This is a genomic window from Nonomuraea aurantiaca (genome assembly GCF_020215705.1).
GTDB classification, from domain to species: domain Bacteria; phylum Actinomycetota; class Actinomycetes; order Streptosporangiales; family Streptosporangiaceae; genus Nonomuraea; species Nonomuraea aurantiaca.
The window spans coordinates 230273-271921 of sequence record NZ_JAIWNB010000015.1; the positions used below are offsets into that span (position 1 = coordinate 230273).

Genomic DNA, 41649 nt, shown 5'->3' on the forward strand with positions numbered 1-41649 from the left:
TCGTCGATCACCTGCTCCAGGGAGCGGGCCTCGATGAGCTCCATGATGATCCACGGGCTGTTGTCGTGGATGAGCACGTCGTGGATGGCGGCGACGGACGGGTGGTTGATCCGGGCGGCGATGCGCCCCTCCCGGACCATGCGCTCGCGCAGCTCGGCCCGCTGTTCCTCGGTGAGACCCGGGTCCTGGCGGATTTCCTTGACCGCCACCTCGCGCCCGAGCGCGCGGTCGCGGGCGCGCCATACGGTGCCCATGGTCCCTCGACCGAGGGGCGCGATGAGCTCGTAGCGCTCCGCGAGCAGGCGTGTCTGCTGTTCCGGCATGAGAAGAAGATATCGATTCTCGCTTGGGAAGTGCTTTACCCTCGCTTGCGAAGTTCTCTTGGCCAGAACCGTCGAGGAAGACACAACTTTATCACCGTCGCTTTGAAACGGGCATAAGCGGACGGTGTAGGTCGGGGTTCGACCCGTTTCCGGTGGACGCCTTCACCCGGTTTACGTTCCTGACGTGGTGGCGGGACCGCCAAGGCGGCCGCGGTGGCCTCTGCCCGGTGCAGCCCGCGGTGTGCGGGCCGGCGCGCGAAAGAGGGAGTGGTGATCACCGGCGCCGGCCGTACCGATCTGGTCGGGGCCAGCGGCTCCTCCGCGGAACCGCCCGCCGCGACCCTGGCCAGCATCAACGAGGCGCGCACGGAGTCGAGCCTGGTCTGCGGGTCGATGCGCAGCAGCGCGTCGAGAACCGGCGCCAGCGGCCCGGCCTTCGTCATCGGGATCGGCTCGCCGCTGGTGAGCGCGGCCAGCGCGGCGGCGGCCGTACGGCGCCCGTGCAGCCCCCGGCCCTCGACGGCGGTGTAGAGGGTCGCGCCGAGCGACCACAGATCACCGGCCGGACTTGCCTTCGACCCCAGCACCCGCTCTGGAGCGATGTATCCCGCGGACCCCAGCACGATGCCCGCCTGGGTAATGGAAACGTCACCTTCCAGTGCGGCCAGCCCGAAGTCCGTCAGGACCGCGCGGTCCTCCATCACCAGCACGTTGCTGGGCTTCACGTCGCGGTGCAGGATCCCCTTGGCGTGTACGGCCCGCAGCGCCCCGAGGATCTGGCGCCCGATCTCGGCCGCCTTGCGGGGATGGAGCGGTCCGCCCTCCAGGATCAGCTGCTCAAGGGACCTTGCCTGGAGCAGCTCCATCACGATCCACGGCCGGTCGTCCTCGGTGACCACGTCGAACACGGTGATGACCGACGGATGCGCGACCATCGCGGTCGCCCTGCCCTCGCGCTCGGTGCGGGCGCACAGCTCGGCCCGCAGTTCCTCGTCGAGCACGGCCGGCAGCCGGACCTCCTTGACCGCCACGTCCCGGTCGAGCAGCTCATCGTGCGCTCGCCAAACGGTACCCATGCCGCCGCGGCCGACCGGCTCCAGAAGCCGGTAGCGCGCGGCTAGTAGGTAACCGGAGGGCGCACGCATGGCAGGCAGCTTACCTATTTGTCTAAACCGACCAGTAGAGGCGGGGCCGATAAATTGTTGCGAAGTTAAGTCAACTGGTCTGACTCGTGACGTCAGCAAACCTGCCGTCCACATCGGTCCGGTTGATAAGGGAGTAGGTGGGCTCCCAGGCGTCGAACACCAGCGGTGTTCCCATCAAGTCGAAGGCGGGGGCCGCTCTCTTCGGGGGCGGGGGAATGCCGAGTGGGAAGGCGCTCTGGCGCCTGAACGTGCCTTGTGTCGCAGGCCGGTGCGGCTTCTGGTGAACACTGATGTTATAAGAGCGCGTTGGTCATACTGATCGTGTGTCTCGTCAGGTGCGTACTTCCCCCGGTGCGGCCTACGACTTGGGCTACCAGGTGGTGTGGTGCCCCAAGTATCGGCGGCCTGTCCTGGGCGGTCGGGTCAAGGCCCGGCTGGAGGAACTGCTGCGCGCCAAGGCCGCTGAGCACGACTGGGAGATCATCGCCTTGGAGGTGATGCCCGACCACGTGCATCTGTTCGTCAAGCCGCATCCGAAGAACTCCCCGTCGTACGTGGCCAACCAGTTCAAGGGCTACACCTCCCACCACCTGCGGGCCGAGTTCCCGCATCTGCGCTCCCAGCTGCCGACCTTGTGGTCGCGTTCATACTTTTGGCGAGTGTGGGCGCGGTCAGCGCGGCCGCGGTCCAGCGGTACATCGAGACCCAGTACGAGCGCGTCCCCAAGGCCAAGAGCGGGGGCGAGGGTGCGTAGGTCGTTCAAGTTCCTGCTGCGGCCGACCCGGCACCAGGAGATCGCTCTGACGGCGATGCTGGACGATCACCGGGCGTTGTACAACGCCGCGCTGGAGGAACGCCGGCAAGCGTGGCGGCGGGCAAGAGTCTCAATCCGGTACGGCGATCAGTCCGCCCAGTTGAAGGAGATCCGTGATGCTGACCCCGAGGGTCAGGGCCGTTGGTCGTTCACTAGCCAGCAACAGACCCTGCGGCGGCTGAACAAGGCGTTCGAGGCGTTCTTCCGCCGGGTCAAGAATGGCCGGACACCTGGCTATCCCCGGTTCAAGGGCAGGGGCTGGTTCGACACCGTCACCCTGGTCGAGGGCGACGGCGCGAGATGGGACTCCCAGCCTCACCACCCGGCCGCGACCTACCTCCGCGTGCAGGGCGTCGGGCACCTGCGGGTACACCAGCACCGGCCGATCGCCGGGCGGGTCAAGCAGATCGAGATCAACCGGGAAGGCTCCCGCTGGTATGTGATCTGCTCCTGCGACAGCGTGCCTGCCGTGCCGTTGTCTGCGACCGGCCGTGAGGTTGGGGTGGACATGGGCGTCGCGCACTTCGCGACCGTGAGCGAGCCGCTCGACGGCGTTACCGACGAGTGCGGGCATATCGCCAACCCCCGCTACCTCAAGACCGTGGAGGAGGAGTTGGTCGCCGCGCAACGGGCCTACGCCGGCACCAGACGCGGCAGCACCCGCAGGAAGAGGGCTGCCAAGAAGATCGGGCAGATCCACCGCAAGGTGGCTCGCAGGCGCACCGACCATGCGCACAAGACCGCGCTTGGCCTGGTCCGCGCAGCCGACGTGATCGCGGTCGAGGACTTGCGCATCGCGAACATGACCAAGAGCCCCGCTGTGAAGCCTGACCTGGAGCAGGCGCGCGGATTCCTGCCCAATGGGTCAGCGGCGAAGGCTGGGCTGAACAAGAGCATCCTGGACGCGGGTTGGGGGGTGTTCCTCGCGATCTTGACCAACAAGGCTGAAAGCGCCGGTCGGGACGTGATCGCGGTGGATCCCCGCAACACCTCCCGCACCTGCCCCGAATGCGGGCACGTGTCAAGGGAGAATCGCACCACCCAGGCGGACTTCGTCTGCGTCACGTGCGGGCACGCCGCCAACGCGGACGTGGTCGGGGCGAGCAACATCAAGAGGGCCGGGCTGGTCCTCCGCGACGCCCGCGCGGCGTAGTGAGAAGCCACCCCGTTCACGGGGTGGAGGAGTCACGATGGTGGTAAACGCGCTCGGTGGCCAGCCGTTCACCCAGAGGTTCCCGGCCCCCCGCACCCCCAGCTCTGAACTCCGGCTCCGCGCCCCGTCTGCGCGCCCTGACGGCGCCGCGCACCGCCGCCCGCTTCGGGACGCGCCAAGATCCACGGACGAACTTGCCCTTGTCGTGCCCTAGGGCCTTGGCAGGGTGTCCGCCGAATCTGTCTATAGCCGCTGACCTGCGAATATGGCGCCCGGCTCAAGTTGGTCACCAGGATTGTGCGCGATGCCCCGCAAGAAGTTCGCAGGTGTCCGGCAGGGTTACTCATAGGGGCCTGACGCAGCCGTCAGCAGTTTGTAAGGGTGTCGTAAGGGCCCAGGGGCAGACTGAAGTTAAGGGGAACGGATGAACCCGGAGGCGGCCGAAACTGTCAGTGGCGGCGGTCACACTGGGGACAAACGCCCTGGTGCTTACCGGACCGATAACCGAGACGAGTTCGTTGAGGGACGTGATGAGGATGCGCCAGAGTCAGGTTCGTCGCCGACCGGCAAAGAGGCCGATCGCACCCGCACTGGATCTTCGCACGCCGTCGGGGCGACAGCTGCCCTTTTGAAACCCACAACAGGAGCGCCACCTGAGAGGTGCACGATGTGCAGTCACTACCCGCTTTGTCCCACCGCCGACTCACCCGACCGTGAGGCTTCCCACGTGATCTCGGCCCACCCTGATCAGGGCTGGAGCCTGCTGTGCAATGGCGTGGTGCTGTTCGAGGACACCGGGTTGCTCCTTCCCGACGGCTCCGTCGTCGCGCCCCACCGCGGTCTCGTGGCCGCTTGAGCGTCACCTGACCAGTGCCGCCCGAGCGCCACCTGACCGTGGCCGCCCGAGCAGTGCCATTTGAGCGTCACCTGACCGCCGGTGCCGAGCGGCCGGGGACGGCCCACCCGGCACCCTTTCGGCGACCGGTTCGCGAGAGCGTCAGCGGCGGCCTATCGACAGGACCGGCCCGGTGCGATCGGTGAAGAAGTCGTCGCCCTTGTCGTCGACGACGATGAACGCGGGGAAGTCGACCACCTCGATCTTCCACACCGCCTCCATCCCCAGCTCCGGATATTCCAGGACCTCCACCTTCTTGATGCAGTCCTGGGCCAGCCTGGCCGCGGGCCCGCCGATGGACCCCAGGTAGAAGCCTCCGTGCTCCCTGCAGGCGTCGGTCACCTGCTTCGACCGGTTGCCCTTGGCCAGCATCACCATCGAGCCACCGGCGGCCTGGAAGCGCTCCACGTAGGAGTCCATCCGCCCCGCAGTCGTGGGGCCGAAGGAACCCGACGCGTAGCCCTCCGGCGTCTTGGCCGGGCCCGCGTAGTAGACGGCGTGATCCTTCAGGTACTGCGGCATCTCGCCGCCCGCGTCGAGCAGCTCGGCGATCTTCGCGTGCGCGATGTCGCGGGCGACCACGAGCGGGCCGGTCAGCGAGAGCCGCGTCTTCACCGGATATTTCGACAGCTCGGCCAAGACCTCCGGCATGGGCCGGTTGAGGTTGATGGTGACGACGTCGTCCGAGAGGTGCTCGTCGGTGGTCTCCGGCAGGAAACGGGCCGGGTCGGTCTCCAGCTGCTCCAGGAAGACGCCCTCCGGCGTGATCTTGGCCAGGGCCTGCCGGTCGGCCGAGCAGGACACCGCAATGGCCACCGGGCAGGACGCGCCGTGGCGGGGCAGCCGGATCACGCGTACGTCGTGGCAGAAGTACTTGCCGCCGAACTGGGCGCCGATGCCGAGCTTCTGCGTCAGCTCGAAGACCTTGGCCTCCAGCTCCAGGTCGCGGAAGCCGTGCGCGGAGGGGGAGCCCGAGGTGGGGATCGAGTCGAGGTAGCGGGCGCTGGCGTACTTGGCCGTCTTCAGCGCGTACTCGGCTGACGTCCCGCCGACCACGATCGCCAGATGGTACGGCGGGCAGGCGGCGGTGCCGAGCGAGCGGATCTTCTCCTCCAGGAAGGCCAGCATCCGCTTCTCGTTGAGCACGGCCTTGGTCTCCTGGTACAGGAACGACTTGTTGGCCGATCCGCCGCCCTTGGCCATGAACAGCAGCTTGTACTCGTCCGCGTGGCCGTAGGGGTCCTCGGCGTAGAGCTCGATCTGGGCGGGCAGGTTGCTGCCGGTGTTCTTCTCCTCCCACATGCTCAGCGGCGCCATCTGCGAGTAGCGCAGGTTGAGGCGCGTGTAGGCGTCGTAGACGCCGCGCGAGATGTGCTCGGCGTCGCGCCCGTCGGTGAGGACGTGGCGGCCGCGCTTGCCCATGACGATGGCGGTGCCGGTGTCCTGGCACATGGGCAGCACGCCGCCGGCCGAGATGGAGGCGTTCTTCAGCAGGTCGAGCGCGACGAACCGGTCGTTGCCGCTGGACTCGGGGTCGTCGACGATCTTCCGCAGCTGGGCGAGGTGCGAAGGGCGGAGGAAGTGGGAGATGTCGTGGATCGCGGTCTCGGTGAGCAGCCGCAGCGCCTCGGGCTCCACTTCGAGGAAGCTGCGCCCGGCCGCCTCGACGCGCCGCACGCCGTCCGGCGTGATGAGCCGGTATTGCGTCTCGTCGGCCCCCAGCGGCAGCAACTCGCTGTAATCGAACTCGCCCATGATCCTCCCCATTCGCCGCACAGAGCCTATCTTTTCTACCAGTCTTCTTTACGGCCGGCCCGGTGAGCCCCACCCGCCGACCGGGGCCGGGCCCTGTCCAGGGACACGCTCCTCCGGTGGAGGTGGCCGGCCGCCGTGACGTGCGCGACGTCGGCCATCTGGGTGGTCTGTCAGACGACGGGGACCGGTTCCCGCTTCCGCGTGGTGGTCAGGCCGACGAGGATGCCCGCGATCACCAGTGCCGCGCCGAGCAGATCGAAGAGCGACGGGGTGGCGACGCCCAGCGCGAGCCCGGTGGTGATCGCGCCCACCGGGATGAGACCGGCGAACAGCCCGGCGTGACCGGGGCCGAGCTTGGGCAGCGCGGTGTACCAGAGGAAGAAGGCCAGCACGGTCACCACGGTCGCCAGGTAGGCCAGCCCGAGTGCCTGCGCCGGGGTCGGCGTCTGGAGCATGCCGGTGCCCTCCTTGACCAGGCCGATCGTGGCCAGCATCGGAACGGCCAGCACCGTCGAGTACGCCGACAGCCGGATCGCCCCCAGCTTCGGCAGCAGCGGGATGGCCAGCATCGAGAAGCTGACCTCGCCCACCAGAGCGCCCAGCGCCCACAGCAGGCCGGGCAGATCGCCGCTGCCGAGCCCGGTGGCCAGCGTCGCGCCGGCCACCACGACCACCGCGCCGGTCAGCAGCCGGGGCGCGGGGCGGCCGCCGAGCAGCGCCAGGGCGAGCGGCACGGTGCCCAGTACGGTCCCGACCAGCGCGGGGCCGGAGGTGCGGGTCGACTCGATCACGCACATGTTGAAGAGCACCAGCCCGAGCAGTGTCAGGCCGACGAGCAGCAGCGTCTCGCGCCACGTCAGCCGGACGAACCGCAGGCCGAGCATCCGGATCACGACGAGCCAGATCACCGCCGCGACCAGGTAGCGCACCGACTGCCCGCCGTACACGGGGTAGTCCTGGATCAGGCCGGACACGCCCGCCAGCGTCCCCACGAGGAACATGGCGGTGGCGGCCCCGGCGACTCCGCTTCTCATGAAAAGGAGACTAGGGACACAATGGCTCATAGCAGCAGTCCAATGTCCCGCTAAAAGGATGGACCAATGTGGCCGACCTACATGTCCCGATAAATCGTGATCAAGGGGGCATCGCCGGGCAGATCGCGGCGGAGATTCGCGCGTCCATCCGGCACGGCCGCCTCATCCCGGGCACCCGGCTGCCCGCCAGCCGCGACCTGGCCGCCGACCTCCAGGTCTCGCGGGGCGTCGTGGTCGAAGCGTACGAGCAGCTGGTGGCCGAGGGCTTCCTGATCTCCCGCGTCGGCGCGGGCACCCAGGTGGCCCCCACCTCGGCCCGCTCGGCAATGGACGTGGTCCCCGCGAGTGGCCCGGTCTACAGCCCCCACTACGGCCACCGTCCCACCTCTCCCGACCTCGGCTGCTTTCCCCGGGAGCGCTGGCTGGCCTCCGTACGCCATGTGCTCACCACGATGCCCTCGGACGTGTTCGACTACGGCGACCCCGGTGGCGTCCCTGAGCTGCGCGACGAGCTGGCCGGCTACCTGCGGCGGGTCCGGGCGGCGGACGTACGCGCCGACAACCTGGTGATCGTCGGCGGGGTGGCCCAGGGGATCAGCCTGGCGCTCCACGTGCTCACCCAGGGGACCCGCGGCCTGCGGCTGGCCGTGGAGGACCCGAACAGCCACCGCCAGGTCCCCCTCCTCCTGCGGGCGGGCGCCGAACTCGTCCCCGTCCCGGTGGACGACCAGGGCCTCGTCGTGACGGAGCTGCGGGCGCGCGGAGCGGACGCGGCCCTGATCACCCCCGCCCACCAGTACCCCACCGGCGTCGTGCTCTCCCCGGCCCGGCGGGCCGCCCTCATGGAGTGGGCCGCCGAGAGCGGCGGGGTCGTGCTGGAGGACGACTACGACGCCGAGTTCCGCTTCGACCGTGACCCCGTCGGCTGCCTGCAAGGCCTCGCCCCCGGCCGGGTGATCCTCTCCGGCAGCGTCAGCAAGGCGCTGGCCCCAGGGCTGCGGCTCGGCTGGGTGGCGGCCCCCGCCGAGCTGGCCGAGTCCATGCGGCAGGCCAGAGGCGAGCTGGACCTGGGCTCCCCGGTCATCGACCAGTACGCCCTGGCCCACTTCCTGCGTACCGGCGGCTACGACAAGCACCTGCGCCGGATGCGCCGGGAGTACCGGCGCCGCAGGGACGCCCTGGTCAAGGCCGTGGCCGAGCACCTGCCCGAGATACGCGTCCGGGGCATCGCGGCGGGCCTGCACGCCTACCTGGACCTGCCACCGGGCTCCGACGAGGACGCCTTCGTCCGGCCGGCGCGGGAGCTGGGCCTGGCCGCCGACCCGGTCGGCCCGACGCGTCTCACGCCCGGACCGCCCGCGATCGTGGTCGGCTTCGCCCGCCTCCCCGCCCACCGTGCCGCGGAGGTCATCCGAGGCTTAAAGGTCAGAATGTCAGGACAAGATATTGACTGATGGAGAAAGTCGCGCTTAGAAAGAAATCCCCACCTCATTGGAGGCGCCATGCGCGTGGGACTGCTGGGCTTGGGCAGGATCGGCGCGTTTCACGCGGCCACCCTGGCCGCACATCCGCTGGTGGACGAGCTGATCGTCTCGGATCCCGTACGTGAGTCGCCGTACGGCAGGCCGGGAGACCCTTTCGAGGCCGACGCGGTGGTCATCGCCACCCCGACCGGCACGCACGCCGAGCTCCTGCTGAAGGCGTGCGGGCTGGGCATCCCGGTGTTCTGCGAGAAACCGGTTGCGGGGAGCGTCAAGGAGACCGTGGAGGTGCTCGCGGCCCGCAGGGGCAACCGGGTGCAGATCGGCTTCCAGCGCAGGTTCGACCCCGGTTACATCGACGCGGCGATGGCGCTGCGCGGCGGCGAATTGGGGGAGTTGCACCGGGTTCACCTCATCACCGCTGATCCGGCGCCGCCGCCCGCCGAGTACATTCCGCTGTCCGGCGGCATCTACCGCGACTGCCACATCCACGACTTCGACATCCTGCGCTGGGTGACGGGGCGCGAGGTGGTGTCCGTGTACGCGACCGGCGCCAACCGGGGCGCCGCCTTCTTCGGCGAGGCGGGCGACGTCGACACCAGCGCCGCGCTGCTCACGCTCGACGACGGCACGCTGGCCACGCTGCAGGGCTCCCGCTACAACGGCGCCGGCTACGACGTGCGCATGGAGCTGGCCGGCACCAAGGGCACCCGAGCCGTCGGCCTCGGCCCGCGCGCGCCTCTGAGCAGCTCAGAGGGCCTGCAGCCGCCCGGGGAGCCGTGGCCCGACTTCGTCACCCGCTTCGCCGACGCGTACGCCGCTGAGATCGACTGCTTCCTGCGCAGCGACGTGAGCCTGTGCTCGATCGAAGACGCCCTGGCGGCCCTGTACGTCGCCGAGGCCACCGAGCTCTCCCGCCGCGAAGGCCGCCCGGTCGAGGTCGCCGAGGTCACCGAGGGGACGCGATGAACCTGGCCGGAGCGCCCATCTCGTGGGGCGTGTGCGAGGTGCCCGGCTGGGGCTTCCAGCTGCCGCCCGAGCGGGTGCTCGCCGAGATGCGCGACCTCGGTCTCACCGCGACCGAGCTGGGCCCCGACGGCTTCCTGACACCCGCCCTCATCGAGGAGTACGGCCTGAGCGTCGCGGGCGGGTTCGTGCCCGTGGTGCTGCACGATCCGGGCCACGACCCGCTTTCCGGGCTGCCCTCCGACCCGCCGGGCATGCTCGTGCTGGCGGCGGCCACCGGCGCCGACGGCTACGACACCCGGCCGGTCCTCGACGAGAAGGGCTGGGCGACGCTGCTGGCCAACCTCGACCGGATCGCCGCGGCGTACGGCCGTGGCGCCTGCCTGCACCCGCACGTCGGCACCATGATCGAAACTCGCGAGGAGGTCGACCGGGTGCTCGGCGGCAGCTCGATCCCGCTCTGCCTCGACACCGGGCACCTGCTGATCGGCGGCACCGACCCAGCCGCCCTGGCCGCGGCCGACCCCGGCCGGGTCGCGCACGTCCACCTCAAGGACGTCGACGCCTCGCTCGCCCGGCGGGTCGCCTGCGGCGAGCTCACATACACGCAGGCCGTGCGCGCGGGCGTCTACCGGCCGCTCGGGCAGGGCGACGTGGACATCGCGGGCATCGTCACCGGCCTTGAAAGCAGCGGCTACCAGGGCTGGTACGTCATGGAGCAGGACGTGGTCCTGGCCGGTCCGGGGGACGAACCGGTCCACGACGTACGGCGGAGCCTCGCCTACTTAGGGGTTGGCTGACTGTCATGCGGCCTCTTTGACCCGTCGCGGCTCGAAGCCCCTGGCCAGGACGATGATCACGGCGGACAGCACCAGGGGCGCGGCGAACGCCACCTGCATGTCGCTGGCGCTGGCGATGCCGCCGACCAGCGCCGCGCCCACGATGAAGCCGACGTAGTTGAACATGTTGACCCGCGCGATGGCGACCCCCGTCCCCGCCGGGTCGAGCCGTCCCGCCGCCGAGAACGACTGCGGCGCGATCACCGACAGCCCCACCCCGGTCAGGCCGAACGCCAGGATGGCCAGCGGCTGGCTGGGCGCCAGGACGATGCCCAGGAAGCCGAGGGTGGCGATCGCGCCGCCGATCCTGACGATCGCGGCCGGTCCGTACTTCCTGACGGCGACGTCGCCGCCGAGCCTGATCAGCAGCGTGGTCGCCTGGTAGGCGGCGTAGGCCAGCGGGACGACCGCGGGGGTCGCGGCCAGCACCTGCTGCATGTAGACGGTGCTGAAGTTGGAGACCGAGGCGTCCCCGACGTACAGGAAGGCCATCGCCAGGCAGAGCGGGATGATCGGCTTCCACGGGAACCCGCCGGCGGCCGTCGCGGCGCTCTCCTCGACCTTCTCCTCCTCGACGGTGCACAGCAGCGGCCCGGCGTAGAGGGAGCCCGCCACCGCCACGACCATCGGCACCGTCATCGTGACCAGCAAGGGCAGCTCGGCCGCGGCCGACGCCCAGAGCGCGCCGGCCGTGCTGAACACGCTCCACATGCAGTGGAAGCCGTTCAGCACGGCCCGCCCGTAACGACGTTCGACCGCCACGCCCTGCATGTTGATGCCCGCGTCGACCGCGCCGAGCCCGAGGCCGAACAGCAGCAACGCGAGCACCAGCAGCGGCACGGTCGGCGCGAGAGCGATGAGCACCACGGCGACGGCCACGACCGGCTGCGCGAGGCGGAGCAGCGGCTTGCTGCCCCGGCGCGAGGCGAACCAGCCGGCGCCCACGCTGCCCAGCCCGGCGAAGACCGGCACGATGAGCAGCAGGATCGTCAGGGCGCCCTCGTCGAGCCGGTGTTTGGTCTGCAGGTTCGCGACCTGGGCGAGCAGCGTGATGAACGAGAGGCCCTGCACCGCGTACACGACGAACGTGGCTGTACGGGCCTGGCGATCACGAGGAGTCGGCACGGGGGCCTCCTGATGGGGGGAACGTGAGGCGGGGTCAGGTTAGCCGCTTGGCCAGCCCTTTCGCCACCATGCCGGAGCCCAGTCTCGCAGTGGCTCGCGGATCAGCCCAGCGCTCGCCGTACGAGATCGTCGCTGAGCTCGCGCAACCGCTTCCGCGCCGCGCGGTCGTACGCCTGGGCGTCGGCCCGGCTCTCCCGCTGCCCGTCGAAGTAGCGCCCGCTCACACCGTCGAGCCCGTCGATCAGCCGCCGCGTCGCCGCCACGCCCTCGTCGACCGTGCTCATCACCGGCGCTCCCGCCTCGCGGACCATCGTGGTGTCCATGTACGTGGCCGGGTGCAGGGCGTTGACCGTCACGCCCTGCCCGGCCAGCTCCTCGGCCAGGTCGAAGGTGAACATGATCTGCGCGAGCTTGCTCTGGCTGTAGGCGCGCTGGCGCCCGTAGCCGCGGGTCAGCATCGGGTCGGCGAAGTCGATCGCCTGCTGCCCGGCCGAGGCGACGTTCACCACCTTCGACGGCGCCGACTTGACGAGCAGCGGGAGCAGCCGCCGGGTCAGGTGGTATCCGGCCAGGTAGTTGACCGCGAAGCGGACCTCGATGCCGTCCTGGCTCTCCGCGCGACCGGAATCGGGCGGACCACCGCCCATCCCGGCGTTGTTGACCAGCACGTCGAGCCGGTCGAACCGGTCGAGCACCTCGTCGGCCAGCTGGTCCACCTGGCTCAGATCGGCCAGATCGGCCACAACGCCCTCGGTCGTGCCGCCCGCGTCGGCCCGCGCTTGCCGTATCCGCTCCGGGTCGCGTCCGTGCACGATGACGCGGTCGCCGGCGGCGAGCCGTCGCGCCAGCTCCCGCCCGAGCCCGTCCGTCGCGCCGGTGATCAGGATCGTCCTCATGCCTTCAGCCTGCCCCCTCCGTCGACGGTCAGCACGCTTCCGGTGACGAAGGAGTTGCCCACCACGTAGGCGATCGTCGCCGCCACGTCCTCCGGCCGGCCCACCCGGCCGACCGGCGAGCTGCCCGCCGCGTGGGCGAACAGGGCCTCCCGCGCATCGGCGTCGAGCCCGGACCACCACTCGGTGTCGATCACGCCGGGGGAGACGGCGTTCACCCGGATCGGGCCGAGCTCGACCGCCAGGCCGGGCACCGCGGCCTCGATCGCGCCGTTCACCGCCGCCAGAGCGGAGACCCCGGGGAAGGACGAGCCCGCCGACGCCGCGGTCACGAACGTGATCGAACCTTCGGGATCGAGTACGTCCAAGGCGGCCTGCGCGGCCAGCAGGTGCGGGATCAGCTTGTTCTGTACGGCCTCGACCAGCGCCTCCCGCGTCAGTGAGCGCAGCGGCCCGGCGGGGCCGCGGCCGGTCACGGTGATGACCAGATGGTCGATGGCGCCGGTCCTGGCGAAGAGATCGCGCATCGCCTCGGTGTCTCGGGCGTCCACGGCCTCGCCCGAGGCCCGGTCGCCGAGCAGCTTCACCGCGGCCGCCACCCGCTCGGCGGACCGGCCGGTGATGACCACCTCGGCGCCGTCGGCCGCCAGTCGGGCCGCTGTCGCCAGCCCGATGCCCGTGGTGCCACCAATGATCACGACTCGCATCGCGTTTCCTCCTAATTCAAGACAGCTTGCCTCGAAACTATATCGAGGCACCGTGTCTTGTAAAGTGGCGGGCATGGTAGGCAGACCGCGTAGCGAGGTGGCCAGGCAGGCGATCCTCAAGGCCGCGCTCGACCTGTGCGAGCGCGACGGATACCCGAACGTCACCCTGAAGGGCATCGCCGCCGCGGCGGGCGTCGGCAGGCAGACCCTCTACCGCTGGTGGCAGACCAAGCGCGAGGTGCTGCTGGAGGCGATGACCGACCTGGTGGGCACCGAGATGCGGCCCCCACCCGTCAGCGGCGACGCGGGCGCGGACCTGGCCGCGTTCCTGCGCGAGACGTTCGGGGTGGCTCATGGCGTGGCCGGGCAGGTGGTCGTGGGTCTCATGGCCGAGGCCCAGTCCGATCCCGGGTTCGGCGCGGAGCTGCGGGCCAAGCTCATCGGCCCGCGCAGGCAGGCATTGAGGTCGGTGCTCGAACGCGGCGCGCTCCCCGCCGACGTGGACGTGGAGCTCGCGGTCGATCTGATCTTCGGCGCCATGTGGTACCGCCTGCTCAACCGCCACGCCGAAGTCGACGAGGCGCTCGCGGAGGAGATCGCGGCCCTGGTCGCCCGGCTCGGCTGAGTCTCGGCTGACTTTCGGGGCACTTTCGGCCGGCGCGGCGCCCGAGGGGCGAGCGAACCGGCCGGCTGCCGGATATCGTCAGAAGTGTGAATGAACGCCCGAGATCCTGGTTGCCACGCCTGCAAGAAGTCGGAGAACGGCTGGCCGAGGAATGGGTCTCGGCACGCCGCCCCAAAGAGGGCGACAGCGGCCCGCGCCCGCACGAACTACGCGCCTCCGACGACGATCGTGAGCGGTTCGTCCAGGTGCTCCAGGACGCCCACGCCGACGGCCGCCTCATGCTCGACGAGCTGGAGGAACGGCTCGGCGTCGTCTACTCGGCGCGGACGCTGGGCGAGCTCGCCGCGGTGACGGCCGACCTGCTGCCGGCGGAACAGCAACCGCTGAACCTCGACGGCAGGCCGGTGTCGGCGTTCTTCAAGCAGGAGCAGCGCGGCGGACGCTGGGTGGTGCCCGCCGAGCTGAGCGTCACCACCATGTTCGGCACCACCAAGCTGGACTTCCGCGAGGCCATCCTGCAGAACCGGCGCGTCGTGATCAACGCCACGCTGGTCTTCGGCGGTCTGGAGATCCACGTGCCCGAGGGCCTTGAGGTGATCCGCGTCGCGAAGGGCAGCACGGTCCGGCTGACCAAGCAGCCGACCGAGCCCGGAGCGCCGGTGGTCGAGGTGCGCACCACGAACTTCGCGGGCGACGTCAAGGTCAAAGAGCCGCCCCGTCGCAAGCGCCGCCGCTGATCCCTATCCCTAACCGGCCCCTATCCGGCCGTGTCGAAGTTGATCGCGCTGTAGGCGCGCAGCTTCGTGAGCTGGTGCTCGCTGTCCACCTTGCGGATGGTGCCGGAACGCCCGCGCATCACCAGCGAGTGCGTCAGCGCCACCCCGCCCCTGAACCGTACGCCCTGCATGAGCTCGCCCTGCGTGATGCCCGTCGCCGCGAAGAACACATCCTCCGAACGCACCAGGTCGTTCGTGGTCAGCACCTGGCCGAGGTCGTGCCCGGCGTCGAGCGCCTTCTGCCGCTCGGCGTCGTCGCGCGGCCACAGCTTGCCCTGGATCACACCGCCCAGGCACTTGAGCGCGCACGCGGCCACGATGCCCTCGGGCGTGCCGCCGATGCCCAGCATCAGGTCGATGCCGGTGTCGGCGCGGGCCGCCATGATCGCGCCCGCCACGTCGCCGTCGACGATGAACTTGATCCGCGCCCCGGTCTCCCTGATCTCCTTGACCATCTGCTCGTGCCGCGGGCGGTCGAGTACGACCACCGTCACATCGGAGGACGAACAGCCCTTGGCCCTGGCGACCGCCTGGATGTTCGTGGCCACCGGAGCCTCGATGTCGACCACGTCCGCGGCGTCGGGGCCGGTGACCAGCTTCTCCATGTAGAACACGGCCGACGGGTCGTACATCGAGCCGCGCTCGCTCACCGCGATCACCGACACCGCGTCCGGCATGCCGAGCGCCGTCAGCCGGGTGCCGTCGATCGGGTCCACGGCCACGTCGCAGTCGGCGCCGCTGCCGTCGCCGACGCGCTCGCCGTTGAACAGCATCGGGGCATGATCCTTCTCGCCCTCCCCGATGACCACCACCCCGTTCATCGACACGGTGTTGATCAGCTGGCGCATCGCGTTGACCGCGGCGCCGTCCGCGCCGTTCTTGTCGCCCCTGCCCACCCAGCGGGCCGCCGCCATCGCGGCCGCTTCGGTGACACGTACGAGTTCCAGGGCCAGGTTGCGATCAGGGGCGCGCTCTCCCGTGGCCAGCGCTGGGGGTACGGACGTCTGATCGGACATGATGAAGGGCCTCCTCGTGGACAAACTGACTCGATCGTAGTTGTCCCTGTATCCCCGGTCAGCGGAGGATAATGTGCCTGCCATGAGCAGCGATGTGGAACAACCGGCGACAGCCCGCACCTCCGGGCGAGGCGCGGCCACGCGCAGCGCGCTACTCAAGGCCGCCAGAGACGTCTTCGTCTCCAAGGGCTTCGCCGAGGCCGGAGTGACCGATGTGGTGGCCAGGGCCGATGCCAGCGTGGGCAGCCTCTACCACCACTTCTCCGGCAAGGCCGACCTCTACCTCACGCTGTTCGAGGAGTGGCAGGCCAGGCAGGCCCAGCGGACCAAGCAGGCCGCCCGCGCGGCTCGCGGCGAAGGAGAGAGCGACCCGATGCGGGTCTTCATCCGCGCCGCCCGCGCCTACCTCGACGGATGCATCGAGGAGCGCGAGCTCGCCGCGCTGTTCCTGCGCGGCGACGGGCCGCCCGGCTTCGAGCTCGTCATGCGCGCCCGGCTGCGCAAATGGGCCGAGCGCAACGCCGCGCTCTTCGAGGACGAGGGGGCGCTGGTCGTCGTTCTCACCGGCGCGCTCGCGGCCGCCGTCTCCGAGGTGGTGCTGTCGGACGACCCTGGGCTGGCCGAGGACGTGCTCGCCATCATCGGCCAGATCCGCCCGGCCGCCTCATCGGGCGGCGGGTAGATCCGAGCGCCCGCTTCGTCGGGCGGCGGGTAGATTCGCCTGGCCACTTCGTCGGGCGGCGCCACCAGCGGGTAATCTCGCCAGTTGTGCGACGGTTCACGGAAGGTTTCTACGGCTACGCGGTAGCCCTGCTCGTCTGTCTCGTGGGGATAGGGCTGTTCCTGCTGGTCACGCCGCAGAGCCGGGAGGAGCACATCCCCAAGCTCGACTACTCCATCACCGTCGCCAACTTCGGGCATGACGTGCCCTACCAGGTGTGGGCGCCCGCGAAGGACCCGGCTGGCTGGGTCCCCAACAGCAACAAGATCGCCAAGGGCTCCGGCGGGGCCAAGGTCCTCTACCTCGGCTATGCGACGGCCAAGAGGCAGCACGCCATGTTCGTGCAGAGCGACGAGAAGCCGGCCGCCGGGTTCGCCGACCGGATGGCCAACTCCAACCGGGCCGTAGGCACCCAGCAGGTGGCCGGGCAGCCCTGGGAGCAGCGCTTCCGCGAGGACAAGAACCAGCGCTCGCTGATCCGGATGCTGCCGGAGGTCACGCTGGTCGTCACCGGTACGGCCGACTGGACCGAGCTGGGCGAACTGGCCGCGACCCTGCAGCAGCGGCCGAAGGTGACGAGCTGAGCCGCTCCTCGGCGGGCCAGGGCGCGGGATGTCGGTGCCTGACTCTAGGGTGGTGCCCGTGGCAGAAGAGAAGGCACCCTCATACGAGCAGGCCCGCGAGGAGCTGACCGAGGTGGTGCGCCGCCTGGAGACGGGCGGGCTCACCCTGGAGCAGTCGATCGAGCTGTGGGAGCGCGGCGAGAAGCTGGCCGCCATCTGCGAGGAGTGGCTACAGGGCGCCAGGGTGAAGCTCGCCGCCGCCATGGCCCGCCGCGCCGACCCCACCACCAACCAGTCGGACGACGCCCCGTTCTAGCCGCCCCGCAGCTGGACGACGCTCGTGCTGGCCGCTGACGCCCGTCAGGCGGAGCGGCGGAGGGCCACCACCGGGATGCGGCGGGTGGTCTTCGCCTGATACTCCGCGAAACCCGGTGCGATCTCGACCACGCGGGCATAGAGCCTGTCGCGCTCTTCCCCCTCCACGACCTCGGCCGTGAGCTCGAACGTCTCCGTCCCGATCTCGGCGGTCACCTCGGGGTTGGCGACCAGGTTGTGGTACCACGCCGGGTGGTGGTCCGCGCCGGCGTACGAGGCGATGACGACGTAGCGGTCACCGTCCTCGAAGTACATCACCGGGCTGGTCGTGCGCTTGCCGCTCTTGGCGCCCGTGGTCGTGAGAAGCACCAGGTCGGCACCCTCGAACATGCCGCCGACCTTGCCCTTGTTGGCACGGAACTCGGCGATGATCTGCTCGTTGAAGTCGTTCGCCATGATCGCTCCTCGAATCGGAAATTTCTCCATTTATGGCAGCCAAAGCCTAGCCGGAGAAATTTCCGTTTACCACGATTATGCTCAGCCTGTGTGCGAGCGTCGATCACTGCCGATCATCGGGCAGCCCCAGCCCGAACGGGCTGACGCGGCGCGCAACAGGCAGAAGATCATCGAGGTGGCCGCCAGGATGGTCGCCGACGGGTGCGTCGGCCGGCTCTCCCTCGACGAGGTCGCCCGCGAGGCGTGCGTGGGGGTCGGCACCGTCTACCGCCGCTTCGGGGATCGGGCGGGGCTGGTGCTGGCGCTGATCGATGACCGCGAGCGACGCTTCCAGGAGGACTTCCTGCGCGGGCCGCCGCCGATCGGACCGGGCGCGCCTCCAGCCGAGCGGATCAGGGCGTTCCTGCACGCGCTGATCGATCGGGTGGTCGAGCAGATGGACCTGTTCCTCTTGCTCGGGCCGCCGACCGCCCAGCTCAGCGGGGCGTACAGGGCGCATCACACCCACCTGGCCGGGCTCCTCGCCGAGATGCGCCTGGAAAGCGCGGACTTCCTGGCCGACGCGCTGCTGGCACCGATCAACGCCCATCTGCTCCGCTACCAGCGGGACGAACGCGGCATGTCGGTCGAGGAGATCAAGGCCGGATTCGACGCTCTGACCCAGGCGATCAGGGCCTGAAGCAGAACAGGTTCGCCTCGGGGTCCGGTTCGGGCGGCTTCGAAGGCAGATCGCCCTCGAAAGCCGGTTCAGGAGGCGGTTTGGTCGGAAGCCTTCTTGCGCGGCTTGCGGGTTTTGGCGGGGTCTTCCGTACGAGTGGGGTCTTCCGTACGGACGGTCAGGCGGTCGTCGCTGAGCCGGATCGTCAGTACGGAGCCGGGGGCCACGTCCTTGGCCAGCCGGACGACCTCCCCGGACGGATCCTGAACGATGGCGTAGCCGCGTTCGAGCGTGGCGGCGGGTGAGAGGGCGACGAGCCGGGCGCGGAGATGCGACAGCGAGTCCTCCGCGCGGTCGAGTGAGCCGCCCAGCGAGCGCCTGGCCCGGTCGCGCAGCGCCTCGGCCTGCTCGGCCCGGCGTTCGAGCTCGCGCACCGGGTCGGCCAGCGAGGGCCGGGAGCGTACCGACGTCAGCCAGGACATCTCCCGATCGAGCCAGCCGCCGAGCACTCTGCGGCCCCTGTCGCGCAGCTGGCGCACCAGCGTGAGCTGCTCGCCCACGTCGGGCACCACCTTCTTGGCGGCGTCGGTCGGCGTCGAGGCCCGCACGTCGGCCACCAGGTCGAGCAGCGGACTGTCCTGCTCGTGGCCGATCGCGCTCACGACAGGAGTGCGGCAGGCGGCCACGGAACGCACCAGCGTCTCGTCGGAGAACGGCAGGAGGTCTTCCAGGGAGCCGCCGCCACGGGCGATGACGATCACCTCGACCTCGGCGTCCGCGTCGAACTTACGCAGCGCCTCGGTGACCTCGCCCACGGCGTACGGGCCCTGGACGGCCACCTCCTCGACCTTGAACCGCACGGCCGGCCAGCGGCGCCTGGAGTTTTCCAGCACGTCGCGCTCGGCCGCCGAGTCGCGGCCACAGATCAGCCCGACCGTGCCGGGCAGGAACGGCAGCCGCCGCTTCCTGTCGGCGTTGAACAGGCCCTCGGCGGCCAGCAGCTGGCGCAGCCGTTCGAGCCGCGCGAGCAGCTCGCCCACGCCGATCGGCCTGATCTCCAGCGCGGTGAAGGCGAACGAGCCCTTGTTGACCCAGAAGTCGGGCTTGACGTGCACCACGACCCGGGCGCCGTCGGCCGGGCGGGGCATGGTCGCCTCGTAGACGCCGCGTGGGGCGGTGACCCTGGCCGACACGTTGGCCACCGGGTCGCGCAGCGTCATGAACACCGTGCCGCCACGCGCGCTCAGATCGGTGATCTGGCCCTCGACCCAGACCGTGCCCAGCTTGCCGATCCAGCCGCCCACCATCTGCAGGACGGTGCGGATCGGCAGCGGAGACTCGGGCGAGGTCTTCGAGGTCATGGCGGAAGACTACGGTGCCAGGACGACTTATTCCCCGGCCTGCAGCTTGACCAGGCGGTTCTCGAACATCCGGACGACCTCGGGCCGCCCGCTCGTGGCCTGCTCGTACGCGATGAGCTCGGTGATCTGCTCGGCCGACTTGCCGCGCATCCTGGCGCGCAGGGAGGCGACGGTCAGCTCGGAGTAGCCGGGCAGGGGCTCGGCCAGGTCGGTGGCGACCTTCGTCTCGATGACGGCCGCCGCCTTGGGGGTGGCCTTCGCCTTGGGAGCCGCCTTCGGCTTGGGGCTTGCCTCCGCCTCGGTGGTCGCCGTCGTCTCGGTGGCGGTCACCGTATCCGTGGCGGGCTCGGCCTTGGGAGCGGCCTTCGGCTTGGCGGCGGCCCGTGGCTTGGCAGGGGTACGCGGCTTGGTGGGCCGCGCGGGCTTGACCTCGACGGGCGCCGGCGCGACGACCGGCTCCGCCCCGGCCACCGGCTCGGCGGCGACAGCGGGCTCGACGGTGGCGGCCTCAGGCTCGGGCGCGACCACGGGCTCGACGGTGGCGACTTCGGGCTCGGGCGCGACCGCGGGCTCGACGGTGGCGGCCTCAGGCTCGGGCGCGGTCTTGGGCTCGGGCGCCACGGCGGGCTCGGGGGCGGCGGTCGGCTCGGGGGCGGTCACCGGGGCGGGCGCGGCGGCGGTCTCCGTGGTGGTGGCCTCGGTGGTGGTGGCCTCGGGCTTCGGCTTGGCCGCCGGGCTGAAGATGACCGGGTCCGGCTTGGTCTTGGGGGAGCCGTTGGACGCGGGGGTGTCGGACGGCGTGGGGCGCGGCGCGAAGATGACCGGCTCCTTGCGAGCGGGCTTCGCCACCTCCTCAGCGGGCGCGGGCGGCGTCACCTGGTCGGCGGCGGACGGGCGGGAGTCGTAGTCCGCCTCCTTGTCCTCCTTGCCGCCGATCCCTCTGATCGAGTTCTTCATCCGGTCGACGAGCAGCAGCGCCTGACCGGCCGCGCTCAAAGTGGTCTGGATCACGAGGAGCGGAAGGTCCTTGGCCTTCTCCTTCAGCTCGTCCTTGTTGGTGATGGTCTTCGTGATGTTGCGTATCACGTCGCTGAGGGACATGACGTCTCCCTGGGAGGTCTGTATTGGACGGCCAGTCTGGCACGGCGGGCAACCACGCACGCGCGGGCCTGTCGGCCGCTCCACGTAGCATAAGAAGTATGGAGCCCCAGACCCCCACTTCCCGCCGAGTCCTCGTAGCCCGGCCACGCGGCTACTGTGCCGGAGTCGATCGAGCCGTGGTGGCGGTCGAGAAAGCCCTGGAGCAGTACGGCGCGCCCGTCTACGTGCGTAAGCAGATCGTCCACAACACGCACGTGGTCAAGACACTGGAGGCCAGAGGCGCGATCTTCGTCGAGGAGACCGAAGAAGTGCCCGAGGGAGAGATCGTGGTGTTCTCGGCCCACGGTGTCTCGCCCGCGGTGCACGACGAGGCCAGGCAACGCGGATTGCGCACGATCGACGCTACCTGCCCACTGGTCACCAAGGTGCATAACGAGGCAAAGAGGTTCGCCGGTCAGGAATACGACATCCTGCTGATCGGGCACGAGGGGCACGAAGAGGTCGAAGGCACCGCCGGTGAGGCGCCCGACCACATCCAGCTCGTCGACGGCCTCGACTCCGTCGACCGGATCCAGGTCAAGGACCCGTCCAAGCTGGTCTGGCTGTCGCAGACCACCCTCTCGGTCGACGAGACCAACGAGACGGTGGCCAAGCTCAAGGAACGCTTCCCCACGCTGATCGACCCGCCCAGCGACGACATCTGCTACGCGACGCAGAACCGCCAGGTCGCGGTCAAGGAGATCGCCGCGGAGTCGCAGCTGGTCATCGTGGTCGGGTCGGAAAACTCCTCCAACTCCAAGCGCCTGGTCGAGGTGGCCAAGGACTACGGCGCCGCCGCCTCCTACCTGGTCGACAACGCCACCTTCATCCGTGACGAGTGGCTCGACGGCGTGACCACGGTCGGCGTTACCAGTGGCGCCTCAGTGCCGGAGGAGCTGGTCGCCGAGGTGCTCGCCCGGCTGGCCGAGCACGGGTTCGACGACGTCGCGGAGGTCGAGCCGGTCCACGAGAGCGTCCGCTTCGCACTGCCGCACGAACTCCGCAAGGACCTCCGAGCCTCCTGACCTTCCCCGGTCGCGGGGTCAGTCCTCGGTGCGCGCCGTGCCGTACACCTTGGGCTCGAAGTAGCCCTCGGGCTCCGGTACGAACGACTGGCGCGGGCGCGGCGCCTCGGCGCCCGCCCGCAGCTCCTCGCGCAGATCCCGTACGTTGTCGCGCAGCCCGCGCCGCCAGGCGACGACGAGCACGATCGCCGAGCCCGCGAACAGCCAGGGCGCCCCGCGCGACAACGAGCTGAACAGCCCGAGCGCGAGCGACTGCGCGATCGACACGGAGCCGAACGCCCGGCCCAGCTCGACGAAGAACGTCGCGACGAAGAACACCAGCGGCGGCGTCACCACCAGCGACAGCAGCTCGCGCGGGTTGACCAGGAGCACGCCGAGCAGGCTAGCCACCACGAACACCGGCCCGACCACGACCGGCAGGTCGATGAGGGCGGCCACGACATAGGCCGCCAGCGTGGCGATCAAGGCGAGCGCGATGGCACCGCGAGCGGTCAGCCTGACGGCTGATCGCTTGCCTTTCTCACTCATTGGCCCCCGCCCCCTCACTGCGACCCGTTGGCCAACTTACCGTTCGCGTGCGAGATCAGAGACGAGGTTTCCAGCAGTTCGGGGGAGGCCAGCGGCCTGGGCAGGCCCTCCAGCATCTCCGGAGCGTCGAGTTCGCCGTCGACGACGCCCAGATCGTGCAGCTTGCGCGCGCTGACCAGCACGCGGCTTTCGAGCGATCCCACAGTCTTGTTGTACGCCTCGACGGCCCGGGTCAGGGACTTGCCCAGGGACTCGACATTCCTTCCCAGCGACGAGAGCCGCTCGTACAGCTCCTTGCCCAGCTCGAACACCGCGCGCGCGTTCTCGCTCAGCGCGGCCTGCTGCCAGGCGTACTGGGCGGTGCGCAGCATCGTGATCAGCGTGGTCGGGGTGGCGATGTGCACGCGGCGCGTCATCGCGTACTCCAGCAGGGCCGGATCCCGCTCCAGCGCGGGCGCCAGGAACGCCTCGCCGGGGATGAACAGCACCACGAACTCCGGCGACGGGTTGAACCCCTGCCAGTACGTCTTGGCGGCCAGCCGGTCGACGTGCTCGCGTACGTGCCTGGCGTGCGCGTCGAGCCGCACGGTGGCCAGTGACTCGTCGGACGCCTCCGCCGCCTCCAGATAGGCGGCCAGCGACACCTTGGAGTCGATCACGATGTTCTTGCCGCCGGCCAGCCGCACGATCATGTCGGGCCGCATGGCGCCCTCGGTGACCTGCTCGTCGAAGTCGCAGTAGCGCTGCATCCCGGCGATCTCGGCGACCCTGCGCAGCTGCAGCTCGCCCCACCGGCCACGGGCCTCGGGTCGTTGCAGCGCCCGCACCAGCGCCGTGGTCTGCGAACGCAGCTCCACGCTGCTCTGCCGGACGAACTCCATCTGCTTGGCCAGCTCGGCCCGGCCGGCGCGCTGGGCCGACTCGGTGTCGCGCAGCTGGGCCTCCACCCGCGTGAGCGCGTCCTTCAGCGGCTCGACCAGGTGCTCGACCGCCTGCCTGCGCTGGTCGAGGTCGCCACTGGCCTCGGCGCGGCTGGCGGCCAGCCGCGTCTCGGCCAGCTCCAGGAAGCGGAGGTTGTTGACGTCGAGCGCCCGGGTGGACAGCGCCTGGAAGCGCTCGGCGAGCTGCTCCTCGACGTAGACGAGCTTGTCGGCGGCCGATCTGGCCTTGGCATCGGACTCGGCCAGCCGCACCGCCATCCGGGTGCGGGCGATCATGAACCCGATGGCCAACCCGACGGCGAGGCCGATGAGAAGCGAGACGACATCCACTCCGCTATCCACTCCGCCGCTAATCGCTCCACTGCTTGTCCACTCCCACGATGATTGCAGGTCATTGATCGCGGATCTCTCCGACACGCTTGGGCATTCCGCTTGTGCGCCTCATCATCGGTCACTCACAGTACTTGTATGATTACCCGATGGCGGCCGACGTTGTCGTTCGTGACGGTGCTCGCCATGGCGGCGGGCGTGGTCGCGCTGGCGGTGGTGGTCGTCCGCGCCGGCTCCCCGCGCCCCGTCGCCGCCCTGAACCCCCGGCCGGCGCTGCGGTGGGAGGCCGGCGCGTGCGTGCGCCGATCCGCCGAACGCTACGACCTGACGCCCTGCAACGGCGGTGACTCCGAGGTGGTCGCCGTGTCCACCGACCCGCCGGGGCCGGGCGCCTGCCCCGATGACGTCGACGACGTCCTGCGCATCGGCGGAGGGCGCGCCGCCTGCGTACGCAACTTCCTCGAACCGCACCCCGGCGCGCCGGGCGGTGGTGGGGGAGTGCTCAGGCCGGGCGACTGCGTCGCGCTTGACGGCCGCGAGCGGCCGTGTGCGGGGTCCGGCTGGTACGGCAGAGCCGTCGCGCTCGTCCGTTCGCCGTCGAGCTGCCCCGCGACCACGCTCGACACGCTCACCTTGGACGGTCCGGCGCCCGGCACGCCGGCCGGCGACGCGGTGGTCTGCCTGGGCCGCGGCGGCAAGGTGCTCGGGCGGGGGATGTGCGTGGCCGAGCCGGGCCCCGGCGCGGTGACCAGGTCGGCGATCGACCGGGTCGCCTGCGCGTCGCCGAGGGCCTGGGCCCGGGTGACCGCCTTCGCCGAGTCCGCCACGAGCTGCCCGGGCAGCTCCGAGCGCTACCTGACGGCCCGGGGCGCCTATCGGCCCGTGACCTGCCTGAGTCTTGTGAGCAAGTAAACTCGGCGAACGTGAGCCTCTCCATCGGCATTGTCGGTTTGCCCAACGTCGGCAAGTCCACGCTGTTCAACGCGTTGACCAAGACCGGCAACGCCCTAGCCGCGAACTACCCGTTCGCCACCATCGAGCCCAACGTGGGCATCGTGGGCGTGCCCGACGACCGCCTGCCCAAGCTGGCCGAGATCTTCTCCTCGGCGAAGGTGCTGCCCGCCAAGGTGGAGTTCGTCGACATCGCCGGCCTGGTCAAGGGCGCCTCGGAGGGGCAGGGGCGGGGCAACCAGTTCCTCGCCAACATCCGCGACACCGACGCGATCTGCCAGGTGATCCGGGTCTTCACCGACCCCGACGTGACGCACGTCGACGGCGAGATCTCCCCCAAGCGCGACATCGAGACGATCAACACCGAGTTGATCATGGCCGACCTGCAGACCGTGGAGAAGGCCGTGCCGCGCCTGCAGAAGGAGGCGCGCCACAACAAGGACAAGAAGGCCTCGCTGGAGGCCGCGGAGGCCGCCCTGGCCGTGCTCGAGACCGGCAAGACCATCTTCGAGAGCGGCCTCGACCGCGAGGAGCTGCGCGAGCTCCACCTGCTGACGGCCAAGCCGTTCCTCTACGTGTTCAACCTCGACGCCGACGAGCTGATCGACGCCGCGCTCAGGGAGCAGCTGTCCACCCTGGTCGCCCCGGCCGAGGCGGTCTTCCTCGATGCCAAGATCGAGTCAGAGCTGGTCGAGCTCGACGACGAGGAGGCGCTGGAGCTGCTGCAGTCGGTGGGCCAGGAGGAGTCCGGCCTGTCGCAGCTGGCGAGAGTGGGCTTCGAGACGCTCGGCCTGCAGACCTACCTGACGGCCGGGCCCAAGGAGACGAGGGCCTGGACGATCCGCAAGGGCGCCACCGCGCCCGAGGCCGCCGGCGTGATCCACACCGACTTCCAGCGCGGCTTCATCAAGGCCGAGGTCGTCTCGTTCGACGACCTGGTCGAGGCGGGCTCCATCGCCAGCGCCCGCTCTGTGGGCAAGGCCCGCATCGAGGGCAAGGACTACGTCATGCGTGACGGCGATGTCGTGGAGTTCCGGTTTAACGTCTGATTCCCGGATAAGTGAGACGTCAACCACTTTGGGCCCCTACGCGTCGAATTGTCACAGCGTTTACGCTGACTCGGGAGGGCCCTCATGATCCGTCGCATCATCCGGAAACGACGTCCCGCACCTTCACTGGCGGGCATCAGCCTCGAAGAGGAGCTCGCCCTGCTGCGGGTCGAGCTCATGTACGGTCTGCGCGTCAATCGCGAGGCGTACTTGCGCAGGAAAGTGGACGAGCGCGAAGAGCTCGCCATGCGGGTGCGTGGGCAGGACGCCGCCACCATGCTCGAAGGCCTGCGTGGTTCGCTGGAGCGGTCGGTGGCGCCCACGGTGGTCGATCTGCGTAGCAGGAGACGGCGCGACTTGGGACAGGACCCAGAGCCTGCCTGAGGGCGCGCCACGCACCAGGCCGCAGGCCCCTTCACGGGCATGCGGCCGTTCGCGTGTTATACCAATTCCGCAGGTCAAAGAGAGTCCATGGCTGCTTTGGACAGGAATCCGTGGCCGCAGGGCTATGCCATTACCGGCCTCTGGCCTGGTCAAATGCCCATTTGGCAGGGGAAGTGACAAGAGTTGGCACTCCAGCGCGGCATACACAACCTGGTTTGCCCATGGACGGCGATGCCTGCAGCATGGGCGTGGCTTTCCTGGAACAATGGCGGAGACCGGTAGGGTGACTGCTTCACCGCGGATGATGGGGATCGGCAACGGACGACACCGCGCCAGCCCGGGGGATCGGCGCGAGCGGAGGCGTGATGGCTCGTAGGTCAACCGTCCAGCAGGGTCCTCGGATCCCTAGCGACCCCGAGCTTTCGGCACGCCATGACATGGCCGACTTCGACGTGTCGCCTGCCCGCAGGCCGCGCCGTGGCGGCTGGTCTGGTGCCGGCGGGAGATGGCTGGTGTGGACCGGCCGAATCGTTCTCTGGGCGCTTATTGTAGTTATCGTGGTCAATGGGGTCCGTGCCCCATTTGAGAGGTTTACTCAGAGTGGCGCGGCGGCTCCGAATGAGGCGCCCGTGGCCAATCACGGATTCCCGGTCGACCGCGGCATGGCGTTCGCGGCCCAGTTCGCCGGCGTCTATCTGAATTTCACGCCCGCCGACGCGCAGAGCAGGGCGGGCAAGCTGGCCGCGTTCCTGGCGGACGGCATGGATCAGCAGATGGGCTGGGACGGCAACGGCAAGCTGGCCGCCGTCGCGATCCAGCCCTACGACATCGAGGCCACCAGCGCCAGCGACGCGATCGTCACCGTGGCCTTCCAGTCGGGCTCCCGCCGGATGATGCTGTCGGTCCCGATCTACTACTCGGCCGACGGCGGCGGCAGGTTCGTCGTCTCCGGCCGGCCCGCCATACTGCCCGCGCCCGGCCGGGCGGATCTGCCCCAGCTCGCCAAGCCCGAGAACGACGACGCCGTCGCCGCCGAGCTCAAGCCGCAGCTGGAGGACTTCTTCAAGAACTACGGCTCAGGCGACACGACGGGATTGCAGCGTTATGTCGCCGCGGGCAAGAGCATCGCGAGTTTCGGCGGCGCCTTCACCTTCGCCGAGCTCAAGGACATCGTGGTGCCTGTGGGGGGCGCCACTCGAGAGATCCAGGTGGTCGTGGTGTGGAGCGTGCCGAGCGGCGCGACGCCGTCGGCCGAACCGGACGCCGCCGACGCGGCCGGCGCCCGCCTGGAGCAGGCATATCGCCTCACCGTCGAGAAGCAGGGCGACAAGTGGTACGTCGACGACATCCGCGGTGCCGGTCGGGCCGTTGGGTAGACGCACGAACGCCCTGTTGATCGGTACCCCCGGGAGGACAAAGAAGTGATCTTGAAAACGATAGTGCTCAACATGATCGAAATGACGCCAACGCCCGCCCCCACCGGCATCGACTCCGCGGGGCTCGCCAACTTCCTGCGGGCCTTCTTCGCCCCGCTCTTCCTCGTCGTCGTCTCCGTGGTCGCGCTCTTCTTCCTCTTCACGCGCGAGATCACGAGGTTCGTGCAGTTCCTCATCCTGGCCATCGCCATCGGCGTGATCTTCTACGTGCCCAACATCATCGAGGTGACGGCGAAGGCGATCGCGGGAGCACTGGGCATCAAGTAAAGGGTTGAGACCGCTCAAGGGCGGTCATTGTACGAGCGGGTGGAGAGGAGGACCGCGTGGACCTGCCCACGTATACCAATATCTGGCGAATTGAGAAGCGGCTCTACAAGCTGTACGACCTACGGCTGCCGATGCCCCTCCCGATCGTGTGGATCGGCGTGTTCGTCGGCGTCCTGGCTCCATGGTCCCTGCTCCTCATGCTCCTGCACATCCCTTTCGCCGCACCATGGCATGTGCTTTACCTGGTGCCACCGGGTGTCGTCACCTGGCTGTCCACCCGCCCGGTGATCGAGAGCAAGCGTTTGACCGAGCTCCTGCAGTCGCAGCTGCGCTACGTGGGCGAGCCGCGGGCCTGGTGCCGGATGGCGCCGACTTCCGAGCCCGAGATGGTCACCTTCGCGGGACGCGTCTGGCGGGTCACGCCCAAGCGGGTCAAGGCGCCGCGCAAGGCCCGCCAGCCCCAGCGCAAGCGCCGCGCCGAGCTGGCGCTCGCCACCGAGACCAGGCGGGCTGTCGGCGCCGAGCCGGTGACCGGGCCGCGCCAGGTCCGCCCTGCGGTCGCGGCCGCCGCCGCGGCGGCCGCCCAGGCCCCGGTCGCCGAGCCCAGGCCCGCCCGCCCCGGCTGGGGCTCGGTCACGCGCCGCGGCACCGCGCCCGCCCTGGGCACCGAGCCGGCGGTCCAGCCGCCGGCACTCCAGCCCGAGTCCTCTGTACGCCCGGACAAGACCCTCGCGATGGGCTCACGGCCGGCCACGAAGGGCTCTTCGGCGGACCAGACATCGGGTGTGGGGCCCAGAGCGGGCAAGGCCGCTGAGAGCAGTTCACGGCCGACGGAGCCACCGCTGATCGCCGTACAGGGGGACGGGGGCGGCGAAGATGTCGCCCGCGGAGCCGGAAGGCCGATCGACAGGAGCGGCGACGACGTCGCCCGGACGGCCGAGAGGCCGATCGACAGGGGCAGTGAAGACGCCCCCCGTGTGGCCGGGAAGCCGATCGACACGGAGGCGCTGCGGCGGCTGCGCAGGTTGGCGGCGAGCGCCGACACGACGGCGTCCAGCGAGGCGGCCCGTGCTGAGGCGGCTCCCGCTGACGCGACCCCCTCCGAAGACGTGACCCGCGCGGAGGCGCCGCACACCGAAGCCGCGGCTCGTGAGGCCGTGGCCGGTGGAGTGGCGGAGGCAGGCGGGTCCTCGCGAGTGGGCCGGAATGAAGAGGGATCACGGCGCGACGACGGCGCCGACCACGAAGAGGTGCGTGCGACCGGTTCCGAGGAAGTGCGCGCCGCCGACCCCGAAGAGGTGCGCGCGACCGGTTCCGAAGAGGTGCGCGCGACCGGGGCGGATGAGGTGGCGCGGGACCAGCACCGGAAGGGGAAGCCGCCCAGGCAGAGCCCGCCGCTCGTGTTCCCGGACGTGCAACGGCTCTGGCCGCCGCTCAGCCCCGACAGCAAGCCGGTGCGGTTCATCCGGCCGGTGACACGCGACGACGAGGCCCAGAAGACCGGGACGGCCCCCGTGGGACGCGGCGACCCCGCGACCACCGCGTCCGTACCCGACCCCGCGACCACCGCGTCCGCCCACGAGTCCGAGACCACCGCGTCCGTCCACGAGATCGGCCCCGCCAAGAGTGAGCGGGCCCGTCAGGAGAACGGCCTGGCGAGGAGCGAGCGAGGCCGTCAAGGGATCGGCCCCGCGAAGGGCGAGCGAGCCGCGCCGGCAAGCGGCAGCGGGACGTACGCGGACGAGGCAGCGGTCAGCAGGGCGTACGCGGACGAGGCAGCGGCCAGCGGGCCGTTCGAAGGCGAGCAGAGTGAGCAGGTCCGGCGGGCGCCCGCGGCCAGGCAGATCACCCAGGGGCCCACGCCGGGCGAGCGGGTGCGGCGGGTCGAGTCAGTGGTCGGCCGCGACTCCGGTGGCTGGCGGCGGATCGCGCAGGTGGTCGTCGGCGGCGGCAGCGTGCGGACCGACGGATCGGAGATCGACGAGGCCCGGACGAGGGCGGTGTTCAGCGGCAGCCGCCGGGTCGTGGTGCTCGGCTGCACCGGTGGCGCCGGGCAGAGCACGACGGCGCTGATGCTGGGACACACCTTCGCCCAATACCGCGACGACCGGGTCGTGGCCATCGACGCCAACACCGGTGGCAACACCCTGACCAGCAGGATCGACCCGGAGACCCCCGAGACGCTGGCCTCGCTGCTGGCGGGGCTCGAGCGAGTGAGCGGCTACCTGACCATGCGGGGCTACACCACCCGCACCGGGTCGGGGCTCGAGGTGATCGGCGCCGACACCGACGCGGACGCCGAGCAGCGGCTGGCCGACCGGACGCTGTTCTCCGACCACCGGCTGGGCCAGGCCATGCACCTGCTCGACCGGCACTACAAGCTGGCCGTCCTGGACCCGGCCGCCGCGCTCGCGGCTCGCGTGCTCCCGTACGCCGACCAGCTGGTCCTGGTGGTCCCCGCGAGTGAGGAGGCGCCCGAGGCGGTGGCGATGACGTACGAGTGGCTCGACGGGCACGGCTGCGCGGACCTGCGCAGGCGGGCGGTCATGGTGGTCAACGGCGTGAGCAGGCGTTCGATGGCCGATGTCGAGCAGGCGGAGTCGGTGGCCAGCGGCAGGTGCCGGGCCATCGTCAGGGTCCCCTGGGAGGACGACCTGGCGCCGGGCGGCGACGGGGTGGTCGATCCTGGGCAGTTGCGCGCGGCCGGGCGGCGGGCCTACCTCGCCCTCGCCGGGGTCGTGGTCGCGGGCTTTGCGGCACAGACGGTCCGTCCGAGCGAAGAGGAGTTGGCGAGTGACCCCCCGGGCACGAGAATCGGTGAGCGATAAGTGAACATGCGAGCAGGTCTGACTTGTTCATGCGCCGAGGGGGCGGCATGAGCAGGGGGTCCCGAGCGCATCAGCGCCTGGCGGTCCGCTATTTCGACGACCGCATCCTGCTCACCAACACCTGCGCATGGGCGTATTTCCGCCTTCCGACGATCAGCTACGAGTTCGTCACGCCCGAAGAGCGTGAGGCGCTGGCCACCAACATCACGATCGCGCTGGCCACGATCCGGATGCCCGACGCCGAGGTACACCTGAGGGTCGCGCACCGCACCTATCCCGCGGCCGAATGGGCGATGGCGCTCAACGCCACCTCCGACGAGGGGTCGGGCTGGCGCGACTATCTGGAGGAGATGTACCGGCACGTGTGGGCCAAGGACTTCTGGTCCAAGGAGGTCTACATCGGCGTCCGCCTCGGCCCCCGGGGCAAGCAGGTGGGCGCGGGCGTGCTGGGGCAGCTCTTCGGCTTCTACCAGCGTACGGAGAAGGCACTCGGGCTCGAGGACGACCATGTGCCGGAGGGCGAGATCGCCAGGTGGACCGAGCAGGCCGAACGCCTGGGCCGGGCACTCGCCTCCAGCGCCCTCTACGCCAGGCATGCCACCTCCGTGGAGGTGGCGTGGCTGTTCCAGCACTCGGCCGCGGGCGCGCTCGGCGATCCGCCGCCGTCGGCGAGCCCGAAGCGGCGCTGGGGCAAGGGCGAGATCGAGTCGCTGGTCGAGGGTGAGATCCACAACGGCAGGTCGCTGCTGCGCATCGTGCAGCCGCAGGGCGACTCCTATGTCGCGCAGCTGTCGTTCGCCCGCTTCCCGGACATCATGCCGTTCCCGGACGGCGAGCCGTGGCTGCACTTCGCCGACCAGCTGCCCTTCCCCGTCGAGATCTCGTCGCGGATGCGGCTGATCCCGCCGGTCAAGGCGTCGAAGGATGTCGCGCGCAAGCTCGCGCACGCGCGCGACATGGACATCCACATCCGCGAGGCCGGCGCGGAGGCGCCGCTCGCGCTCGCCGAGCAGATCGACGCGGCGCGCATGCTGGAGCACGGCATCACGAAGGAGCGGCTGCCCTTCGTGTACGGCTGGCACCGGCTGATCGTGTCGGCCCCGACCGAGGACATGTGCGTACAGCGGGTCGAAGCGGTCGTCGAGCACTACCGTGACATGGGCATCGACGTGGTCAACTCGACGGGCGACCAGTTCTCGCTGTTCTGCGAGGCGCTGCCGGGCGAGAAGGTCAGGGTCAACGCCTATGCCCAGCGGCAGCCGCTGCGCACGATCGCCGGTGGCATGGCCACGGCGACCGTGGACCTGGGCGACCGGCTGGGCGACGGCAGCGAGGGCTGGCTCGGGCCGTACATCGGGGAGACCGTCGGCCGGGCCCGCAGCATCGTGCACTTCGACCCGCTGGTCGCGGCCACCCGCAACCGGCCGACGGCCATCGCGATCACCGGCGAGCCCGGTGGCGGCAAGACCACGCTCGCGCTGCTGATGATCTACCAGATGGCGCTGCGCGGCGTCACCGTGGCCGTGATCGACCCCAAGGGCGACGCCGAATCGCTGGTGCAGCTGCTGCAGAAGCGCGAGCGCAAGGCCCGCGTCATCCCGCTCGGCTCGGCCGCCCCCGGCCTGCTCGACCCGTTCTCGTTCGGCGACGACATCGCGGCCAAGAAGACCATGGCCACGGAGACGCTGCGCCTGCTTCTGCCCCGGATGTCGGAGGAACGCGAGTCGGCGATGATCCAGGCCGTCGCGGCAGTGTCCAACGGCGTGGACCCGTCGCTCGGCAAGGTGGTGGAGTTCTTGGAGCAGTCCACGGACGCCGCCTCCAAGAACCTCGGCGCCGTACTCCGCTCCATGTCGGAGATGCGGCTGGCCAAGCTCTGCTTCGACCCCTCAGGTGGCGACCAGGTCGACACCGAGGGCTGGACGACCGTGTTCACGCTCGGCGGCCTGACGCTGCCCGACGTGGCGACGGGCCGCGACGACTACTCCTACGAGCAGCGGCTGTCGGTCGCGCTGCTCTATCTGGTCTCCCAGTTCGCCCGGCGGCTGATGAACAGCCTGGACCGCCGCGCGCCCAAGGCGATCTTCTTGGACGAGGCATGGGCGATCACGTCCACGCCGGAGGGTGCGAAGCTGGTGCCGGAGGTCAGCCGCATGGGTCGTTCTCGCAACACCGCGCTGGTGCTCGTCTCACAGAATGCCGGTGACCTGCTGAACGAGCAGGTCACCAACTGTCTGTCCTCGGTCTTCGCGTTCAGGTCCACCGAGCGGGTGGAGGTCGAGCACGTGATGTCCCTGCTAGGCGTGGAGGCATCGGAAGAGCACAAGGCGGTGCTGAGATCGCTCGGCAACGGCGAATGCATTTTCCGCGATCTGGATGGCAGGGCGGGCCGCATCGGAGTAGACCTGATCTCCGAAGACCTGCTCCGCTGGCTCGACACCAATCCGACACACGACAAACCCAGCGACAACGGGCATCATGATCTTCAAGGGGGAGTGGGCGGCAGAGCGCAGGAGGTGCGGTCATGAAGATCCGGCTACCCAGGCGGCTCGCGCTCGCCCTGGCGCTGCTCGTGGGCATCCTCGTGGTGCCGATCGTGGTGGGCGCGCTCTCACCCGCCACCGCCGCGGGCCCCTGCGACCTGTCCGGCGCGCTCGCTCCCGAGGTGATCGGCAGCGGCTCCGACGGCATGATGCAGCCGCCCGCGCCCGAAGGCGGCGCGGCGCCGGCGCCGACCACCAACTACGCCCAGTTCGGCATGAGCGGCCAGTTCTGGCACACCTACGATCTGGGCTGCTCCGACTTCGCCGCGGTGCTCGGCAACACCTGGGCCAACACGATTTTCCTGTGGGCCAAGGCGATCGACCGGGTGACCATCACCACCTACCAGGCAGCGGCCACGGAAGGGCCGCTGCAGTCCATCAAGGACGTGGTCGATGACATCGTGACGAACCTGTCCAACGCCATGTACTGGCCGCTGCTGCGGCCGCTCGTCATCCTCGGCGCCATCTGGCTGGCCTGGTACGGACTGATCCGCAAGCGGGCCACCACCACCGCCGAAGGCGTGATCTGGATGGTGCTCGCGGTCACGGTCGCGACCTGGTTCTTCAGCCGGCCCGGCGACTTCACCGGCCTCGGCACGATCGTCACGGACAAGACCGGCGAGGTCGTCAACTCGGCCTTCTCCGGCCTGCCCGGCGCGGGCGGCGCCTCCTGCCTGCCCGGCCCCGGCCAGACGAACCCGGAGGTCAAGGCGGGCGGCTACGGCCAGACCGGCACGCCCGGCGTCGACCAGAACGCCGAGGCGCTGTGGTCCACGCTGGTCTGCAAGCCGTGGCTGATGGGGCTGTTCGGCACCGCCGACCCCAACCAGCCGATCGTGCGCGACTTCGGCCGGACGATGCTGGAGACCCAGTCGATCCCCGCCGCGACGGCCAACCAACCGGCTCCGGACGTCGGCGCGCATCAGGCGAAGTACGCCGAGATCGCCGAGAAGCTCAAGAACGACTCCCGCTACATGATCTTCTCCGGTCGCGACTGGACCAGCAGGCTCGGCGTGGCCATCGGCGCGCTGATCGCCGCCCTGGTCGCCGGGGTGCTCATCTTCCTGGTCGCGGTCTCGCTGCTGGTGCTGAAGGTCGGCTTCCTGCTGCTGCTGATTCTCGGGCCGGTGTTCCTGCTGATCGGCGTGCATCCGGGCAGCGGGCGGATCATCGCCATGCGCTGGGTGGAGATGTTGATCGGCACGCTGCTCCGGCAGGCCGTGCTCGCGCTCGTGCTCGGCGTGCTGGTGTACGGCTATGCGCTGATCATCTCGACCGCCATGCCGTGGGGGCTGCAGATCCTGTTCATGGCGCTGCTGACGATCGCGGTGTTCTTCTACCGGCGGCCGTTCCAGCACCTGTTCGCCTCGATGAACGGGCACACGCTGACCACGCGCATGCTCGGCGACGCCGCGTCCTCCTCCGTACTCGAGCGGTCGTCTTCGGCGCTGCCGCCGGTGGCGGCGGCCAGGATCGGCCGATGGGGTGCGCGCAAGGCCGAGCCGCTCATCCAGGCGGCCGCGATGGGCGCGTCGGCGGGCACCGCGGCGGCGGCGTCCACGGTCGCCCAGGGCCGGGCCCGTGGGCAGGAGACCGCGGAGGGCGCGGCCGCGTCCGGCACCCGGGTTCCCGCCACGGCCGCGCCGCTGAACACCGACAAGCAGGACGGGAAGGCCGCGGGCCGGCAGGTACCCGCACCGCGTGCCGGGGCCGCGCCGCCGCTCAACCTGAGCGGCACGCCGACCCGTACCCGTGGCACTCCGACGCCCGGTGGGGCGCGGCCGTCGGGCGGCCCGTCCGGTGGGTCCGCCGCCGGTGCTGGGAGCGCCGGTGCCGGGAGTGCCGGGGCGGGAAGTGGCGGGGCCGGCGGAGGTGGCTGGTTCGGCGGGCGTTCCGGGGGTGGCTGGGCGTCACGTCGTGGCGCGGGCGGCTCCGGTGGCTCTGGTGGCTCCAGGTCCGGTGGCACGCGGTTCGGCGGCGGGTCGGGCGGCTCGCGGTCGGGTGGATCCTGGCTGAGTGGCTCCGGTCGTTCGGGTGGCTCTGGTAGCTCCGGCGGTTCGGGGGGTTCCGGCGGTTCCGGCGGTTCCGGCGGTTCTGGCGGGTCCCGGTCGGCGAGCCGCGGTTCGTCGGGCGGCGGTGGGATGTTCGGTGGTGGCGGTTCAGGCGGTCGTCGCCCGGCCGACGAGCCGAAGGGCCGCTCCTCGGAGGCGCCGCCGCTCTGGCTGCCGAGCAGCCGCCGTGGCAGCGGCTCCGGTGAGGGCGAGCCGTCCGTGCCGTTCTGGCTCAAGCCCAGCAATCCGGACAGGGACTGATCATGGCGCAGCCGGGTGACAGGCGGGGCGTCGCCTTCGCCGCCATCGTGGTGGTCATCGCCGCCGTCGGCATCTACCTGACGATGTGGCCGGACTCCAGCGAACCGGGCACAGGGCAGACGTCCGCCGGCCACACCACGACCGTCTCACCGGCCGCGCCGAGCAAGCCGCTGGCGACCGCCAGCGGCAAGCCGTTCGACATTTACTCCTACCTGCCGATGACCAAGGAGCAGCTCGCCGCGGCGGCCGACCTGGCCGAGCGGTTCACCGCCGCGTACGGAACGTTCCGTTACGACGAGGAGCCCTCGGCCTATGTGGATCGGATCAAGGTGTTCACCACGGCCGAGTTCGGCAACGTGCTCGCCAGGACGCGTACCTCGCCCGGCACCGTCGAGCGCGACCGCGCCGACGAGCTCGTGGCGGCGGGGACGGCCAAGATGAAGGAGATCAGGCAGGTCGAGAAGTCGTCCATCATCTTCGTGGTGACCGGCACGCAGCAGATCACCGCCAAGAGCGGCAACAAGCAGGTCGTGGACGACTACGCGGTCACGGTGAGTCAGATGGGCGCCGACTGGCGGGTCTTCGACCTGCAACCCGCCGACGCGGGCCAGGACGGAGACACCCAGGGGTGAACACCTCCCGCGCTCGCATCGCCCTGGCGGTCGGAGCCGCCGGGGTGCTGCTCCTCGCCGTCGTCATCATGTCGCCGATGCTCATGACCTCGATCCCGTCGTTCCTCGGCAGCGGGACAACTGCCCGTACCGACTGCGTCAACGGCGACACGCCCGTACAGGAGGTGTCCGACACCGGCGCCTCCGACATCCCGGCCGACTACCTGGAGCTGTACAAGAAGTTCGGCACGAAGATCGGCGTCCAGTGGAACATCCTGGCCGCCGTCGGCAAACGCGAGACCGACCACGGCCGCTCGAACATGGCGGGCGTCAAGAGCGGCACCAACTACGCGGGCGCGGCCGGGCCGATGCAGTTCCTGATCGGCACGTGGGGTGGCAAGGCGCAGATCGCGATGTCGTCGAAGTTCAACGGGTACGCCTCCGACGGCGACGGTGACGGCGTGGGTGACATCTACAACCCCGCCGACGCGATCCTGGGCGCCGCGAAGATGCTCAAGCGCAACGGCGCTCCGGAGAAGGTACGGCAGGCGCTGTTCATCTACAACCGCGCCTGGTGGTATGTCGACCAGGTCGAGCAGATCGCCAAGGGCTACGCCAAGTCCGGTGACGTCGAGGTGCCGCCGCAGGCCGACGAGGCCTGCGACGACCCGCTGGTCGAGGCCGCGCCGAGTGACGTGGTGGCCAAGATCCTGGAGTTCGCGCTGGCGCAGCGCGGCAAGCCGTACCTATGGGGCGGGACCGGGCCCGACGCGTTCGACTGCTCGGGCATCATCTACGCCGCCTACCGGGCGGCGGGGCTGTCGATCCCGCGGACCACGTTCGGGCAGTGGCCGTTCGGCGTGAAGATCTCGCAGGGTGACGAACAGGCGGGCGACCTGGTGTTCTTCAACGCCGGGCCGGGCACGGGGCCGGACAATCCCGGGCATGTCGGAATGATCGTGTCGAAAGGCAAGATGGTGGAGGCCCGCTGCACGCTGTGCGGGCCGATCAAGGTGACGACGTATCAAGCGCGCGGCAATATTATGGGTTTCACCCGTCCATTACAGAACCCCGACGTGCTCGAACAGCTCAAGAAGCTGCAGAATGCCGCACTATGACAATGATCGCGGTAGCGGCATGACAGTGATCGTGGTGACGGCATGACGGTGATCGTGGTGGCGGCGGCGATCGTCTCCTCGGAGGGGCACGTACTCGCCGCGCAGCGGGCCGAGCCGCCCGCCCTCGCCGGCGGGTGGGAGTTCCCGGGCGGCAAGGTGGATCCCGGCGAGGGCGAGGTCGAGGCGCTGATCCGGGAGTGCCGCGAGGAGCTCGGCGTGACCGTGTCCGTGGGCGCGCGGGTGGGCGGCGACTGGCCGCTGTCCGAGGGATACGTCATGCGGGCCTGGCTGGCGTCCCTGGCCTGGGGCGTGCCGGAGGCGAAGGAGCACTTGGCGCTGCGGTGGCTCGGGCCTGATGAGTATTACGACGTGGCGTGGCTCGGGGCGGATCTGCCGGTCATGAAAGCGGTGGAAGATCTGCTCCGGCAGGGTTAACCATCTCCTCTGGGTGACATAACGATTACTGAGAGTAATGTCACACGGCCTGGGGGGAGGCGACGTGGTCAGACATGGCTGGATCGTGGCGGGGGCACTGGCCTTCGCGGGGGCGTCGGTTTTGACGGGCATCCAGTGCGAGCCCGTGGCGGCCGAGGTCTTCAGGGCCGCTGGAGGGGCTGGGATCGCGCTGGTCTTCGAACGGCTGGGCAATGCCGGCGAGATCGGGCGATGGGCGCGTACGGGGGATGTCCTGCGGTTTCGGGTGAGCCTGGAGGGAATGGGCCGCGACGCCCGGCTCGCGGTGGCGACCAGCCCGGCACCGGCGCTGACGTCGATGACGTGCCCCAGCTTGCCTGCTGGTGGGCTGTTTGACGCGAGTCCGGGAGTTGTTGGTGGGCCGGGGGATCAGGCGGTTGAGGGGCGGGCGGTTCCGGGCGGGTCGACGTCCTCGGGTGGGCCGGCGGTTCCCGATGGGCTGGCGTCTCCGGGTGGGTCGGCGGTTGCGGGTGGCCTGGCGGTTCCGGGTGGGCAGGCGTCCGCGCGTGGGCTGGCGCTTCCCGGCGGTGGGCTGGCGGTCCTGGGTGGGCAGTCGGTGGGTGGCGTGCATGCGTCGGGCGGCGCTCTGGCGGCTCGGACAGCCGCGCTGAACGCGCTCGCCGCTGGGGAGGCGGCTGACGGACAGGCCTCGGTGGGTGGGCGACTGGTCGCCGGGGTGGCGGCGTCGCGAGGCGTCCTGGCGTCCGGACAATCGTCGGCGTTGGCCGCGTCGCTGAGGACGGCGCTGGTGCCGACCTCGCCAGCGGTCAGCGCGTCGGGTGTGGCGGCGCAGGGTGTAGCCGCGCAGGGTGTGGCCGCGTCCGGCGGGATGCGTCCAGGGGGCGGAGTCGTGCCGGGTGTGGTCCCTGAGGCGCGGGTGTGTGCGCTGGGGGATGCGGCGGGGGATCGATCCGTGGACGTGCTGCTCACCGTGCCAGGCGGGTCGAAGGAGGTCGTGCTCACGGCGGCGGCTCGGGCGCGTGACACGGCGGGCGGCGGTTTCGAGACCGTCGTCGGTTCGGCCACGACCTCTGTCAAGGCCCCAGTGAGCGCGCCGGTCCAGGTGAGCGGCAGGCCGGCGGCACCCGTCGCGACCGTGCCGATGGGGCCGACGGCACCTGTCGCGACCCTGCCGAAGGGGACGCAGACACCCGCCCAGACGCTTTCGCAGGGGACGAAAAGACCCGCCCACACGCTTTCGCAGGGGACGAAAAGGCCTGCCCAGTCGCTCTCGCAGGGGACGAAGAGGCCCGCCCAGGCACTCTCGAAGGGGGCAAAGCCCTCCACCCAGACCCTGCCGAAGGCAACGGGCGGAGAAGGGGCGGTGCGTGGGCAATCCGCCGATGACAGCGCGGGGACGTTCGTCGAGATCCCGCGTGGTGACGTCACGCTGAGCGGCCGAGCGGTGCGCGTCAAGCGCGGCGCCGAGAACGCTCGCCCGGACGGGACGGCGGTCGCCGGAAGCGTGCGCTCCAGGAATGGGCACACCGCGAAGTCCGATCTGCGGATGGTCGCGGCCGGTCATGCGCGCGCGTCCAGCACCGTACCGAACGGGACGGCCGTCCAGGTCCCGGCGCCTGGGCTGCGGCGCGAGCCTGCACTGACGCTGCCTCAGGTCCTCCCTCCGCCGACGTCGGGCCTCGGCACTCCGAGAGTCGGCGGCGCCCCACAAGGCGGCGCCCCAGCAGGTGGCACCCCAGGACTTGGTACTCCGGGTTTCGGTGCCGGTGCGGGAACCGGATGGGGTGCTATGACATCGGCCGAAGAAGTTGGGCCGCCTCTGCCTTTCGCCATTCCGGGTAACCGCTATCAACCGGCCGAGCGGGTGAATCCCCTGGCAGGCGTACGCGGACTGCCATGGGTCGCGGGCGGGATCGCGGTGCTGCTCGGCGGGCTGTGGCTGGTCGCCAGGGCGCAACGGGCGCGATTGCGGCGAAAGGTGTTGTAATTCCGTCTTTACTGCTACTTTTACCCGGCTAGGATTCCCTTGACCATGGTTTCGGGACTGCGCGGAGGGCACAGGTGGCACGTACGCGAGCGACGGCCGTGTCCGCACTGATCCTGGCCTTAGGGCTGACGGGTGCCGGTGCGGTCCCCTTCGTCATCCAGAGCGCGAGCGCCTCCGCAGTCGCCTACGACCCCGCCGTCGAGCCCTGTGAGGCCGGCGAGGTGTGCGACACCACGCCGGAGACCACCGTCACGGTCACCACGACGATGGACACCCCCACTCCGGACCCGGAAACGACGATCACCAAGACCGTCACCGCGCCCACGAAGACGACGACGAAGACGAGCACCCCGAAGCGCTCGAAGACGCCGAGCTCGACCCCCAGCACGCCCAAGACCACGCCCACGCCTACGCAGCTGCAGCCGTTACCCACGCAGAGCGTGGAGGTGCCGCCCACGACCGCCACCTCGTCCACGCCCGAGCCCACGGACTCGGGCGTCGTCCTGCCGAGCGTGGCGCCCGTCGAGACCCCTTCGACGACGCCGTCGCCGAGCCTGACGGAGAGCTCGACGGAGGAGTCGGTCCCGCTCGAGCTGCGTAACGCGGCCCCCGAGTACGACCAGCGGACGCTGACCCAGCAGCTCAGCATCCCGGCGCTCGTGCTGGTGCTGCTGGTGCTGTTCGCGGTGCTCATCTTCGAGGGACGGCTGCGCCGGATGGCCCACGCGGCGGCTGTGCGCAAGGCGGGTCCCCAGGGCGGCCCGGGCCAGCCCGGCTTCCCGGGAGTCCCCGGTGGACCGGGAGGGACCGGCTATCCGGCGGGTCCCGGCTATGCCACTGCCGGTTTCGCGGCGCCCGGTTATCCGGGCGGTACGGCGTACGCGCCGATCATCAGTTTCGTTCCCGTACAGACCTATCCGGGGGGACAGGTCCAGTACGGCGCGGTGTATCAGGACCCGAACATGTACGGCCAGCCCGGCTACGGCCCCGCGCAGCCGCCCATGGCGGCGGGCGAGCCGGTGGTGCTGCATCCGGACGAGTTCGACACCTTCAGCCAGGAGCCGACCAAGTCGGACTTCGACGCCTTCAGCCGGCCCGAGCCCGAGGCGGAGTCGTACCGGGCTCCGTTCGAGGCTCTGGTACCGGCAGAGCAGCCGCCCGCGGACATCCCGCCCGGTGGTGCCGGTCCGTACGAAGACTCGCCTGAGCGCCCGCTGGGCGCCGCCTCGGCCGCCGAGACCGGCGACGCCGAGCCATGGGAGGGCATCGGCCAGCCTCGACCCGGTATCGAAGGGCCTGGCGTCCAAGGGCCTGGCGCCGGAGGGCAAACCCTCGAAGGGCCTACCCTCGAAAGGCCATTCGCCGAAGGGGCGCCCGCCGACGAGTCGCCCGCCGATGTGACCGCCATCCAGCCGCTGCCTTCGCAGAAGCCCAAGCGCCGCTGGGGGCGTCGCTCGTAACGCTGTCGTACGGTCTCGCGACTGTGGCGGCTGGCCGTCGGATTCGGCACGGAACTCGCGGTCCTGACCGACATCAGCGGTACGCGAGTATGTCATCCATGCCGGCCGCCCGGAGCGGCGACATGCGCTGCTGGTGAAGTGGCGGGCCGCGTCACGTACGGGTGACGAGTTTGTCGAAGGCGCGGTCCGAGAGCAGCCGGTGGACTCTCAGTGGGGGTTTAGGCATGGCTCGTTGGCATGTGCCCGCTATGTGGTCGCAGGCTTTTGGGCTCTTCATCCTATAGGTATAGATTTGCTCATTCCTCATCGCCGATGAGGGCGCCTGTTTGATTATTAGATGACGCTCGAATTCCGTCTGGTCTAGAAATGCGGTAGAAGCTCCCGGCCGGTCGAGGGCCACTACCGATCACACGTATCGGGTAGAAATTCCGCCATGAGCGAGCGGAAGCCGTACCCCAGTGACATATCCGACGCCCGCTGGGCCTTAATCGAACCCACCTTAACCACCTGGCGGCAGGCCAGACTCGACCGCCGGCCCACCGGTCAACCGGCGTCAGTCGAACTACGGGACGTCTTCAACGCGATCCTGTATGTCAACCGCACAGGAATCGCCTGGAAATATCTGCCGCATGACTTCCCGTCGCACAACACCGTCTACGCCTACTACGCGGCCTGGCGCGATG

The 41649-nt window shown here is 70.1% G+C and carries 39 protein-coding genes and 1 pseudogene (1 of these 40 running past the window's edge); 27 read left to right on the top strand and 13 right to left on the bottom strand.

Features of this window, described 5'->3' with window-relative positions; translation table 11 throughout:
* On the bottom strand, positions 1-323 hold the 5' end (the start) of the coding sequence (locus LDL49_RS31950) for a serine/threonine-protein kinase (RefSeq protein ID WP_225296463.1). 1483 nt of this gene lie to the left of the window's left edge; 323 of the gene's 1806 nt are visible here — the first part of the coding sequence; it begins with the start codon at positions 321-323; the stop codon falls past the left edge of the window.
* A gap of 35 nt (positions 324-358) precedes the next feature.
* Positions 359-1468 carry a serine/threonine-protein kinase gene (locus LDL49_RS31955; protein ID WP_225296465.1) on the bottom strand — a complete coding sequence of 370 codons (1110 nt, stop codon included), beginning with the start codon at positions 1466-1468 and terminating at the stop codon, positions 359-361.
* 323 nt (positions 1469-1791) lie between these two features.
* Between LDL49_RS31955 and tnpA the strand changes: the two are divergent.
* The 3 genes and pseudogenes from tnpA (at position 1792) to LDL49_RS31970 (ending at position 4291) form a co-directional block, all read left to right on the top strand.
* A pseudogene (gene tnpA / locus LDL49_RS31960) lies at positions 1792-2222 on the top strand (IS200/IS605 family transposase).
* A complete protein-coding gene (locus LDL49_RS31965; protein ID WP_225296467.1) occupies positions 2215-3435 on the top strand; it encodes an RNA-guided endonuclease InsQ/TnpB family protein in 1221 nt (406 codons plus the stop codon). Before tnpA ends, LDL49_RS31965 begins: the two are co-directional and overlap by 8 nt.
* 667 nt (positions 3436-4102) lie before the next feature.
* Entirely contained in the window at positions 4103-4291 is a 189-nt protein-coding gene (locus LDL49_RS31970; protein ID WP_214639679.1) for a DUF5999 family protein, read from the top strand.
* Between the two features lie 141 nt (positions 4292-4432).
* Here LDL49_RS31970 and LDL49_RS31975 read toward each other — a convergent pair whose 3' ends face one another.
* Both LDL49_RS31975 and LDL49_RS31980 read right to left on the bottom strand, forming a co-directional pair.
* Complete coding sequence (locus LDL49_RS31975) at positions 4433-6085, bottom strand: fumarate hydratase (RefSeq protein ID WP_225296469.1); 1653 nt, start codon at positions 6083-6085, stop codon at positions 4433-4435.
* A 170-nt stretch (positions 6086-6255) separates the two neighbouring features.
* Positions 6256-7119, bottom strand: coding sequence for a DMT family transporter (locus tag LDL49_RS31980; protein WP_225296472.1), 864 nt, complete (start codon positions 7117-7119; stop codon positions 6256-6258).
* A 68-nt stretch (positions 7120-7187) separates the two neighbouring features.
* Here LDL49_RS31980 and pdxR point away from each other — a divergent pair, with 68 nt between their 5' ends.
* Genes pdxR through LDL49_RS31995 form a run of 3 tightly spaced genes read left to right on the top strand, consistent with a single transcriptional unit; the run spans position 7188 to position 10366 of the window.
* Positions 7188-8573, top strand: a complete 1386-nt coding sequence (gene pdxR / locus LDL49_RS31985) for a MocR-like pyridoxine biosynthesis transcription factor PdxR (protein ID WP_225296474.1) — start codon at positions 7188-7190, stop codon at positions 8571-8573.
* 48 nt (positions 8574-8621) lie between these two features.
* Positions 8622-9569: a Gfo/Idh/MocA family protein gene (locus LDL49_RS31990; protein ID WP_225296476.1), complete on the top strand. Its 948-nt coding sequence runs from the start codon at positions 8622-8624 to the stop codon at positions 9567-9569.
* Positions 9566-10366 (top strand): TIM barrel protein, encoded by an 801-nt coding sequence (locus LDL49_RS31995; RefSeq protein WP_225296477.1) that lies wholly within the window; start codon positions 9566-9568, stop codon positions 10364-10366. The genes LDL49_RS31990 and LDL49_RS31995 overlap by 4 nt, the downstream gene beginning before the upstream one ends.
* A gap of 3 nt (positions 10367-10369) precedes the next feature.
* Here the strand turns inward: LDL49_RS31995 and LDL49_RS32000 are convergent, their stop codons facing one another.
* From LDL49_RS32000 to LDL49_RS32010, 3 genes are all read right to left on the bottom strand, one after another.
* On the bottom strand, positions 10370-11530 hold the full coding sequence (locus tag LDL49_RS32000; RefSeq protein ID WP_225296480.1) for an MFS transporter: 1161 nt from the start codon (positions 11528-11530) through the stop codon (positions 10370-10372).
* 101 nt (positions 11531-11631) lie between these two features.
* The gene (locus LDL49_RS32005; RefSeq protein WP_225296482.1) at positions 11632-12426 is read right to left on the bottom strand and encodes an SDR family NAD(P)-dependent oxidoreductase; all 795 of its coding nucleotides are present in this window, start codon (positions 12424-12426) and stop codon (positions 11632-11634) included.
* Positions 12423-13130, bottom strand: coding sequence for an SDR family oxidoreductase (locus LDL49_RS32010; RefSeq protein ID WP_225296484.1), 708 nt, complete (start codon positions 13128-13130; stop codon positions 12423-12425). The genes LDL49_RS32005 and LDL49_RS32010 overlap by 4 nt, the downstream gene beginning before the upstream one ends.
* Positions 13131-13203: 73 nt before the next feature.
* On the opposite strand from LDL49_RS32010, the gene LDL49_RS32015 reads away from it, so the two are divergent.
* The gene (locus tag LDL49_RS32015; RefSeq protein WP_225296485.1) at positions 13204-13755 is read left to right on the top strand and encodes a TetR/AcrR family transcriptional regulator; all 552 of its coding nucleotides are present in this window, start codon (positions 13204-13206) and stop codon (positions 13753-13755) included.
* 86 nt (positions 13756-13841) lie between these two features.
* On the top strand, positions 13842-14492 hold the full coding sequence (locus LDL49_RS32020; RefSeq protein ID WP_225296487.1) for a DUF1707 SHOCT-like domain-containing protein: 651 nt from the start codon (positions 13842-13844) through the stop codon (positions 14490-14492).
* Between the two features lie 20 nt (positions 14493-14512).
* On the opposite strand, the gene glpX is transcribed toward LDL49_RS32020, so the two are convergent.
* Positions 14513-15547, bottom strand: a complete 1035-nt coding sequence (gene glpX / locus LDL49_RS32025; protein ID WP_225296489.1) for a class II fructose-bisphosphatase — start codon at positions 15545-15547, stop codon at positions 14513-14515.
* A gap of 82 nt (positions 15548-15629) precedes the next feature.
* Here glpX and LDL49_RS32030 point away from each other — a divergent pair, with 82 nt between their 5' ends.
* The 3 genes from LDL49_RS32030 to LDL49_RS32040 all read left to right on the top strand — a co-directional run bounded on the left by LDL49_RS32030 (position 15630) and on the right by LDL49_RS32040 (position 17147).
* On the top strand, positions 15630-16229 hold the full coding sequence (locus LDL49_RS32030; RefSeq protein ID WP_225296491.1) for a TetR/AcrR family transcriptional regulator: 600 nt from the start codon (positions 15630-15632) through the stop codon (positions 16227-16229).
* Positions 16230-16315: 86 nt separating this feature from the next.
* Complete coding sequence (locus LDL49_RS32035) at positions 16316-16852, top strand: DUF4245 domain-containing protein (protein WP_225296492.1); 537 nt, start codon at positions 16316-16318, stop codon at positions 16850-16852.
* Between the two features lie 28 nt (positions 16853-16880).
* On the top strand, positions 16881-17147 hold the full coding sequence (locus tag LDL49_RS32040) for an exodeoxyribonuclease VII small subunit (RefSeq protein ID WP_225296495.1): 267 nt from the start codon (positions 16881-16883) through the stop codon (positions 17145-17147).
* Positions 17148-17191: 44 nt separating this feature from the next.
* Here the strand turns inward: LDL49_RS32040 and LDL49_RS32045 are convergent, their stop codons facing one another.
* Positions 17192-17602, bottom strand: coding sequence for a nitroreductase family deazaflavin-dependent oxidoreductase (locus tag LDL49_RS32045; RefSeq protein WP_225296497.1), 411 nt, complete (start codon positions 17600-17602; stop codon positions 17192-17194).
* Positions 17603-17690: 88 nt separating this feature from the next.
* Here LDL49_RS32045 and LDL49_RS32050 point away from each other — a divergent pair, with 88 nt between their 5' ends.
* Entirely contained in the window at positions 17691-18281 is a 591-nt protein-coding gene (locus tag LDL49_RS32050; protein ID WP_225296499.1) for a TetR/AcrR family transcriptional regulator, read from the top strand.
* Between the two features lie 68 nt (positions 18282-18349).
* On the opposite strand, the gene xseA is transcribed toward LDL49_RS32050, so the two are convergent.
* Entirely contained in the window at positions 18350-19621 is a 1272-nt protein-coding gene (gene xseA / locus LDL49_RS32055; protein WP_225296501.1) for an exodeoxyribonuclease VII large subunit, read from the bottom strand.
* A 27-nt stretch (positions 19622-19648) separates the two neighbouring features.
* Positions 19649-20722, bottom strand: a complete 1074-nt coding sequence (locus tag LDL49_RS32060) for a DUF8129 domain-containing protein (protein ID WP_225296503.1) — start codon at positions 20720-20722, stop codon at positions 19649-19651.
* 98 nt (positions 20723-20820) lie between these two features.
* On the opposite strand from LDL49_RS32060, the gene LDL49_RS32065 reads away from it, so the two are divergent.
* The gene (locus LDL49_RS32065) at positions 20821-21786 is read left to right on the top strand and encodes a 4-hydroxy-3-methylbut-2-enyl diphosphate reductase (RefSeq protein ID WP_225296505.1); all 966 of its coding nucleotides are present in this window, start codon (positions 20821-20823) and stop codon (positions 21784-21786) included.
* Between the two features lie 18 nt (positions 21787-21804).
* Here the strand turns inward: LDL49_RS32065 and LDL49_RS32070 are convergent, their stop codons facing one another.
* Entirely contained in the window at positions 21805-22314 is a 510-nt protein-coding gene (locus LDL49_RS32070) for a DUF6542 domain-containing protein (protein WP_225296508.1), read from the bottom strand.
* Between the two features lie 14 nt (positions 22315-22328).
* On the bottom strand, positions 22329-23585 hold the full coding sequence (locus LDL49_RS32075; protein ID WP_225296510.1) for a DNA recombination protein RmuC: 1257 nt from the start codon (positions 23583-23585) through the stop codon (positions 22329-22331).
* Between the two features lie 138 nt (positions 23586-23723).
* Here LDL49_RS32075 and LDL49_RS32080 point away from each other — a divergent pair, with 138 nt between their 5' ends.
* The 14 genes from LDL49_RS32080 to LDL49_RS32145 all read left to right on the top strand — a co-directional run.
* Positions 23724-24497 carry a hypothetical protein gene (locus LDL49_RS32080; protein WP_225296512.1) on the top strand — a complete coding sequence of 258 codons (774 nt, stop codon included), beginning with the start codon at positions 23724-23726 and terminating at the stop codon, positions 24495-24497.
* 11 nt (positions 24498-24508) lie between these two features.
* Positions 24509-25585 carry a redox-regulated ATPase YchF gene (gene ychF / locus LDL49_RS32085; protein WP_225296514.1) on the top strand — a complete coding sequence of 359 codons (1077 nt, stop codon included), beginning with the start codon at positions 24509-24511 and terminating at the stop codon, positions 25583-25585.
* An 84-nt stretch (positions 25586-25669) separates the two neighbouring features.
* Positions 25670-25969 (top strand): hypothetical protein, encoded by a 300-nt coding sequence (locus LDL49_RS32090; RefSeq protein ID WP_225296516.1) that lies wholly within the window; start codon positions 25670-25672, stop codon positions 25967-25969.
* Positions 25970-26598: 629 nt separating this feature from the next.
* Positions 26599-27345: a conjugal transfer protein gene (locus LDL49_RS32095; RefSeq protein WP_225296518.1), complete on the top strand. Its 747-nt coding sequence runs from the start codon at positions 26599-26601 to the stop codon at positions 27343-27345.
* Between the two features lie 72 nt (positions 27346-27417).
* Entirely contained in the window at positions 27418-27672 is a 255-nt protein-coding gene (locus tag LDL49_RS32100) for a hypothetical protein (protein ID WP_225296520.1), read from the top strand.
* A 56-nt stretch (positions 27673-27728) separates the two neighbouring features.
* Positions 27729-30500 (top strand): TcpE family conjugal transfer membrane protein, encoded by a 2772-nt coding sequence (locus LDL49_RS32105; RefSeq protein WP_225296523.1) that lies wholly within the window; start codon positions 27729-27731, stop codon positions 30498-30500.
* Between the two features lie 47 nt (positions 30501-30547).
* A complete protein-coding gene (locus LDL49_RS32110) occupies positions 30548-33028 on the top strand; it encodes an ATP-binding protein (RefSeq protein WP_225296525.1) in 2481 nt (826 codons plus the stop codon).
* Positions 33025-35355, top strand: coding sequence for a type IV secretion system protein (locus LDL49_RS32115; protein ID WP_225296527.1), 2331 nt, complete (start codon positions 33025-33027; stop codon positions 35353-35355). Before LDL49_RS32110 ends, LDL49_RS32115 begins: the two co-directional genes overlap by 4 nt.
* A 2-nt stretch (positions 35356-35357) precedes the next feature.
* Positions 35358-35987, top strand: a complete 630-nt coding sequence (locus LDL49_RS32120) for a hypothetical protein (RefSeq protein WP_225296529.1) — start codon at positions 35358-35360, stop codon at positions 35985-35987.
* Positions 35984-37084, top strand: coding sequence for a C40 family peptidase (locus LDL49_RS32125; protein WP_225296532.1), 1101 nt, complete (start codon positions 35984-35986; stop codon positions 37082-37084). Before LDL49_RS32120 ends, LDL49_RS32125 begins: the two co-directional genes overlap by 4 nt.
* 42 nt (positions 37085-37126) lie before the next feature.
* Positions 37127-37519, top strand: coding sequence for a (deoxy)nucleoside triphosphate pyrophosphohydrolase (locus LDL49_RS32130; RefSeq protein WP_225296534.1), 393 nt, complete (start codon positions 37127-37129; stop codon positions 37517-37519).
* A gap of 64 nt (positions 37520-37583) precedes the next feature.
* Positions 37584-39506 (top strand): TrbL/VirB6 family protein, encoded by a 1923-nt coding sequence (locus LDL49_RS32135; RefSeq protein ID WP_225296536.1) that lies wholly within the window; start codon positions 37584-37586, stop codon positions 39504-39506.
* Between the two features lie 74 nt (positions 39507-39580).
* The gene (locus LDL49_RS32140; RefSeq protein WP_225296538.1) at positions 39581-40966 is read left to right on the top strand and encodes a hypothetical protein; all 1386 of its coding nucleotides are present in this window, start codon (positions 39581-39583) and stop codon (positions 40964-40966) included.
* A gap of 433 nt (positions 40967-41399) precedes the next feature.
* A partial coding sequence (locus LDL49_RS32145; protein WP_225296539.1) for a transposase occupies positions 41400-41649 on the top strand: 250 nt, incomplete at its 3' end.

Coding starts and splice junctions, on each gene's coding strand:
- LDL49_RS32090 (WP_225296516.1), top strand. CDS start 25,670: ATGATCCGTCGCATCATCCGGAAACGACGTCCCGCACCTTCACTGGCG.
- LDL49_RS32040 (WP_225296495.1), top strand. CDS start 16,881: ATGTCGGTGCCTGACTCTAGGGTGGTGCCCGTGGCAGAAGAGAAGGCA.
- LDL49_RS32005 (WP_225296482.1), bottom strand. CDS start 12,426: ATGAGGACGATCCTGATCACCGGCGCGACGGACGGGCTCGGGCGGGAG.
- LDL49_RS32110 (WP_225296525.1), top strand. CDS start 30,548: ATGAGCAGGGGGTCCCGAGCGCATCAGCGCCTGGCGGTCCGCTATTTC.
- LDL49_RS32065 (WP_225296505.1), top strand. CDS start 20,821: ATGGAGCCCCAGACCCCCACTTCCCGCCGAGTCCTCGTAGCCCGGCCA.
- LDL49_RS31990 (WP_225296476.1), top strand. CDS start 8,622: ATGCGCGTGGGACTGCTGGGCTTGGGCAGGATCGGCGCGTTTCACGCG.
- LDL49_RS32070 (WP_225296508.1), bottom strand. CDS start 22,314: ATGAGTGAGAAAGGCAAGCGATCAGCCGTCAGGCTGACCGCTCGCGGT.
- xseA (WP_225296501.1), bottom strand. CDS start 19,621: ATGACCTCGAAGACCTCGCCCGAGTCTCCGCTGCCGATCCGCACCGTC.
- glpX (WP_225296489.1), bottom strand. CDS start 15,547: ATGTCCGATCAGACGTCCGTACCCCCAGCGCTGGCCACGGGAGAGCGC.
- LDL49_RS32015 (WP_225296485.1), top strand. CDS start 13,204: ATGGTAGGCAGACCGCGTAGCGAGGTGGCCAGGCAGGCGATCCTCAAG.
- LDL49_RS32100 (WP_225296520.1), top strand. CDS start 27,418: ATGATCGAAATGACGCCAACGCCCGCCCCCACCGGCATCGACTCCGCG.
- LDL49_RS32120 (WP_225296529.1), top strand. CDS start 35,358: ATGGCGCAGCCGGGTGACAGGCGGGGCGTCGCCTTCGCCGCCATCGTG.
- LDL49_RS32130 (WP_225296534.1), top strand. CDS start 37,127: ATGACGGTGATCGTGGTGGCGGCGGCGATCGTCTCCTCGGAGGGGCAC.
- LDL49_RS31955 (WP_225296465.1), bottom strand. CDS start 1,468: ATGCGTGCGCCCTCCGGTTACCTACTAGCCGCGCGCTACCGGCTTCTG.
- LDL49_RS32045 (WP_225296497.1), bottom strand. CDS start 17,602: ATGGCGAACGACTTCAACGAGCAGATCATCGCCGAGTTCCGTGCCAAC.
- LDL49_RS32030 (WP_225296491.1), top strand. CDS start 15,630: ATGAGCAGCGATGTGGAACAACCGGCGACAGCCCGCACCTCCGGGCGA.
- LDL49_RS32010 (WP_225296484.1), bottom strand. CDS start 13,130: ATGCGAGTCGTGATCATTGGTGGCACCACGGGCATCGGGCTGGCGACA.
- LDL49_RS31975 (WP_225296469.1), bottom strand. CDS start 6,085: ATGGGCGAGTTCGATTACAGCGAGTTGCTGCCGCTGGGGGCCGACGAG.
- LDL49_RS32115 (WP_225296527.1), top strand. CDS start 33,025: ATGAAGATCCGGCTACCCAGGCGGCTCGCGCTCGCCCTGGCGCTGCTC.
- LDL49_RS32060 (WP_225296503.1), bottom strand. CDS start 20,722: ATGTCCCTCAGCGACGTGATACGCAACATCACGAAGACCATCACCAAC.
- LDL49_RS31980 (WP_225296472.1), bottom strand. CDS start 7,119: ATGAGAAGCGGAGTCGCCGGGGCCGCCACCGCCATGTTCCTCGTGGGG.
- LDL49_RS31970 (WP_214639679.1), top strand. CDS start 4,103: ATGTGCAGTCACTACCCGCTTTGTCCCACCGCCGACTCACCCGACCGT.
- LDL49_RS31995 (WP_225296477.1), top strand. CDS start 9,566: ATGAACCTGGCCGGAGCGCCCATCTCGTGGGGCGTGTGCGAGGTGCCC.
- LDL49_RS32080 (WP_225296512.1), top strand. CDS start 23,724: ATGATTACCCGATGGCGGCCGACGTTGTCGTTCGTGACGGTGCTCGCC.